Raw genomic sequence first — 57,671 nt, 5'->3', positions numbered from 1 at the left:
CAACCGATACCATCAATGTTCCGGTGACCATCACCAATACCACCAGGAACAATGGCAACTTAACGGCCAGCATCAGGGTACAAGGGCCGCTGGAGGTGATCGGGTCCGGCCAGCAAACGGCCAGTGTTGAAGCTGGCAGTGAGGCCGTGGTGAACTTCAGGGTGGCTGCGCGTTCACAAATAGCTGCAGGAAAAGTAGAAATTGAAGTGGCCGGCATGGGCGAAAAGTTCAGGGAAGAAACCGATATCACCGTCAGGCCGCCTTCTACCCTTCAAAAGATGACCGGATCAGGAGTGGTCAATGCCAACAGCACAAAGGCGATCAGTATCGGCACGGCCGACTTCATGCCCGGCAGCAGTCGCTACCAGTTGGTGGTGAGTAGGTCACCTGCGCTCGAACTGGCCAATCAATTGCAATACCTCGTGGAATATCCCTATGGCTGTACCGAGCAGACCGTTTCATCCGCCTTCCCCCAATTGTATTTTGGTGATATGGCAGACTTGCTGAAGAAAGGAACGGCCAATAAACAAAGCGCCAATGCCAATGTGATGGAAGCCATCCGGAAGATCAAGATGCGCCAGTTATACAATGGTGCCATCACCCTATGGGACCAGGCCGATACTGAGAACTGGTGGGCGACGACCTATTCAGCGCATTTCCTGCTGGAAGCCAGGAAAGCAGGCTTCGAAGTGGAGCAGGGCCTGCTGAACACCATGCTGGGCTATATCAATAACAGGCTGCGCAATAAGGAAACCATCAATTACATCTATAACCGCGACAAGCAAAAGAAGATCGCACCGAAGGAAGTAGCCTACAGCCTGTATGTACTGGCACTGGCCGGCAGGCCGAATGTGCCGGTCATGAACTATTACAAGTCAAGGCCCGATATCCTGAGCCTGGATAGCAAATACCTGCTCGCGGCCACTTATGCACTGGCAGGTGATAAAAGTCGCTTCAAGGAGTTACTGCCCGGTTCGTTCAGCGGGGAGGTAGCAGTGGCGCAGACAGGAGGCAGCTTCTATTCTGATATTCGCGATGAGGCCATTGCCCTGAATGCCCTTATTGAGATCGACCCCAATAATGCCCAGGTACCGGTAATGGCAAGGCATGTAACGGATCAGTTGAAACAGCGCAGATGGTACAGCACCCAGGAATCATCCTTTGGTTTCCTGGCCATTGGCAAACTCTCCCGCAAGGCCAATCAAGCCAACACCAGCGGGGAGATCAGGGCCAATGGCAAGACCATTGCCCGGATCAATAACAATACGGTCAAGCTTAGCGATAAGGAATTGCCAGGCACCAATGTGGACCTTGTGGTGAAAGGAAATGGCCAGTTGTACTACTGGTGGCAGTCAGAAGGCATCAGCATTTCGGGTGCTTACAAGGAAGAAGACAGCTACCTGAAGATCAGGCGGAAATTCTATAACCGTAATGGACAACCGATCCATTCCAATGTCTTCAATCAAAATGACCTGGTGATCGTGCAGTTGGTGCTGGAAAAATCCTATAGCAGCGTGGTGGAGAACGTCGTGATCACCGATCTCCTGCCCGCAGGCTTCGAGATCGAGAACCCGCGGACCAAGGAGATCCCGGGTATGGATTGGATCAAGGATGCTTCCACGCCTACGCATATAGATGTCCGTGATGACAGGATCCATTTGTTTGTGGATGCGCAGCAGAACCGCCAGGTATATTACTATGCCGTAAGGGCGGTATCACCGGGCAAGTTCAGGATGGGGCCGGCCAGTGCTGATGCCATGTACAACAGCGAGTACCATTCTTACCATGGAGCGGGCATGATTACGGTAAAGAAGCCTTAAAATGAACGTAAGACAACCAGGGTGAATATCATAAAAAAGCAGGTCAACCGGGAAACCGGAGCCTGCTTTTTCAAAACCAAACTATAGATCAACGATTGCTAAACAGAACTTGTGGAAATGAATGCCTCCTCAACAAATGGCCCTATGATCCTGGTTAATGAATCATTCTCAAGTAAAAACCCATCATGGCCATAGTTGGAGTGGATGGCCACAAAACGAGCATTATTGATATGTGCTGCAATGTATTGCTGCTCACTGAGGGGGAATAAAATATCCGTACCTATACCGATCACCAAGGTATGGGCCTGTATCGTATTTAATGCTGCAGCAACAGACAGTCTTCCCCTACCAACATTGTGGGCATCCATGCTTCTGGTTAATGTATGGTAACTGAATGCATTGAACCTTCTGGCGAGCTTCTCTCCCTGGTAAACCTGGTAAGATGAACTCTTAAAATCAGTCAGCTTTCTCCTGTCATCCTCGCGCTGATGTATATCATAAATGTGGTAATTTCTGTAAGACAAGAGTCCAAGACCCCTGGCTACTTTCATGCCTTCAATTCCAGCCCATCGCCCTCTATCCGTCCATGTTGCATCAACTTCAATACAACGTCTTTGGGATTCATTAAAGGCAATACCCCATGCTGAATGAAATGCATTTGTTGCTATAGGGACTATGTGTTCAAAAAGCCTTGGCTCTTCAATTGCCCATTCAAGTAATTGTTGACCACCCATTGAGCCACCAATACCCAGCTTTATCCTCCTTATACCTAGAGCATACCTGAGACGCTGGTATGCTTTTACCATATCCCTTGTAGTAAAGAAGGGGAAAGCATGGAAATAACTTTCACCAGTATCAGGATCCTTACTTAATGGCCCAATACTTCCGTAGCAACTTCCTGGCATATTTACACAAACAATGAAATATTTAGCGGGATCAATAAGTTTACCCTGACCCACTAAGCCGGGCCACCATTCTGCCGGGTCACTATTAGCAGTTAAGGCATGAAAGACCCATACCACATTGTCCCTGCTTTCATTTAGCCAACCATAGGTGGTATAGGCGAGGTGTAAGGAAGGAAGGACCTCACCAGACTCTAAATGAAAGGGTTCCTTTAGGTAAAATATTTCCGTCATTGTTTTTCTTTTATTGCTAATAGGATCGAATCAGGAAACCAGGTCCGTTAAAAAGACCTTCTGAAATGCCTGTTCAAAATCTGCTTTAATATCTTCAATGTGCTCTATCCCCAGACTAATCCTGATCAGGTTGGGTAAAACTCCAGAAGTTTCCCTTTCCGACTCGTTTAACTGTTCATGAGTGGTAGAAGCGGGATGAATGGCAAGGGTTTTTGCATCACCAACATTTGCCAGGTGACTTACTAACTTAAGAGAATCAATAAATCGCCTACCATTATCGATACCACCCCTGATGCCAAATTGAAGAACGCCTCCATAACCTCGTTTAAGGTAATTGTTGGCAAGGCTATGATAGTGACTGGACTTCAGTCCAGGATACCATACAAATTCCACCAATTCATGCTGTTCTAACCATTGCGCAAGGGCAAGGGCATTCTGAGATATTCTTTCAACCCGCAAGGAAAGGGTTTCCAGGCCCTGAAGGTGAAGGAAAGAATTAAACGGACTTGCGGAGGGCCCAAAATCCCTCAATCCTTCAACCCTTGCGCGAATGGCAAATGCAATATTGGGTAACCCCAAAGGATTGCCCTCTCCAAAAACATCCCAGAATTTCAGGCCATGGTAGCCTTCAGCAGGCTCTGTAAACTGGGGAAATTTCCCATTACCCCAATTATAATTTCCCCCATCCACAACAATTCCCCCAATAGAAGTTCCATGGCCACCGATCCATTTGGTAGTGGACGCAACCACTATATTCGCACCCCATTCAATAGGCCTGAATAAATACCCGGCCGCTCCAAAAGTATTATCAACCACAAGGGGCAAATCGTATTCGCGGCTCAGTGCAGCGAACTTTTTAAAATCAGGGATATTCAGCCTCGGATTACCAATCGTTTCCAGGTAAATGGCTTTTGTGTTCTTGTCAATAAGGGGAACAAAACTTTCCACATCATCCCCATTAGCAAACCTAACATCAATGCCTAAGCGCTTAAAAGCAACCTTGAATTGATTATAGGTGCCACCATAAAGAAAAGAGGTAGTAATCAGGTTATCACCCGCCTGAAGAATATTACTTAACGCCAGGAATTGGGCTGCTTGTCCGGATGATGTTGCAACTGCAGCTACACCCCCTTCTAATGCTGCCAATCTTTTTTCCAACACATCAGTAGTAGGATTCATGATCCTGGTATAAATGTTTCCAAATTGCCTTAATCCGAACAAATCGGCAGCATGACCGGTATTCTCGAATGCATAGGAACTAGTTTGGAAAATAGGTACTGCCCTTGAACGCGTGGTTGGATCAATTTCCTGTCCGGCGTGCAATTGAAGGGTTTCGAAATGATAATTACTACTCATAGAGATTTTTTTATTTCACGTTAATTAGTTTGTTAAGCTACCTCAGCATTTATTTTAGTCTACTTTTTTTATAGAGTAAAAGGGGAGGAAAATTCCTCCTCCCCATTGGGCAGGACCTCAAATCAACCAAAAGCTGCTTGCTATTTCAGGAATACCCTTTATGTGTGTGTTAAAAAGCCATCGGTCAATTCAGTAATTCGGAAATCTTCTGCTTGAGCTGCTCAAACTCTTGCATGTCGAATAATCTTGTCAGGAAACTAATATTACCATTTCTGTCAATCAGGACATTTCGGGTAACACCGGCATCCCTTGAGGCGAACTTATGGAATATCGCGGCGCCTGGATCTAACGCTAATGGATAGGTTACTTTCATTTTAGATGCAAACTGCCTCACAGTATCAATGGGCTCATCACGATCAATACCAATCAACACCAGGCCCCTGTCTTTATACACCTGCCAGACCTCCTTTTCAAGATGAGGCATTTCCTTCCTGCATACCACACACCAGCTAGCTGTAAATTGGAGCAACACAACCTTTCCCCTTAGCGATTCCAATGTCAACTTCTCCCCATTCGTCAGCTCGAGCAAAATGCCACCAGGAGCCTTTTCACCAACATTAACGATAAAGCCCCTATTCACATCAACTGTACTCTTTGACTCAACCTGATTTTCTTGCGCAAGAAGGGTGTCAATGGCCAGCAAACTAATCCCTAAACAAAGCATCAATATCTTCCCCATACATAATTGTTTTACTATTGTCCAGAAGGTTTCAAAGCGATATCATACTCCCTTTTATCTGGCATAACCCTGACCTCCTGTCGTTCATAGCCACTTAGGCTAAACACAAGCATCGTATCTATAGGCCTTATCTCAAGTGAATAGGTCCCATCAGCCTGGGTTCCTGTTATGGTACTGGTTCCTTTCACCTGAACCAAAACACCTTCAAGGGGAAAGGATTCATTAAAACTGATAACTTTTCCCTGGATAACTAATGCGTCATTCTTCATATCAACTATTGTCGGCTTACCAGCGATTAAACATGCGAACATGATCAGGATCAATTTCATTGCCTACTGCGTTTAGTTAACAATCACAGAAAATCAAGTTGGGAAAAAAGATATTCCCAACATTAACCGCTTGTTCATTGATGAACTGGATCAAGTCAACAGGTGGCTGAAGCATACCAGGAGTAATAGGATTCAAACCTCGAACCTGTAATGTTTCCATCACCGGCCAACACCCTAGCTATATACCTGGTCAATTGATGCATGAAAGATTATTAGTCTACTATTTCTATAGACTAAATTAGCATAAATATTCTTTCCTCCAAATTTTATTTTCTGATCACCTGAATTCTTCCTGTTCAGAATACCTGGTTGACCACAAATGATCAGTACTTCAACCCGTGGGTAATTTCCATCCTGATTATAATTGTGGGGCTGATCTTGAAGTAATGGAGCTACAGAACCTAAACTCCAGTCAATTAAAGAAAATGCCAATGGATTTCGGCAACCATTAAATATAGTTAAACCCAAAAGCCCGGATTATTCTACAAGCAGATATCACCAAAAATTAAGAAGCACAAGGAAATCCGAAATATTTTTATCATATCGAATTACCCTGTGCTTCATTAGTAGTTAAAATGTAACTACGGCACTTAATTATCTGAATTCTATCTCAAATTGTATAACTCACCCATTTCTCCCCGCTTTCATTGCTCCTTACCACGTTCTCGATAAAGGCCATTCCCCTGATGCCTTCATTCACGGAGGGGAATTCAACCACGCTGGCATCAACGCTGCCGCCTTCCATGCGGGCCGCAAGGGTTTGGGTGAAATTGCGGTAGAGGTTGGCGAAAGCTTCCAGGTAACCTTCGGGATGGCCACCGGGCGTGCGGGTATTTTGTTTGGCGATGGCGCTCAGGTAACCCTGGCCGGCACGACGTACTTCCATTGGCTTGTCATACCATTTTACCAGTAGGGTATTGGGCTCCTGCTGCTGCCATTCTATTCCACCCTGCTCGCCATAAATGCGGATCGACAGGTTATTTTCCTCACCGGCTGCTACCTGCGTAGCCATCAGCACTCCACTGGCCCCATTGTTGAAACGCAGCAGCACGGCCCCGTCATCATCCAGGGCACGGCCATCCACCACCACATTCAGGTCGGCGCAGAGTTCGCTTACTTGCAGGCCACTGATGTATTCAGCCAGGTTAAAAGCATGGGTGCCGATATCGCCCATCACACCGCTCTTGCCCGATTTCTTGGCATCCGTCCTCCAGGCGGCGCCGGCATTGCCTTCGCGCTCCGACAGGCGGCTCAGCCAGCCCTGCCGGTATTCAACAAATACCTTGCGGATCTTGCCCAGTTCGCCCTTTGCAATGAGGTCCTTCGCCTCTTTCACCATGGGATAACCGGTATAGGTATGCGTAAGGCAGAGGATGAGACCGGTCTCTTCCACTTTGGCCTTTAATTGCTTGGCTTCTTCCAGCGAAAGCGTGATCGGCTTCTCGATCACTACGTGGAAGCCTTTCTCCAGTGCCTTCATGGCCGGAGCGAAATGCGCGAAGTTGGGGGTAACAATGGTCACGAAATCCATCCGCTGGTCGGCCGGCAAAGCGGCTTCCTTCTCCAGCATCTCTTCGTAATTCTTGTAAATGCGGTCCTCGTTAAGGAACAGTGCCTTACCACTTTTGATGGCAATCTCTTCGTTGATGCTGAGTGCGCCACAAACCAGTTCGATCTTACCATCCATGTTGGCTGCCAGTCGGTGGATAGCGCCAATAAATGCGTCGAGGCCACCACCGATCATGCCCATACGTAGTTTTCGATTCATGTTGCTTGCTGTTTAAAATGGAGGTTAAATATACTAAAAAGCACATTGGCACTTAGCCGAATTCATTCCCTGGAAGTATAATTCACTGCTGAAAACTCCCCGTTCCAAAACCTGCCGGAGGGACAGGTAGTAATCCGCCTACACTTGGATAAAAAAATATTGCAAAAAGGCGCCCTCTATTCGGGCAATACCAAAGCCATTATCAAGCCAGGTATAATTTTTCATAATACTCCCTCGCCATCCGGGCACTATCGAATTGTGGCACTACATCGCGCATGCCCTGCTTCATCAATTGCAGCCAGGACGGGCGGTCATTATAAAACATTGGCAGTACGGTCTCTTCCAATAAGGTATAAAGACTGTGCGCATCGCGGTCATCCTGCTCATGGTCGTGCAGGCAGGTATCGCAGGGCGGGATCACAAAGCTGTTCTGGTGGTCCCTGGCAAACTCAGGGAACCAGCCATCTGGCAGGCCAATATTCACGGCACCATTCATGGCAGCCGTCATGCCACTGGTACCCGAAGCTTCATGCCGGAGTCGGGGCACATTCAACCAGCCATCGGCACCACCCTTCAGGAGCTTTGACAATTTCAGCTCGTAGCCTACCAGGATGGCGCAATTACTGAAGGACTTGCAGAGATGAACGATCCGGTCAAAACTGCCAATGGCAGCATAGTCCATCGGGTAAGGCTTCCCGGCCCAGATCACCTGGATGGGATACCGCTTGTTCCCCAACAGCTTCCTGAAACGATCCATATCCTGCATCAGGAGCTCCGCGCGTTTATACCCGGCAAATCGCTTGGCAAAGACCAGGGTGAAAACATGCTCATCATACAACTCCCCATTCTGGTCTGCCACTTCCTCAAAAAGGGCCCGCTTGCATGCGAGCTTCCTAGCAGCCAGTGCTTCATCATCATTGTCCAGCAGGGCATCATACATAGGCTTATCGGCCCAATAACCAAAATGCTGCGCATTGGTGATAGCCCTGATCCCGCAGGTTTCCTTGTCGGGCTGCCACATCTTGCACATGGTGAGCCGGTGCTGCTCCGACACCCCATTGGCTATTCCCGCCAGTCGCAAGGCAGCCAGTGTATGGTTAAGTGTATCCGTTGTAGTGCCTGTGATCTTCCTTACCGTTTCTTCCGAAAGGTCATTGAAGAATCCCATCTTGCCGAGCAGGCGCATATCCGATTGCTCATTGCCTGCCGACTCCGGGGTATGGTTGGTGAAGACCAGGTGGCGCTTAAAGGCTTCGAGGCTTCCATACTGGCTATAGAGATAGAAGGCAAGGGGGAGGGCGTGGGATTCATTGAGGTGATAGGTTTCGGGTTTCCAATCCAGTTGCTCAAAAAGCTTGGCGCCGCCCTCACCCAGGAGGATCGCTGCGGCCAGCCTCGCTTCCGGGTTGGCATCATATAGGCGGTGACAGATGGTCCTGGCCAGGTAGTCGTTCTCCGGCAGGTCTGTACTGAGAAAGAACATAGGGGCTGTCTGGAAAATTTCCGGGGCCAGGTAATAGGCCGTTACCCATACCGGGTGCCCATTGACCTTGATGGAGAAGCGGATGCCCGTTTCCTGCAGGAAGCCATATACTTTTTCCTGGAAAAGCACATCCATGGTCTGGTCTGCCTTCCGCACCTGGTCATAATACCCATATTTCCATAAGATGCCTACCCCTACCATATTCTGCTTCAGGTCATAGGCGCTACGCATATGGGAGCCGGCAAGGAATCCCAATCCACCGGAATAGATCTTGAACGACTGGTGGATGGCAAATTCCATACAGAAATAGGCGACAGGCTTTTTGAAGGAGTCATCAAATGCATAACGATGGGAGAACGGAAAGGACATAGCGATCGATTGTCGGGCAAATTACCCTATTCCAGTTCCGGCGACCATGATGATAATAGGCAGGGACCATGATTATGGTCAATACTGGCATAAGGCAATGTGATTGCAGGCTATTAATACTACTCACCAACGCCATTGCACCGAGATCCAATAACTTCTCCCCACGCCATTAATGCCCGAACCATGGGTTCGGTAATCTATATTGAAAAGATTCAGCAGGCCGGCATTCATTTGGATCGTTCGCCAGCGGTAGCCACCATAGAGGTTCAACACCTCCCAACCCGGAGTGCCTCCTTGGGGTATCCTGTTATCCTCCCTATCGCCCTTTGCCAAACGGTCCTGCTTTCCCGCAAATAACCACTCCATGGTGGCCGACCAACGGTCATCAGTATACGCAGCTAACAACCTGCCATTCACCGGGGGGATCCTACGCATGGGTTCCCCACGGGTCTCATTTTGGCCGTACTGCCAGGCCATATTCCCGCTGAATTGCCAATGGGCCCCTGCGCGATAGGATAGCGCAGCTTCCCATCCCCAGATATATCCCTCTTCCACATTCTCCTTCCTGTACACCGGGTAACCACTGATGGAATCGCCGGGCACCCTCACCCTTGTGACCAGGTTACGGAGGTCCATATGGAAAACAGAGGCAGCCCCGGAAAAACGTCCATCCAGGAACTTGTAACCCAATTCTGAATTGATGGATTGTTCTGCACGAAGGTCCCTTGCAGGTACTTCATAACGGAAATCAACAATGCCCAATGAACCCATATCATCAATATTGGGGGCGCGGTACCCATTACCCAGGGCCGCAAACAACTTATGATGATCATTGACATGGTACATCAATGCCGCATTAGCAACGAGGGCAGAAGGTTGGATCCTGACTTGCCCGAGGGAACTATCCTCCAGCCTTATGTTGAAGGCATTGTAACGAAGCCCCAGTTCAGCGCTAAAGTTTTTCCAGGCAAAGTGATGCAGGGTATAGATCGAATAGTTTCCATAGGTGGAGCCATCAGGGTACAAGGCGCGCAATGGACGAATAGTGCCATCTGCTTCATTACGGTCATAGCGCTCACTACCTATGATATCATGATAGAGTTCTATTCCGGAATTGGCCGACCAACCCCTGGCGATCTCGCTGGACAGGTCCGCTGACAGGCCAAAAGAGCTCACGGCATCCTGCTCCTTTCTCACTACTGTGCTACCCTGTTTGCTGCTTATCCTTCCTTCCCTGCTATCCTGGTAAGAGGCCGTTACGGATAGCTGCCGCATCCATTTGGTCTCACCCTTCTTATCCCAACGCAAATAGGTCAGGAGCCTTTGCTGGGGATCCATTTCGTTGTTCCGGAACCGCTCCAGCTGCACTTTGTGGTATACAGGCACATGGTTCTGCCGGAGGAACTGGTTCGCAAAGGTGAGGGTGGAACGATCCGGCAGCGCCCACTTGAGCTTGATATCAAAAGCATATTCCTCATAACCCGATGGCGATTGCTTACCCGTAGTATCCCCTCCCACCAGGTCGCCAAAATGACGATAGGTAAGGCCAATACCAACAGCCAGCTTTTCACTACTGTAAGACAGCTCTCCCCTTCCGGTTTGCTCCATCCCGGCAGACATGTATTTTCCCAGAAGGTTACCCTGCCAACGGGAACCCTTATCCGAAAACTCCGGTTCCTTGCTGAACACCTGCACTACCCCACCAATTGCATCTGATCCATACTGGACAGAGCCTGTCCCTTTGGCAACTTCAATCCTTTGGATCGAATAGGCATCTATGGTGTTCAGGTATTGGTTGGGACCATAACGGAAGGTGGAATTGTTCAGGCGTATACCATCCACCAGTATCAGCAACTGGTTACCGGTGAGGCCCCTCACGAATGGGGAACCACCGCCATGGTTGGTCTTCTGTACAAATACCCCGTTCAGGCCCTGCAGCGCTTCCGGTGTGGTACGGGGCTGGTGGGCAGCGATGGTTTTCGCCCCAATACTTTCCACCATATAGGGAATGGACAGGTTCTCCACTGATTTCCTATGAGCGGTCACCACCACTTCCTTCAATGGCTGGGCTGCAGAGTCCTTCTTCTCCTGCGCGAACGCTGTGGCAAGAGGCGCAATCATGGCTATCACTACCCCAAACGACCTGCTCATTTATCCGACCCTTTATGGTTGCGGTGTTTCTTTGATGATTTCTCCCCTTCTTCCTTTTCCCCCTCCTCTTCGTCCTTTTCACTCACCAACAGGAAGGCGCTTCTCCTTGGGGCAGGCATCACGCTCTGTTCCCCTTTCACAGCCTTCCAGATCACCTCACTGAACACGAGGTCAGGGATGGCATCTTCCTTTGAAAGATCAAAACTTTCGCTCAGGTGGGCACTGGGTGTATTGGCTACATTCTTCTCATTCAGGTCTACATTGGCAGGAAGGGAACTAAAGACCGTATTGTCCGGCGTCTTGTTAAAGCAGCGCCACATGGGTGTGGCAGCCGCATCATATTGACTCATCGGCGGCAACCCGAGGATCAGCTCGATGGTCCGCAGCATTGACGAAGTGGAATACATGGTGTGGTCGATAAAACCACGCTTCACGTAGCCACCAGCCACATAGGCAGTGGTGCGGTGGGCATCCACATGGTCGGGACCATTTTGTGCATCATCTTCCACAATGAACACAACCGACTTTTCCCAGATCGGGCTTTTGGAAAGGTATTCCACAAACATCCCCACTGCCAGGTCATTGTCTGCCACATGCGCAAATGGTGTTGGCCTGCCCAGGCGCTGGCCTTCGGTATGATCATTGATGAAGCGGAGGGAGTTGAATTGCGGAACAGCATTGGCTGCCAGCAGGGAGTCGAACTCACGCTTCCATTGGTAGAACCGGGTAGTATCCCTTACACTCTCGTCCCAACTGGTATAATAAGGACAGAAATGCCCTTCCAATACAGGAATGTTGGCCTTATAGTCATCAGCGAACTCACCATAGGTGCGATAGCTTACTCCGGCCCTTTTGCAATAGTCCCAGATAAAACCTTTGGTCGGGTTGGCAATGGACCTTGTGCCTTCCGCATCGTAAGTGCCACCCCTGCCGCCATAGCTGGTGGGCCAGTTCTTCTCGAGGTAATCCGTTGCCCCGGCGCTCAGGCTCCAGTTGTGCCCATCGGCACTAACCTCACCATCTACATAGAAGTTATCCAACAATACAAACTCACGAGCGAGCTGGTGTTGGTTAGGCGTAATGCGTTCCCCAAACAACAAAAGGCTGGTATCCCCATTGCCACCAGGCATATCGGCCAATACCTGGTCATAGGTGCGGTTCTCCTTGATGATATAGAATACATGCTTGATGGGCGAAGGATCGCCAACCTTCATGGGGATGGGATTCCCCAATTCCCCTGTAGCCACCAGTTCACCTTCTTTCGAATAGGGGGTATTGGTATAAACAGCTTTGGAATAACGGGCAAGGGTAGCCGCATCTGGCATATCGATGATGGAAAGTGTTCCTTTCATCAGGCCGCCGATGTATTGCACTTCCTGTTTTTTAGAGGGATCACCTTGCTGGTAAACTACGGCCTCTGTTTTGCGCACCGGGCTGGGGCCGTAAGGATTGGCATAGGAAGTAAAGCCTTTTCCATTGCTCACGAAGAGCTTCTTTCCCAATACCTTTATATTGGTGGGATACCAGCCGACAGGAATGAATCCCAAGGAGTGGGACCGGCCCGGATGCTCCACATCGAATACGGCCAGGCAGTTATTGTCGGCATTCGCCACATACAGGGTATGCTGGTCTTCTGATAAGGCCAGGCCATTCGTAGCAGAACCTTCCGGCGCATCGGGATAAAGGGCTGCATTCAATACTTCCGATACAGTCCATGATTTGAGGTCCACCACTGCAACACTGTTATCATTGGCATTGGCCACAAACAGCCTGTTGCCATCCTTCGTTAACAATAATTCATTAGGGTGATTGCCTATAGCAAGTCTTCTGCTGATGACCTGCTTGTTCACATCATATTCGAGCAACTGCGCACCACCCCAGAGGGAGATATAGAGAAATTTCCTGTCGGCACTCAGCACACAGGTATAGGCTTCAGCACCTAAAGGCAGAATTTTCTTTATTGACTTTCCGGCAAGGTCGATCACGTACAGGCTATTGTTATCCTTGGTAACCACATAAAGTTCATTGCGTTTAGGGTGGACCGTTAGTCCGGCCGGGGAGATCTTTTCCGGCCATTTCTTTCCTAAGGGTATGCTATCGACCAGGTTGAGCAGGTCCGGACCCACCGCATATTTCAGGATCCAGTTATCATTGCCGCCGCTGGCATAAAGGAATTTTTCATCGGGGGAGAAGGCCAGTCCGTACCAGGATTTAGGAACCACCACCGAATGCAAGACCTTTTCTGCCTTAGGGTCGATCAATTGGATACTTTGGACACTCTGGCCATTATTGGTGGCAGCCAGGTATCTCCCCGATGGGGAAAGGGCGAGGTTCAAGGGCAGGTCCCCCAGTGGCAATGACCTTCCGGCGGGGGAAAGCTGCCAGCCATTGGGTAGTTTAACCCTCCGCGCTGCCAGTTCATTGTCGATCGTTGTTTCCTGCGCAAATGCAGGAAGGGCACCCAGCAATAAACCCAGGCCGGTTGCCAGTTGAAGGAAGTAGCTCATATTGTTTGTTTGCGAAATGACGTATTCATTCTCTTCCCGGGTGACTACATTTAAGGAACCGAAATAAGATCTGTGGCCATCACCCGGCAGGATAAGGGATCTTGTGTACCATCTTAAATGGGATATAACGTTTAAAGACAACCGAAATAGTCTGACCTATCCTAAAGCGTACCAATGATCCCTATAAAATCTCCCTTGCTCCAGCCTTACCCGAATAATCCTCCAAACAATTCATTCTTCGCTCCATCAAGGTTCATACTGGTGACAGGAAGGGCAAAGCTAACTGCACCCTATGAAGTTAACATTATATCTATTTTACGGAATGGTTAACCCCCAGGTTGGTCAATCGATTGAGCAGGTTCAACAGGCCGCGGGCAATTGGAAGGATATGTGGCCGAAAGGACCTTTTCATGAATGGACCATCTATTGTCAGGCAACTACCTCACATCAATATGTGAATGGCCGGCATGTGCAATTCATTAGGTTTGTAGCACTAAAACCTTGTACATGAAAAAGACCATCCTACTTGTCTTGGGCATTGGCCTCAATGCACTGGCATGGGCGCAGCAGGCTCCCATCAAAAAAGAGAAATTCCATTTTGGCGCCCCCACCCAACAGGACACGGCAGCCGGTTACACGCAGGCAGTAAAAGTGGACAATCTCATTTATGTTTCGGGAACGGTAGCCCTGGACATTACCCCAGAAGGCATCAGCTTTGCTTACAGGAATATCGAAAAGACCCTGGCCCATTATGGGGCCACCATGCAGCATGTGGTGAAGGAGAACCTTTATACCACGGATATTGAAGCTATGGCGGCATATAATGCAGCAAGGAAGGCTTTTTATAAGGGCGATTATCCGGCAGCCACCTGGGTACAGATCTCCCGTTTGTTCATGAAGGAAGCCAAACTGGAGATCGAGGTGATTGCCTATTTGCCGAAATGAGAACGATTTTTTAATCAGCTGGGCCTCCGATGAGGGGATACAGGGTATTTGCCACGAAGACTCGAAGTCTCGAAGGAACACAAAGGCGCCTTAGTGCCACTTAGTGCCTTCGCGTCTTCGTGGCCCAATAACAGGATAAAATTTTCTGTCCCCATCAGGGTCTCCCGCAGGGGACCCTGATGAACAGCAGGATAAAATTTCATCAATTGAGGGTAGAAATCAAAGGCAGCCAGCCAGCCAAAGAAATCCGAAAAATACATAAGCAACTAAAAATCAATACTAAACAAATCATTTAACACAGAATTTATAGGAACTTAACATTCCCTGAACTTATACTTTCTTATCTTTGCCCTGAATTGCTTCCGGAACCTTTTCATACGATTGCCTGCTCCCGGCAGGTTTTTTTATACCCTGTCGGTCCATTATTCACGAAAACAAAACGTATGAAGACACAGAAATTTGAATTGATGGGATGGAAGAGGATGTATGTAGCGGGACTTAACCGCCGACCCAATCCCGTCATTGAGATCAAAATGGAAGCTGGAAAGCGTACCGCTGCAGAGGAAACAAAACTCAATGCAATCCAGCAAAAAGCATTCAGGATGAATTTCCTGGCCGGTCCACAGGGAATCCTTGATCCCCGGCTTTTCTAGGACCTGAAATGCTCCAAAGGGTATGGGTTAATACCCGTTATTTATTGGTTTACAAAAGAAAAAGCCCGTAAAGGGCTTGTTATTTTTTAGATAGGGCAGTTGCTTAATTACTCAAAGCGGTGGGCCACTGTCCAGCAAGGATGCTGTGATCATTCCCCTTTCAGGTCATCAGGGTCATCTGCCTCCTTATGCTTCTCGATCACTTCATCATGGTAAAGCTTCCGCTCCAGGGAAAACCTGTCCTTCTTGTTGGCCAGGATCACCCAGATCACCAGCATCAATGCTGCCACTGCGGTTAAGACGATTCCAAATATTGCCATAGTTCTACCACTATGTCCATCAAAAATACCGCCAGAGCCTTTGGGGCCATCCCCACTCATCCATTATACCAGCTTTGGCAGAAAATCATGGACATTTTTTCATTATCCTATTATTTTAATAGACTTTTTCTATTTTAGCATTTCACCCTTATTCTTTGTTTCCAACCAAACTACTTATGGGCAAACCCAGCTTCAAACAAGCTTTAGCCTTCTGGACCAAATTGGGATTCATCAGTTTCGGCGGACCAGCCGGGCAGATCGCCATCATGCATGAATACCTGGTGACCAAAAAGAAATGGATCAGCGAAAGCCGGTTCATGCATGCCCTGAATTATTGCATGTTGCTCCCCGGTCCGGAGGCCCAGCAATTGGCTACTTATATCGGCTGGCTGCTGCATGGCACAAGGGGTGGATTGGCAGCGGGACTGCTCTTTATCCTTCCATCCCTATTTATCTTATTGGCCCTTAGTATTGCCTATGTAAGCTTCGGCCAACTCCCCTGGGTCTATGCCTTGTTCAATGGCCTGAAACCGGCAGTAATGGCTATCATCCTGCAAGCCCTGATCAAGATCGGGAAGAAATCATTGCTTAGCCCATTTCACCTGGGCATAGCTATACTTGCTTTCATAGGTATCTTCTTCTTCAACATTCCCTTCCCCCTGATCATCCTGGCCACCATAGCATTGGCCTTTGCCGGAAGAAAACTATTTCCCCAATGGCTGGGCATCAGTCAGCAGGCTTCTAAAAAACAGCAGCAAGACGAATCGGCATTCTATATCAACAACCAAACAGAGGTTCCGAATATAGGCTTCAACCCGGCCCGCTTCTGGAAACAGGTTGCAACAGGTATCTTATTATGGTTACTTCCTTTCTACCTGCTTTACCTGCTGGCAGATGATTTTGCGTTCTGGGAAAGGCTCAGTTTTTTCTTTACACAAGCGGCGCTGGTGACCTTCGGTGGCGCTTATGCCGTATTGCCTTATGTAGCTCAGGTTACGGTGGAGAAATTCCAGTGGTTATCCAGGCTGCAAATGATCGATGGACTGGCCCTGGGGGAAACCACGCCAGGTCCACTGATCATGGTGCTGGCCTTTGTAGGGTTCATGGCAGGATATAACTACTATGATCATGCGCTTTTACCCGGGACACTTGGATTGCTGGTCACCACTTATTATACCTTCCTTCCCTGCTTCCTCTTCATCTTCATCGGTGCACCTATCATTGAACGGACAAAAGGAAATAACCATATCAGGGAATTGCTGGCCTTTGTGACAGCAGCCGTGGTCGGTGTGATCCTTAACCTCACCATCTACCTGGGAAAGGCAGTGATCTTCCCGGATGGCATCACGTGGAATGGGTTGGACTGGATGGCACTGGGATGGATCATCCTTTCCTTCATTGCATTGCAGCAATTCAAAGTGAACATGATCCTTTGGATCTTCGTAAGTGCTGTCCTGGGTTGGCTGAGATGGGCACTGGGCATGGCCTGAAGTAAAGTAAGGGTAACCGGTAACGATGGCCTGTTCCGGCCTGCCAATCCCTGTTTGGATCCTTACAACTTTGATACCAAGGGCATGAACAATCAATTACCATTCAGGATCCTTGACTCCAGTTCATTGAGGTGATGATTGTATGCCACATAAGCAACCAGCAGCACTACAAGGGCGAAGACCAGTACCGAAATGGCCAACACTTTTTTCTTGTCCATTGCATTATGATCTAACTTGGAACGCAGCATAATCGGGAATTGTGGTTCGGGTCGCAAATACAAGTACAAGGTACCTCATTCCATCCCTTATGACCAAACCGAGGCCGGGGGTGTTTTTCCCGGTGCTACCAATTTTTATTCCCCCTTTCCAGCCATTCCTGCCGTAATCCGGGATCACCCTTGATTACCGCTAATAAGGCAGCACAAGCCTGTCATCAAAGCCTTTCGGGTAATGGAATAGCCTTTCACTAATTTTGCCCCATAGTATTTGGGTCCAAAATCAATTAAGCGTTTATGAAATGTATAGCCATTTATTGCGGCGCCAATAACGGCAATGATCCTATTTACCTGGAGCAAGCTAGCCTACTGGGAAAGATGCTCGCAGCAAGAGGCACCAGGATCGTCTATGGCGGTGCAAAAGTTGGACTAATGGGAGCTATTGCCAGTGCGGCTTTAGAGGAAGGCGGCGAAGTAATAGGTATCCTGCCCGATTTCCTGCAGCAGAAGGAATTGGCCCACCAGGGATTGACAGAACTGATCATGGTGAAGACCATGCATGAACGGAAGTCATTGATGAATGATTACTGCGACGGCGTGATAGCCCTTCCCGGTGGGTTTGGAACCATGGATGAACTGATGGAAATGCTCACCTGGGGACAGCTCGGCCTTCACCATAAACCCATAGGCTTATTGAATATTGATGGTTTCTACGAGCCCCTTATGGCCTTCGCGGACAAGATGGTAGAAAAAGGGTTTCTCAAACCGGAGAACCGCAATATGCTTCTGGTTAGTGACAATATCGAACACTTGCTTGTCCTTATGCAGGAATATACTGCACCCAGGGTTACCAAGTGGATCAGTAAAGAAAAAATCTGACTGCCCAACATTACGTCATGAAAATAGGACTGGTACAGATCAGCTCGCTTAAAGGGGATATAGCAGCCAATATCCTGAAGCATTGCAATTATATTGAACAGGCAGCAAAGGAAGGCGTGGGTATGATCGTTTTTCCTGAACTCTCCCTTACCAATTACGAACCCAGCCTGGCGGCCCAACTGGCAACCTACCCAGGTGACAAACGTTTAGCTGTCTTCCAGCAACTCAGTGACCAACACCAAATCATTATTGCCGTTGGTATACCCATTCGCTCAGCAGAAGGCACCAGGATCGGCCTGGTGATCTTCCAGCCAGGCAAGGAAAGGGAATGCTATACCAAACAATACCTGCACATGGATGAATTCCCTTATTTCGTTGCAGGTGAAAAGATGCACTACCTTGAATTAAAAGGGGAAAAGATCGCTTTGGCCATCTGCTATGAACTCAGCGTCATTGATCATATTACAAGGGCCCATAAGGACGGAGCAACCCTTTATGTTGCCAGTGTCGCAAAGACAAAAGACGGATTGGAACATTCTGCCATCCAGTTGCCGGTGCATGCAAGCAAGTTCAACATACCCATCCTTATGGCCAATTCGGTAGGACCGGCTGATCATTTCATTGGAGCAGGAGGATCGGCCGCATGGAACAGGAAGGGAGAACTATACCAATCCCTTGGTGAAGAAGAAGGCCTGTTGATCATCAACACAACAGAACTATAAGTTATATCACAACAACTGATCTGTATTTCGATAAAACCGGGCTACAACTGCGGGACGGATCACCCTGTACATACAATAAATGTACTGCGCAATTTCTTGTAATTGGATTTCAATAAATTATAAAATCGTACAATTACTGTCTCTTCGCATAGTAATCAACGTTAGTACTAAATATTTACCCTTACCAAGGTGTAAAGAATATTGACCATTTATAAAATTCTCCCAGAATTAATATTCAATTCTGGTGAAAAGAAAGAAATTTGTCCCAACACCTTATCCTTATGATCAGCTATTGGATCCACCAATAGCATTTGGTTAACGCATTCACCCTGATCGCCCGCATGGAACAAGAATTTGCTGTCAAGCGAACCAGTCGCTTATTGATCCTTACCCTGCTATGCCATGGATTGGTAACCCTATCCCTGTTGGCACTTAGCTGCACAGTACATTTTGGTTTCCGTAATTTAACTGACATAGACTATTTCCATGCCTTCAGGCAAATTCATTCCTACACCATTGCTTTTCCCTTTTGTGCGCTACTGCTGGGTCCAATGATCCTGTTACCAACAGTTTGTTTTGACCAATACACCCTGGGCAACCAGTTCAGGGTACCCCTTCTGTTGGCAGCAACAATCGTCTATTATACCGGCATCTTTGCCTTTACCGTGTTCCGCATCTTCCCTTTGCAGCTGGGATTAGGTTTCAATGCCAACAATATTGCATTAACGAACCAGTACCTTTCCAGCCGTCACCAAATACAGGAAAGCTGGAACACCTGGCAGCATATCCGCGCAGCTTCAGCCCTGATCAGCCTGGTACTCACTGCCCTCGCCACCTTTAAAAAACCCATCCAACAGACACCCAGCTGGCAAAGCCTCGACAAGTTCCTTTCCTGAATAAGTATAAACAGTCCATTCGCTTCACAGCAAAAAATATTTTTGCAACCATTCGGTTTCGCTTATATTTGCTACCGAATGGTTGCATTTATCAATATAGTCTATGAGAAGAGATGTATTCCAGGCAATAGCTGACCCCACCCGCAGGGCGATCATCACCCTGATTGCCGTCCAGGCCATGACACCCAATGCCATCGCAGAGCATTTCGACAGCAGCAGGCAGGCCATATCCAAACACCTCCGCATACTGGCTGAATGCGAACTGGTGACCCCCAGCCAATCCGGCCGTGAGATCTACTACCAACTCAATGCCAACAAAATGAAAGAGATCGACAAATGGTTGGCCCAATTCAGGAAACTTTGGGAGAACAGGTTCTCCGAACTCGATAAAGTCTTATCCACACTCAAAAAGCAAAAAAAATGAACAGCCATTTGCAGTTCGACTTTACTGTTAACAAGTCGGACAACACCATCAATGTAAAGCGGGAATTCGCAGCTGAATTAGCCCTGGTATGGGCGGCCTGGACCCAGCCCGAATTACTCGACCTCTGGTGGGCGCCCAAACCCTACCATACCAGGACCAAATCAATGGATTTCCGTCCCGGCGGGCGATGGCACTACTCCATGATAGGCCCCAACAAGGAAGTACATTGGTGCATGGCCGAATATCATTCCGTTGAACCAGGACGGGGCTTTACCGGACTCGATGCCTTTTGTGATGAAGCCGGCAATATCAATGCTGCATTTCCCAGGTCCTTATGGACCATCCAATTCATCGACCAGGGTGATTCCACACTAGTAGAGATCAAGATCAAATACCAGCAGCTGGCTGACCTCGAAAAGATCATTGAAATGGGCTTCAGGGAAGGATTCACAGCTGCCCTCCAAAATCTCGACCAGTACATTGCTGCCCAGTTCAAACTGCGCCAGCAGATGCGCACCGATACCAGGGCCCGTGTATGTACCTACCTTAACTTTCCTGGAAATACTGAAGAAGCGTTCAGGTTCTACCAGTCAGTATTCCGCAAGGAATTTGTCGCGCCCGGTATCCAGCGCTTTGGCCAGTTACCGACCGAACCCGGCCAGCCTCCTATAGCCGAAACAGTCAGGGATATGGTCCTGCATGTGGAGTTGCCCATTACCGCCAATCATATCCTGATGGGCACAGATGCGCCGAAGGAAATGGGTTTCACGGTAACGGCAGGCAACAACATGCATATCTCCATCGAACCGGAAACCAGGGAAGAAGCCAAACGACTATTCAACGAGCTATCAGCTGGAGGCAACATCTCCATGCCTTTACAGGACATGTTCTGGGGCGCCTATTTCGGCAGCTTTACAGACAGGTATGGCATCAACTGGATGGTGAATTGCCTGGCCAAATAATTGAATAAAAAAAGAATGGTTCCAATAAAGGGTACCCTCCCATTAACCGGAACCATTCTTGCTATGAAAGCCCAATACTTTCTAAAGTTTTAATATCCTTCGGGTACCTATCAATGTCATTTTACGTGGGTCATATATCCGAAGGAAATAATTACCTGCTGCAAGGCCTGACAAGTCAACACTTGAACCATTCACTACGCCATTTTTCTGCATTACTTCTACCCCAAATACATTGTAAACCTTTATAGCAGTGGTATACAATCCGGGAAGCTTAAACTGAATGATCAAATTCTTTTGGACAGGGTTGGGATAAACAGATAACTGGTCATTATTATCTTCAATATCATCAACCCCGGTCCCGATAAATGAATAGGGCAGTGAAAAGGCGCTGGAACAGCCATTGCTGGTAACCTTAACTGTATAGCTGCCTGCAGCTACAGGCTTATAAACCTGTTCGGTTGCCCCCGCAATGATCACATTATCCTTATACCATTGGTTACCGGTAGGTGCTGAGCTAACCAGGTTATTGTCCATATCCTTCGTAATGGAGGGCTGCAATGGAACCGGGGTTACAATAACCCTTACCGGCCTTGGGGAGGCATAATTGATGCCATTAATAACAGCCTTCACGGAATAGCTTCCTGTTGTATTTACCTTCAATACAGCAGCATTGGCACCAGGTATGGCTACACCGTCCTTGTACCATTGGTTAGCCTGTGTTGCGGAAGAAATCAAATCTATCGAGCTATTACCACATATGATTGTATCAAGGTTTGGTGTTATGGCAAGCTCATTCATCCTGTTACGGACAATTTCGAGATAATTGCCATTAAAGTTTGTCAGCACCATATCCAACTTGCCATCCGAATCAAGATCACCCAGCTCAACGGAATAGCTCTTGTTGGTAAACTGGTTTTGCTTCGGCGGATCGAAAGAAAAGCTGCCAATCTCACTTTTATTCCTGTAGATAACAGGCCCGGTCACATCACGTAAAACAAGAACCAGGTCCAGTTTCCCGTCTCCATCAATATCTGCCATCCTTCCCCATCGGCTATCCCCTGGTGCGGGTACCTCAACTGGAACAAAACTTACAACAGATCCGGCACTCGTGTTCCTTAAGAGGGTAAGGGACATCTTTCCACTTGAAGAATTGGCCAGGAAAATATCTTTCTTTCCATCACCGTCAATATCCCCAACAGAGATGGTTTGGATATAGTTTTCGTAATACCCATCGTATAACCTCACCGGTCCAGAAAATGCCATCACCCCATTTGCAGAAATATTCTTATAAAAATCCAGGCTAAAAATGGATACCGATATCAGGTCTACTTTCCCATCATTATCCAGGTCGAACGGAATACCTTCCGGCAGTGGAGAATACACCCTTTCCAAACCAACATGGCCGGGTCCCGCACTAACATTCTTTAAATAATAGGCACCAGACTGCGCACCTACCCAAACATCTAACCTGCCATCTCCATCCACATCCAACACTTCTACTGCCCAGGTATTCACCAATGCCGTTTTCTCGTACAAGAAGGTAAAGGAAATTGTATCCCCTTTCCCGTCATTTCTGTACACAGAGACCTTGCCTACTTGATTGGCGAAATAGTTGGCCGTCACGAGGTCATCCCAACCATCCCCGTCCATGTCAGCGATCCTTATACTTAGCAAGGCACTTCCACCGCCACCGTCGGCATCAATCGGCATCTGCCTGGGCTCACTGAAAACAAGACTATCTGGTGAAGAATAATTCTGGCGGATAATGATATTCTCTACAACGAATGCGCCGATAATATCCAGCTTGCCATCCTTGTTCAGGTCATGCAATTGAACCAGTTGCGGGTCAACCTCATTGCCATCCAATATCAGTGACCTGCCAAAAAGCGTGCTATCAAATACTGTTTTGTCAGGATGCACAATAGAATAATTGACATTGGACCGGAATTGTAGCCCCGTAGCAAGGTTCTCCACTTCAATTGGCCCTAAAGCCACACCTGGCGGCACTTTGGCCTGGATAAGCGATGGTGTGGCCGATTGAATCTCAGCCTTCACCCCACCAAGCAGGATCCGGTTTTGGATGGGGTCAGCATTAAAGTTTTGGCCGCTAATACTTATGGTTGACCCTAAAATTCCCTTCTGTGGGCTAACAGCCGTCACCCTGGGTGAGGCAGGTAGGGAGAAGGTAAACCCATCTTTCTCAACTTTGCGAACCGTGCTCAGACTAATCTTTCCTGAATTGCCACCTGCTACAACTGCCCTGATCTCTGTTGGGGAAACCACTTCAAATGACAATGCCGGCTGACCGCCAAATTCAACACCACTAACGGCATTGAAATAGTTACCTATGATCCTTACCGTATCCTTTCTCCCTGCAGCAACAGGACTAAAGCCACTGATCACTGGCCGGGCAACCACAAAACCGGCCTTCTGTCCCGTACCATAGGCATTGACGATACTAATGATTCCTGAACTACCCAAACCAACCTTGGCTTTGATAACGGTGGGGGAAACGACTTCAAAAGCCAGCGCAGCGGTTCCGCCAAAGCGAACATCCAGGACATTAATGAAGTTCAATCCTGTTATGGTGACCACCACTCCTGAATCACCCACTTCGGGAGTAAAGGATTGAATTACCGGTGGCGCCGCAAAGGTGAAGCCGGCTAGTTTACCGGAACCATATGGATTGGTCACTTGTACCAACCCACCGGCACCATCAGCCGTTATCGCCTCAATGGTAAAGTTGTCAATCACATTGAAGGATGCAGCCGGCACCCCGCCAAAACTTACCGCAGTAGCCCCGGTAAAGTTGTTCCCCTTGATCACCACTTTGGTGCCTTTGCTCGCTATGGCAGGATCAAAGGATTGTATGCTGGGGAGTAACGCCTGGTTCTTATAAACTGATATACTTTCTGAAGTAAAATTAGTGGTCACGACATCGGGGAAGCCATCATCATTCAAATCCCCTATTGCTACCCCATAGGGTGAATTGCCATAAAAATCCGCATAATTGCTGAAGACCGGATTTCCGGGTGCCGTTCCATTCTGAAACACCCTAACCGTATTATACGATGTCAATACCACATCTATTTTACCATCACCATTAATATCGCCAAAACCCGGATGTTTAGGGGTAGTAAGGTCGTAATAGATGGTTGCGGTAGCGGTGAAGGAAAGGGTGCCGGGGGTACTGGAATTCAGGTAAACCTTTGTGGAAGCCCGGTCATTATACATAGCACATGCGAGATCCGGCTTGCCATCATTATTGAAATCACCATATGCCAGTCCTAACGGTTGGTCCCCTCCGTAAAAACGAATCTTATCACCGAAATTAATAGAACTACCTGTCGACTTATTTCTGAAAATCGCTATGGTATTGGAAAGTTGGCAGGTTACGGCAATATCAGGTTTTCCATCACCATCTATATCACCCGTTACCAGGCTGGCTGGTCCGAGGTCAATATCGGTTGACAGGTCGGTTAACCGGGTAAATGAAATGTTGCTGCCAATACTTGTGTTCTGGTATAAGGAAATAGCGTTAGATAAAAAGTTAGCTACCACCAAATCCATCCTTCCATCCCCATCAAAATCAATGGTGGCCAGATCAAATGGGCTATTACCGGTAGGCCATTCCTTCCTGGCGGCAAAGCTTATTGCCCCCACGGTGCTGGTATTCCTGAATACCGCGAGCTTCCCTTCTGCAATGCTGGTTGAGGCGAGGTCCTGCTTCCCATCACCATCAAAATCCCCTGCAGTAATCGCGTAGGCCATCACCCCATTAGGCAAATCAATTTTGGGCTCAAAATTTAATTCCCCCGCTGTTGATCTGTTTCTCAGTACTGAAAGGGAAGCCAGCTCACCCGTAATGCTGTAATTGTTTGCCGTTGCCAGGTCAGGAAGACCATCACCATCCAGGTCCATCATGACCACATCATTGGGCTTAAGTCCGGTTGGCAGGTCAAGAGGCGCGGCCAAGGTATTATTAGCAATATTACCTGCATTGGAAAATGTAACCAGGAAAGGCAAAACGGAAGATGCTGACTTATTACCAACGGTCACCAAAATCGGTTGGTAATTGGCACCCATCGGCACTTTCACTCCTAAGGAAGTAGCATTGGCTGATTCAACAACTGCTTTTACCGCACCAAAATAGACGATATTGTTAGATGGATTGGGATCAAATCCGGAACCGTTGATTTGAACTGAAGTCCCGACAGGTCCGCTAACCGGCAAGAAGGATTGGATACGAGGTTGGGCAATTGAAGTTGATAGCGCAAACACCATCATAATGGAAAACCAAATGCTGATCTTCATTTAAGGGTTGTATTTAATATTCGGAAAGAGTGCAGGTAATTGCACACATTGGTACCTATTGTAATTTAAGCTTATCTGTCAAGGAATAGAATATTAGTTAAGACTTGATTAGCCCTCAAATCAAACCTGCAGGAAAGAACTGTGGTTTATGGGTAGTTATTGACTTTCCCGTTTCCAGACTGCAAATAATACTTTCCGAACCCGATTGACTATCTTCAAGATATGCCTGATTGGTACCTAGTATACCAACCACCACCAAATGTAGTCCATGAATTGTTTGCTTTTCAAAAAGATGCTTGTTTCTAGAAGGCAGTTGACTTTGCTGGTTTGCATCCATCCTATTGAAACCAAACAAAAGAAATATAAACACTCACCTGCTTAATACTTAATCATGCAAACTCCCACTATAGCCAGCCAAATAGCCAAACATTTCCGCGAAGTACATACCGGTGGAAACTGGACCTGGGTGAACCTGAAGGAACAATTGGCAGATATCAGTTGGGAAGAAGCCGTACATAAAAGGGAAGGTTACAATACCATACTGGCATTGACCTACCATATCCATTATTACGAGAATGCGATCCTGAATGTATTGAAGGGGAACCCCATCAATTCCCATCACCAATACAGCTTTGATCACCCTTCCATCAACAACCAGCAGGAATGGGAGGCATTTGTAAGCAAAGTATTTGAAGCCGCAGAGATCTTTGCACAACTGGTGGAGCAATTGCCGGAACCCACACTTTGGGAAACTTTCGCAGACCCCAAATACGGAAACTATTACCGCAACCTGCATGGTGTGATCGAGCACACCCATTACCATCTTGGGCAGATCGTGGTACTCAAGAAAATGATCAGGGAATCCTGAACCTTATTTTCTGGAAAGTATACCCTAAAACCTTTTCAATTTATCACCACTTCATTACATTTGGCATTAACCCATGGCCACTGTGGCATGGCATAACCTGATCCTACCCCGGGAAATGTCAACTGTTTCATCCGGACCTTCTGTTCAACATACAACCCCAAGCCCTTTCGCCATGCAGAAAAACAGAATCGCTTATATCGACCAGATCAAGGTCTTCCTGACCTGCCTTGTTGTTGCCCACCATGCCGCCCAAGCCTATGGTCCGACCGGAGGGGTATGGGTGGTGGATGATCCCCATAAGGCATCCTGGCTGCGTCACTTCTTTTTCGTCAACGCCGCCTACATGATGGGACTCTATTTTTTCATTTCCGGGTATTTCATGGTCTTCAGCATCCAAAGGAAAACCAATGCAGCATTTGCCAAGGATCGCCTGAAGCGACTGGGTATCCCATTGGCTTTCTTCACCCTGCTGGTCTTCCTGCCCTTCAATTATTTTGGCGCGGGAGGGAAAGGTAATATCCTCCAGTTCCTGGCCACCACCTACCTGGAGCGCCCTCCCATTGCTACCGGGCATCTTTGGTTCGTAGCTTCCTTACTGGCCTATAGTTTTCTTTACCTGATCTTCTTCCATCAACGCTTTACACAAGTAAGTAAACAAACCCAGCCCATCAGCAACACCTATATCTTCCTTTATGTTGCCGCGCTTACCCTGGTCAGTGCATGGGTACGCCAATACTACCCCATCGATACCTGGAAAACCTGGATCATCCCTCTCGAGCCCGCCCACCTTCCCCAATACCTTAGCCTCTTTATTGCAGGCACTCTATTCAATCATGCCAACTGGCTGAACCGCATCACCGGCAGCCAGGGCATCCTCTTCTTTGCCATCGCAGTGATCACTTATGCCGCACAGGCATTCGCTCCTGCCAGCATTAAGGAATTCTGGATCACCGAATCGTTGGTGGAATCCTTGCTTTGTGTGGGCATCAGCATCGGCCTGCTGAGCTTCTTCAGGCGCTGGGGCAATAACATGAATGGCTTCATTGCATCATTGTCAGAAAATGCATACGGCATTTACCTGGTGCACCTGTTTATTGTGATCATATTCCAGCAGTTGCTGCTTGGGTGGCAGGCTAATCCTACCATCAAATTCATCGTGGTGACCTTCCTGGGAATATTGACCTCCCTTGGTGTAAGTATCCTAATCAGGAAGAACAAAACCGTCAGGAGTATTGTGTGACTAGATGGGCTGTATTCCCTACTTCATCCAGGCAGCGCCACGGTAAGACCTGCCGATAGGCAACCATTGGCCACCAACGAGGGCCTGGGTCTTTGAATAACCGGTGACCTTATCAAGGGCAACAATGAAGGAACGATGGATCCGGCAAAATCTAGAGGATGGCAACAGCGATTCTATCTCAGCTGTACTGATCTTGGATTGATACACCCCATTTGTTGTAACAACCTTTACATATTCCCGCTGGCTTTCAATGTACAGGATGTTATCCAGGTCAATCAACAACTTCTTTCGGTCAACCGTCAGGACCAACACATTTCCATCTTCCTTTTCAGGAAGTGCAGCAGGCTTGGCAGCATCGAAACGGGAATAAGCCTTTCTAACGGCAATGGCAAACCGCTCAAATGAAAATGGCTTCAGGAGATAATCGGTAATATTCAACTCGAATCCTTCCACGGCATATTGTGGATAGGCAGTGGTAACAATGACCGTAGGCTGGACCGGAATGGTCCGCAGGAAATCGAAACCCTTCAATCCGGGCAAATGTATATCCAGGAAGACCAGGTCTACCATTTCCTGTTGTAAATGACCGGCAGCTGATCTGGCATCCCTATACTGACCCTTCAGGTCAAGGTAAGGTACCTGGCTGATATACTCGGCTAGTAAAGCTGCAGCCAGCGGCTCGTCCTCAAGTATGATGCAGGTCATCTTTCGCATAGGTCAACAGGTTAAGTTCCATGTAAGCCCGGTATTGATCCCCTTCCGGCTGGCACTGTAAGGTGTATTCCCCGAACAGCAATTCCAACTGTCGCCTGAGGTTTGCCAGCCCTATGCCTTCACCGGTAGAAAGGGATCCCTTTTCCTTACCCATGGAATTTACGACAGTTAATTGCAACAGGTCATTATGAACCCGGAGCTTTATGTCCACAAAGGCACTGTCTACTGTTTCAGCTGCGCCATGCTTGAATGCATTTTCTACCAGGGGTATCATCAGCAATGGCGGAACCAATTGGCCAGGCTGATCCACCTGGAAGGAAAAATTCACCCTGAAGGAATCATTGTAACGCAACTCCTCCAATTCAATATACTCCCTGATGATCTTTATTTCCTGTTCTACCGGCACTAATCGCGCCCTCGTTTCATACAGCATATACCGCAACAGGTCAGCCAGACGAAGGATGCTTTCAGGTGCCTTATCGGACTTCACCCTGGATAAGGCATAGATATTATTCAGGGTATTGAAGAGGAAATGGGGATTGGTCTGCGATCTCAGGTAATTCAATTCCGACCTGGTCTTCTCCAGTTGCAATTCCTGGTTCCTGTACCTTAATTGGGAGGTATTGACCAATAACCTGATCACCGCAAAAAAGGCGATCCCGTAGAGTTGGAACATGATCGTCCTTACCATGTACTCGCTATTACCAAATGCCACATCAAGCTTTGGGAAAATTCCCAGTAAGCTACCTAACAGATTCCAGTACCAATAACCCAGGACCATGCATAAAGCCATCACGATCACAGTCACCAGTACAGATAAAAACCGATGCCTCCTTTTCCTTACCATTGGAGCCAGGAGATGGAATAAAAGGATATTGGTTAGCGATATGAATACCATCTGCCATAAAAGCGGGGGAATATTCTTTTGATAGGCATCAACATTCCCACCCGAAGAGACCACGCTAGCCATGATCCACAACAGGGTATAAGAAGCTGCTATTATGCCTGTCAGCCCAATATTGTTCCTGCCCCATCCTTTCATATTGTCCATTTACCGCCGGTAAATTAACGCAATTGTACAGGCTGGTCAACAGTTCTTCAATTGGCATTATCATTCTGTCAATCAATGACCGGATCTGGTCTACCAATAGCAAACAACACTGGGCATACCTCTCCTTAAAGACCTTTTTAGAAGGCCATCTGCAAGTAAACTTTGTATGGTCAACCCATTTTTCCAGCAACCAACCCACCAAAAACATTTATTATGCCTATTGTCCTGATGCTGTCGCTTGTACTTTCCTGTACACTCTTTTCATCTGTTGGCTTCGCCCAAAAGAATGACACCCTTTTGGTCGATCCTTCGGTCCTGAAAACCCAATACCTCAAACCCGGCACCAGTCGCTACCTCGTCTATTTTAAAATGAAACCAGATGCGCCAAGGTCCTACCTCCAGATCTGGAATCGCACCATCAGCAGGTCCACCTATAACGGGAATGAGGTTTTCACGATCAACCAGGTATGGGAGGACAAGGACAGCATCGTCCATACTGCCCTATCCCATAGTGATGCCCGTACCTTCCAAACGCTCTACCACCAAAGCTGGTGGGCCAAACGCGGGGAAGCTGTCTATGACTTCGATAAGCAAACAGCATCTGTCAACACCTACTCCCTCAGTGATGCGGATACTGCCCTCCAGATGAAAACGCTATGGCAGTCATTCAAAAGCGCATGGGGACAATACTCCCTGAACTGGCATGCTGACCTGGAAGTATTCTCCCTGCTGCCCTACCGCGAAGGGGTTACCTTCCTGATCCCCTTCTATGAAAGCGGATATGACCAACCCAGGCCCATCCCTTATACGGTTACCGGGAAAGCAGACCTTACCGGTTACAATAACCAGAAGATTGCCTGCTGGTTGCTTACCCATGAAACCAAGGGGAATAAGGAAGTGTTTTGGGTCAGCCAGCAAACCCAGGAAGTATTGAAACTGGAACAGGTCCTGAATGGCACCCGTTACCGTTACAAGATCAAGCTAGGGTTCAGCGAATAGGCTGGCACAACGAATTCAGCAAGAATCGGGTTTTCCTGCCGGGTCATACAAGGCAATTTTGCCTAAAATGATTCAACATGAAAACCTTTATTCTTTTACATGGCTCCTGGCATAGCGCCTGGAACTGGCACAAGGTCCTTCCCATCCTGCAATCACGTGGTCACCGCGCCATTGCTATTGACCTGCCGGGAATGGGAAGGGATAAGACCCCGATACAGGAAGTGAGATTCCAGGATACTGTTGAAAAACTTTGCCAGCTGATCGACAGCATCGAAGGAAAAGTTATCCTGGTGGGCCATAGCAAGAACGGCATCATGATCTCCCAGGCAGCGGAATACAGACCGGAAAAGATCGAAAAGCTCATCTACCTCGCAGCCTACCTGGTCCCCAATGGCAAGACCCAGGCGGAATACTCCCTGCAGGATACGGAAGGGGTATTGAAGCCTTATGTGACCAGGTATCCCGAGACCGGCTCCCATACCTTGCAGCCAGAGATCTACAAAGAAGGCTTATACCACGATTGTGATGAGGACATCGTTGAACTAGCCAAACTACTGCTCAGTCATGAGCCGGTAGAATCCGGTATTACCCCTTTGCAATTGAGTGAAGAACGATTTGGTACTGTTCCGCGCTACTATATTGAATGCACGGAAGACAGGGCAGTAACCCCATTTATCCAGCGGAAGATGTACACTGAACTACCCTGTAAAAAAGTATATCAAATGCCTACCAGTCATTCGCCCTTTTTTAGCAGGCCGAAGGAACTATGCGATATCCTGATAGAAATTGCAATGAAATAATTGCCTTTTAAATTGCTCAGCCGAATGAAGGGTCGTGCCTTCTAATTTCACCTTTGTACACCAAAGTCCTTGATCCGGCTTTGGTGTTTTCTTTTGCGGAAGTATGGGAAAATACATCCCAAAAAGACTGAAATGCTAGCCTTGTTATTTTCCTGAAGCAGTTCCTCCTTCTGTAAAAGTTAAAGGAAGGGAGAAAACTTCTTTCTGTATACCAGAACCTTGATTTGGTCGATCCTGCGACCAAATTGGGATTATTAAATGTAAATTACCTTATGAAAAGGATTGGCCTCCATATTGCTTTCTGGCTGGTATACCTTCTTCAGGACCTGGTCCTTATCATCACCTGGATCGGCCCATTCCTCAAAGGATTTACGGGTTCACAATTAACTATAGCAGCATCGGCTGACGCCTTCACCATGCTGCTGCCCAAGATGCTATTGAGTTATTATCTCATGTATAGGGCCATCCCCCTTTTAATCCGGGAAGGCAATAACCAGTTCAAAGCCATTGGTGAAATAATACTGGTAACAGTAATGTCCATACTCTTGTACAGGGGCATGGTAAAATATTTTGTCAATCCAGTAATTTTCAAATCATCACTTAAGGATGTCCCTTTCTTTGATCCTAGGAATGTATTGATGGCATTTATGGACCTGGGTTGTGTAGCAGGACTAGCAGCTTTTATAAAATTCTCCAGGATGCAACTGGCATTCAAGGAAAGGGAAAAGATATTGACCAGGCAGCAGCTTGAAACAGAATTAAAATTCCTGAGGAACCAGACCAATCCACATTTCCTGTTCAACACCCTCAACAATATCTATGGATTAGCCCGGAAAAAATCAGACCTGGCACCTGAAGCCATATTGAAACTGTCCAAACTCCTAAGGTTTATGCTCTATGAATCCGGCAATAACCAGATCAGGATCGAAGACGAGATCAGGATGCTGGAAACCTATATTGACCTGGAGGAGCTTAGGTATTCCGAACTTCTAACCATCCGTTTTCGGAAAGAACTGGACAACACCAATGAAATGATCTCCCCATTGATCCTTTTACCCTTTGTTGAAAATGCGTTTAAGCATGGCGTCAGCCAAAACCGGTTCAACGCATTTATCAACATCAATCTTCACCTCCATAATGGCAAGCTCTTATTTGAGGTCATTAACTCAAAAGAGCAGACCAGGTCAGCTGCACTGGTGGAAAATATTGGCCTTAGCAATGTTAAAAGACAGTTGGAGCTATTGTACAAAGACTACCAGCTAGAGGTTACGGATAACACGGATAGCTTTTCAATAACCCTTCAATTAAACCTACACAGCCATGCGAAATATTAATTGTATCATTATTGAAGACGAACCTATTGCAGCTGAGGTCCTGGAGGATTATATCAAACAGGTGCCGTTCCTGCAACTAAAGCAAAGCTTCAGGGATCCTGTTTCGGCAATTGATTACCTGTTCCATGAAAACACGGACATGATCTTCCTGGATATCAACTTGCCTCAAATGAATGGCATGGACTTCCTGCGCACCCTGAATAATCCACCGAAGATCATTGTCACCACTGCTTACCAGGAATACGCATTAAAAGGATATGAGCTCGATGTCCTTGATTATTTATTGAAACCTATTGAATTCAGCAGGTTCATGATAGCGGTCAATAAGCTGAAACAGGAAATTTCGAAGGGGACTAATTATTCAAGAGAGCAAGTATACGCAGACAAACCCCACCTTTTCTTCAATATGAATAAGAAACTGGTAAAGGTTTACCTGGAAGACATCCTGTCCATTGAAAGCCTGAAGGAATATATCAGGATCACCACCACTGGAAGGACAATCCTCACCAAAATGCAGATCAGCGAAATAGAACAGGTATTGCCAGCTTCCCTGTTTATCAGGATACACAGGTCTTTTATCGTCTCCCGGAAAAAGATAGATGCCTTCACCGCAACTGATGTTGAGATCAAAGGGAAGTTGATACCCATTGGGAGAATATACAAGGAACAGGTTTTTCAAAGCCTCACAGCCATAGGCCGATCCTTGCCAGAACAATCATAGACGGGACTGGCTTCTACAGATCATACATCCATTTATTCAAAGGCTGTTATGCCTAAGCTGTTCAATCAATATGGAATACCCATTACCATAGGAGTGCCCATAAAGCTCCTCGTTCCATCAGGTCTACTGGTGGGCACACTGGACCTTATAGGCGCCATCATACATAGAGCGTTGGTGACCCATAAAAACCCTGTTTCATCCATTCTTACCTATATCGCCAGCGGTCTATTTGGAAGTGAGGCACGGACGGGAGGATCTACTATGATCGCAGCAGGAATCATCATCCATTATTCTATTGCAATGACCTTTACCATCTTTTTTTTCTGGATACTCAGCAACACCCCTTTCCGTTTCAACAATTGGGTACTCAACGGGATTGGTATCGGGGGGATGATCTGGCTGGTCATGAATTACATGGTACTTCCGCTCAGTAATATTCCCAAATTACCTGATCCGGACATTAAAAGCATCATGGTAAGCAATTTCATCCTGATCACTTCGATTGGATGCCCCATTGCCTACATTTATAGCAGGTGGGAAAGCAAACACCCAACTGCCTGACATAAGACAAATTGCACAACCTACTATAAGATCAACTCCAGCTGACCATTTAAATCAATTAACATGCATTCCATTTTTCAAAAAGATGACCGGGAAGCGATCATCCATCGAATACAATCCCTGAATAAGTATTCAAAACCAAAGTGGGGAGTGATGTCTGTTGGACAAATGTTACGGCATTGCTCGCTTTGTGAAGATTATTATTATGGACTGGTCCCTGTAAAAAGATCCCTGTTGGGAAGACTGATAGGTAGAATGGTACTAAATAAGATAATAAAGGATGACCAGGCACAACTTGGGAGGAACGCCCCGACCTCCGCAACATTTATCATCAGGGAAACCGTAGACGATATTGAATCGGAAAAAAACAGGTGGATAAATTGTATTCTCCGCTACGCTGATTATCCATTTTCATCGTTCAGGCACTGGTTCTTTGGGCCAATGAGCAAGGAAGAACTAGGAATATTTGTGTACAAGCATTGTGATCATCACCTAAGGCAGTTTGGACGATAATAAAACACTCGAGGACTAGTCAGTTGCTTCCTGGATAATTTCCCACAAGCCAGGCCATCCGGTGCTGTTGGAATGGTGCTTTCCTGGTCAGCAAAACCTTCTATTGGGCATACCGGATCAATTTTTGATCGCTTGATTTTTAATGCCAATTGTTTGATTCTCGTAATCATCATACTACGCGAAGCATTTAACTTTATGGCATAAAAAGTTCCATATGGGAGCATATATCTTGAAGATCAATGGAGTGTTAAAATCGGTTGATGTTGATCCTGCCACCCCTATCCTTTGGGTCCTGCGGGAGCACCTTAACCTGCAGGGCACCAAATACGGCTGCGGGGTGGCTATGTGCGGCGCCTGCACGATCCACCTGGATGGAAATCCGGTAAGGGCCTGCCAGCTTCCCGTTTCGGCTATTGGCAACCGGGACATTACTACCATCGAGGGACTATCGGAGCAGGGTGACCATCCTGTCCAAAAAGCCTGGCTGGAACATGATGTAGCCCAATGCGGTTATTGCCAGGCGGGACAGATCATGGCAGCAGCTGCCTTGTTGCGCAAGAACCCCAACCCTGACGATGCAGCCATTGACGCAGCCATGAATGGAAATATCTGTCGCTGCGGCACCTACCTGCGCATCAGGGAAGCCATTAAAGCAGCGGCAAAGGCCACTGTAAAGGGTTAAGCGTATCATTCCTACACCTCAAATCTTTTCCAAATGGGACAACAACAACCTCATCATAGCAGGCGCTCCTTCCTCAAGTCTTCCTTACTATCCAGTGGCGGACTCATGATCAGTTTCAGCTGGCTGGCTGAATTCAGCATGGCTGAGCGCATCAGTGCCACAGACATTCCCTCCCAATGGAGTCAACTGAATGGCTATATCAAGATTCGCCCTGACAACAAGATCATTATCCTGGCACCCAACCCGGAGTTTGGACAGAACGTAAAGACCTCACTCCCCATGATGATCGCAGAGGAATTGGATGCAGACTGGAATTCCGTGATCGTAGAGCAGGCTCCGTTTGACACCTCGATCTATACCCGTCAGATGGCAGGGGGCAGCCAATCGGTGCGCGCTGCCTGGAAGCCTTTGAGAACGGCAGGCGCTGCTGCGCGGCAAATGCTAAGGGAAGCTGCCGCCCAGACCTGGAATGTACCGATAGGAGAGGTTACCACCAGGTCAGGGGTATTGTACCATGAACCTTCAGGCAAGTCAGCCACTTATGGCGAATTTGCTTCCCGTGCGGCCGGAATCGCACTACCCAAGGATATACCATTAAAGGAGACCAATAAGTTTACCGTCATCCGTCAGTCGAAGAAGAATGTGGACGGCCAAAGCATCGTTACCGGCAAACCCATGTTCGGATTGGATTTTGTGAAAGAGGGAATGCTGATCGCCATGATCGAGCATCCGCCAGCCTTCGGCATGAAACTCAAATCCTTTGATGCCACGGAAACCCTGAAGATGCCGGGCATCAGGGATGTATTCACCATCAAGGTATTCGAAGAGGGATTTGAAAGGGAGATCTTTGACACGCGCACCTTCAATGAACAATTGGTAGTGGTAGGCAACACCACCTGGGAAGTGATGAATGCCCGTAAAAAACTAAAAGTGCAATGGGAACCTATCAGTGAATCCAAAGAAACCGTCAGCATATTTGGCAACAAGCGGGAAGAAACCATTCCGGCCGGTTTGGAAAGTACGGCCCAACACTATAAACTGATGCAGGAATGGTCCGCCAAGCCTGCCAAACAACTCCGGAAAGACGGGGACCCGGAAGCAGCTTTCCGCAATGCCGCACAGGTCATTGAAAGGACCTATACCGGTCCATTCCTCGCACATAACTCCATGGAGCCCATCAACTGCTTTGCAGAGGTAACGGATGACCAGGCATTGATCGTAGCACCATTGCAGGCACCAGAGTTTGCGGAAAAGACCCTGGCGAGAAGGCTTAACCTACCGGTGGAAAAGATCGAGATCCAGATGACAAGGATGGGTGGCGGATTTGGTCGCAGGGCATATGGACATTATATCATAGAAGCAGCCCTTATCTCCAGGAAGGCAAAAGCACCCATCAAGCTGGTGTATAGCAGGGAGGACGACATGACCTACGGCATCTATCGCCCCATGTATACGGCCACTTACCGGGCAGCATTGGATGCCAACAAGAACCTCATCGCTTTTCATGTTAAAGGCGGCGGCATCCCGGAACATCCGATCGCAGCGAATCGTTTCCCGGCAGGTGCAGTGGATAACTACCTGGCGGAGGGTTGGGAGATCCCCTCAAATATCACCATCGGTGCATTCAGGGCTCCCCGCTCTAATTTCAACGCAGCGGCAGAACAATCCTTCCTGGATGAACTGGCCGAGGTCATGGGCAAGGACCCTATTGACTTCCGCCTTGAATTACTCGCCAGGGCGAAGACTAACCCTGTAGGGAAAAACAACGATTATGATGCCGACAGGTATGCAGGCGTACTGAAACTGGTTAGGGAAAAATCAGGTTGGGGACAGGCCCAGAATAAAAAATACAGCCGTGGTGTAGCAGCCTATTTCTGCCACAATTCCTATGCTGCCCATGTGGTGGACATTGTTACCAGGGATGGACAACCTTATGTAGAACGGGTGTTCAGTGCCGTTGATTGCGGTATCGTCGTTAACCCTGATGCAGCGGCCAATATGGTACAGGGCGCAGTGGTTGACGGCATTGGCAATGCGTTCTATGGGGCACTTACCCATAAGGACGGAGCGGCCGAGCAGAATAATTTCAACCGCTATCGGATGATCCGGAACCGCGAGGCCCCTAAAATGATCGATGTACATTTTGTACAGAACGACATTGAACCAACCGGACTTGGTGAACCCCCCTTCCCGCCGGTATTTGGTGCGGTAGCGAGTGCTTTGTACAAACACACGGGCAAGAGGGTGTATAACCAGCCTTATTTAAATGAACTCAATAAGAAGAAGGCGTTTTAAGTGACGCTTCAAAAGAGCCCATACAAATAGGGTTATAAAGAACAGATGCCCGACCATCACCAGGTCGGGCATTGTTTTCATTCAAAAAAATCCTTCAGCAGATCAGTTAAAGACATGGTGGCGATCCGGTATTCCACTTGCTCCTGTAAAGCCATACCCTCTTCCTGCAATTCCCGGGTAAATTGCTCCTCTTCACCATAAACCGGTATATCGATCAGGTTCTGCCCGAAAGCCTTGGAGATATAGTTCCTGAACTCCGAAAAGTCCAGTTCACAGGCCTTAATGATCAGGTTGGCTAATAAAGTGTCATTAAAATCCCCTGTTTCGGTTGCCAGGTAGAACTGCTTATTGATGGACTCATGGAAGGCCTTTACCACTGTCTCTTTTTGAGTGGAATCCAAAACCGCGATCAACCATAATGCCATAACGAATTGAACAGGGATCCAATGGTCGTCGTAATCGAAAAGCATTTCATGAACAAGCCTGGCTGGCTCCTGATGCGACAGTTTATACGTCACAACAAAGAGATGGCTAAGCAAAAAATCCCCTGTCCAATATTTGATGGTATCCTCATCATATTTCAGGAACCGCAGCCAATTGGTCCAGCCTTCCTGGTCGCCTATTTCGGCAAGCAATACAAAACCTACCAGGATCAGGTCCCAATCCCGGTTGGTACCGGCGGCAAAAAAGGAAGTTTCATCCAGGGCATCCACCACGATCCTGTTCAAGTCAGCCCCCAATGTAGTCTTTGGCAATTTCGCCAATGCAGCCAGGGCGGGGGCATCATCAGCAGAAAGCTCTCTATAAAGGATCGAAAGCTCAGGATGGTGCAAGTCTGGCAAGGGCGGATAACCAATGATCACCCTTTCAATACTCAGTAGGCAATGATCCAGGACCGGCGAAGGATCATCTTCGTCGTAATAGGAATCCATTATCCGAAGCACATTCTCTGCCAGGTAACCCAGGTCCATTTTATGAAGCAGGGGCATCAGGCGGTGAGCCCGCCGGATCGCCTTATCTGTTTCTTCATTCAGCAAATGCCACTCTATTCCCAATACTTCATAATCGAAATACTCCGTGATCAGCACCTTCTTCCTTTCAGGGAACTGCTGTTCATAAGGCAGGGATAAATCCATGAATGCCTCCATGGCATCATAATCCTCCTCCCGCAGAAGGATCCGAAGGTGAACCAATCTGGTTTCTACAGAAAGGGGAAAATCCTTGAGGGCTTTGCCATTCAACTCCTTTCCTTCCTTGCCCTTATTCCTTTGGCTGTATACATATGACAGGAGGTTCACCGGCTGCGGGTAGGACGGGAATTTCTTTACCAGTTCCTTCAATTGATGGGTGATGGGAACCCCCATTGAGATGCTTTGCCAAAGTTCATCCATCTGGTCCTTTAACTCCGGTACCGGGATATATGGATCATCCGTATCCAGGATATCTTCCTTAAGCGATATAGGTTTCGCAGTAGTTTTATCGTTCTCCATATGGCAAATCTACCCCAGAATAGCACGCGCAAAAAGGGAAAAAGAAGAAGAAAGGCTTTCTTCCCCTGTATAGATGCATTAAAACTTATTGAACCCCTTCATCTGGGTAAACAACAGGTCCTTCTTCCTCCTGCTGACTTCTACTTCCTCATTATTGGACATGACCAGTGTACCTCCGTCACCACGGATGTATTCTTTAATATGCATGAGGTTAACCAGGAATGATTTGTGCACCCTGACAAAACCCGCGTCCGTTAGCAGGGCTTCATAATCCTGTATTGGCCGCGCTGAACAGATCATGGGAAGGCCGGCAAAATGAATATTGGTATAACTTCCCGATGCCTCACAATAGATAATATCATGGATCTCTACCACCTGGAAACCTTTAAGTGAGGGAATACATAATTTCTGCAGCCTGTTGCCGGGAGGTATGGTGATATGCTGGATGAGATCAGCTACATTTTTCTGTACACTGCTCTTTTCAATTCTTCTTGCCGCGCGCCTTACTGCATGCACCAGCAGGTCTTCATCAATTGGCTTCACCAGGTAATCAACAGCACTGTAATGGAATGCCTTCAACGTGTGCTGACTATGGGCAGTGACGAAGATGATCTCGAAATCGAACTGGTCCAGTTCTTCCAGGAGTTCAAAGCTATTTTTACCTGGCAATGATATATCCAAAAATACCAGCTGCGGGTCCAGCAATTCTATCTTCTCCCTGGCATCCGTGGCATTATCGCATTCCGCTATCACCCTTACCTCAGGGCAATACTCTTCCAGCAATTGTTTAAGGGTGAACAATCCGCTGGGCTCATCATCAACAAGAATGGCTTTGATCATATAACAGGTTTAACCGGATAATTCCAATACTGCAACAGTGCCGGACCCTTGCTGTACTGAAAGCTCTGATTTATCAGCTATCCTTAAGGAACAATTCATCCGATACTTTTCATTGAGCACCCTCAATCTTTCCCTGATATTGGCAATGCCGACCGAAGAATGCAAGGACTGCCGGTTTTCCTTTTCCTGCAGCGACTTTGCAATGCCCACCCCATTATCTTCCACTTCACAAACAATGGCCCCCTTTCTCTTGAAGAACCGCACCATCAACCGGCGGTCATTTGATTTGCTTCGAAGTCCATGCCATATGGCATTCTCTACCAATGGCTGCACCAGCATGGGTGCAATGGAAGTATGGTCAGGATCAAGATCACTGGCCAGCTCTATCTTGTATTGAAAATCATCAAACCGCAGCTTCTCCAGCTGCAGGTACTGCTCGAGGTGGTCAACACATTCCCGGATAGTGATAAATGGTTGGCGGGATTGCTCCAGGCTGATCCTGACCAGGTTGGCGAATTTGCTCAGGTAGCGGCTGGCATTGCGCTTGTCATCCTTCCAGATCATTTCCTTGATACTGTTCAGGGCATTGAAAATAAAGTGGGGGTTCATCTGGGTATGCAATCCCTTGATCTCAATTTCTGCCATTTGATGTTTCAATATGGCATCCTGGCGAACCTTGGCGATCCTTCGCTGGTAGAGCAGCGTAACTAGTGCCATAAAGACAAGGCAGGCAACACCCCTGAATAAATTGGTCTCCCAAAATGCCGGCTGGATCACCACCCTCATGGACTTGACCTTTTCACTCCATTTGCCATCACTATTGGCCGCCCTTACTTCAAGGGTATAATCCCCAGGTGGTAAAGAAGTAAAAATGGCCTCCGGGTTCCTGGAAGGAACAGACCAGGTATCATTCAACCCCCTCAGCCTGTAACTAAACCGCGTATTACTTTCATTGGAATAGTTGGTTGCGGCAAACTGGAACCGGAGGAAATTTTGCCGATAGGTCAATTCAAGCTCAGGAATATAATTGGGATGTTTTTTCGTTTGAGCATTGCTGTTATTGATAGAGATAGCCGTAATAACAGGTGTTGGACTAAAATCTGTAGCCATTATGGAAGCCGGGTCAAATGCCGTGATCCCGTCCATCCCGCCGAAATACAACCTGCCATTCTTATCTGCAAGGGTAGAGCCGGGATTGAACTCTACATAACCCAACCCGTTACCTGTATTGTACTCGCCTATCACTTTAAAATGCCGGTCGAGTTTATATAGGCCATAATTGGTACTCACCCAAAAATTCCCCTGCCTGTCTTTCTGTACCGAATGGCAAACATTTGACCGTTCCTTTGGCCTGATTAATACCTGGCGGATTACCCGATCGTTCTTATCATCATAAACGACCAATCCATTATTGGTAGCCAGTACAAGATAACCACTGTATCGAATAAAATGTTTCACCCCCTTTGCAAGGACATTAACCTTACTGATGGCTTCTATCCCTTGTGACAGGTAATGATATCTTGCAAGTCCTACACTTTCATTACACAACCAAACTATTCCATCTTCTTCTTCCAACATATAGGTGGCTCTCTTAAAGCCTGCCAATCCTTCCCGAATCGTCTTACTGCTGATTGACCTTGTTCGATTTTCCCATTCCAGTGACTGCAGGGAGAAAACCTGTAACCCATCATCAGTACCCAACAACAGGCTATCACTATGGCGCAATTTCAAGATGCCATACATCTTATTCAGGCGATGATATTTATTCTTCTCAGGAAAGTATGTGATCTTATTTGTCCTTCGGTCCAGCTGCATCAATCCTCCGCAGGTTGCCGCCCAGATGAGGCCAGGCTCATCTTCTGTAATGCTGTAAATAACATTATTGGCTTTTTGAACTACAGCAGATGCCGGGTAGGAAGTAAAATAATTATCCCTGTCGTCCCATTTGAAGAGCCCCTTACCCTGTGTACCCACTAACTTGACACCATCCCTGCACTGGTACATACAATACACTCCATTATCCGTGAGCGATGCGTTCCTGGAACTCGCCCCATTAATGGTGAGGAACTGGTATCGAAGGGGATTATACTTGATGATGCCGCCACTTGCCCCGATCCATACAATACCCTGCTTATCCGTAAAAACACATGCACCAAAATTTGATATGGGCGACCTTGGGTCATATTGATCCTGGAATGCCTGTTGTACTCTTCCTGTAGGGGCATGATACCGGATGATACCACTTCCCCTCGTCATGATCCAGAGTTCCCCTTGCTTCCCGGTAGCAAAAGATTCAATCCCGCCAAATACCAGGTCAGATGGACGAACAATTTCCCGGCCGTCATGGTCCCATTCAACAAGGTAACAACCACTTGAAATAGCGCCAACCCATAGTTTATTGTCATAAGAAGCAATGGCGCGTATCTGTGGGAATGGATAATCCTTAAAGCGCTGTTCTATCCTGAACGAATCCTTCCCCGGTATCAATTCATACACTCCCTGTTGCGTGGCAACCATTACCCTTCCGTTATGGATGGTCAGGTCAGTTATCTGGTTAGAGGGAGCATTATCCACAAAATACCTGCGGATCTCGGCCCTGTCAGTATTCAGGTAGACCAGGCCATGGCTGTTGGTCAGCACCCACCACTCATGGGGAGCAAAGGAAAGTATCTTGAATACATTGGCGCTATCCAGCAATGCGGCAAAGGGAAAGAAATCCGAGAACCTGGCCAGGCTATCACCGGATGGCCTGTACAGACAGAGACCACGTGTAGTCCCGATCCATAGAAGGTCATTGGCATGGTCAAAATTCAAAGCGAGAATGGCATTGGAAGGCAATTTCCGGCCCGCTTCATTTTGTTGCAGGTAAACTTTGAAACTGTGTCCGTCATACCTGTTCAATCCATCCAGCGTAGCGAACCACATGAAACCATCACGGTCTTGAGTAACCGAAATACAATTGTGCTGGGACAGGCCGTTCCGGGAATTGTAATTCTCGAAAAGGAGCGGTTGGGCAAATGACCTAACAAACCCAAAAGCCAGCAAGAGCGCGGCTATGATAAGAGGCCTGTACAACATGACAAGAGCAGATAAGGTTGCACTTAAAGTTAACATAATTCCAAGGAATCTTCCCTACCCGTTCATAAGACCAAAGGCGCCGTTCCTAAGATGGCTTCCATGCGGGCTACAAGGCCAACTAATTTTATTCCCCTAAAACCTTATTTATGAAACGTATTCACTTCTGGACAATATTGGCCATCAGTTTCATCGCCTTTCAATGCGAGCGCTCCATCGAAACAGAACCAATGACTGCCCAACTTCAGAAGGGCCACCTGGAGCAGACAAAAACCTTCTCCTCCACCGTGGCAAGCAGCTGGATGAATTTAGAGGTAGAACTCATGAAAGCTGCTCCAACCGCGGTGGGAAATGCAGCCTTCAGCCGTCATTTTGCCTATGCAGGGGTAGCCTTATACGAATCGGTTGTGCCCGGCATGCCGGCCTATCGATCCTTACAAGGACAATTGAATGGGCTGGAAAACCTGCCCACTACAAAACCAGGTTTCGCCTACCATTGGGGAGCCAGTGCCAATGCATCATTGGCGGCGATCATGCGGAGGTTCTTTGCATACCTCCCCTCTGATAAGCTCGCATTGATTGGCGCCCTTGAAGACCAATGGTCAGAAGAATTTGCCAAGGAAACAGAAGCAGCAACCATCGAACGCTCAGAAAAATTTGGTAAGGAAGTAGCAGAAAAAATTATTAGCTGGTCTGAGAAGGATGGCTATGACCAGGTGAATACTCCCATCATTGCACCTGAAGACAGGGTTGGTCCGGGCTATTGGACACCGCCCGCTACCCCATCTGTACAAAGCTTACCCAACTGGGGTGGCATAAGAAGGATGGTTAGCAGCAGTGGTGAAGGAGCCGAACTGTTGCCACCGCCATATTATAGTACTATGCCTGGTTCAGACTTTTACAATATGGTGAAGGAAGTTTATGACCTTTCCCCAGCAATCGGTTCCCCTGAAAGGGCAATGGCTTTCTATTGGAGGGATGTGCCGGGAACAACTACCCCAGGTCATTATATCAGCATCCTGAAACAAGTGGTGGAACAGGATAAAGTAGACCTCGGCCGCGCCGCCCTGGCCTTTGCCATGGCCGGTATCATGGTATTTGATGCCAGCATCAGCACCTGGCAATCCAAATATGACTATTGGCTGCTGAGACCTATCACTTATATACAGCAGGTGCTGGGATACACCACCTGGACCCCGACACTGGGCACACCGCCGCACCCTGAATACCCATCAGCGCATTCTTCCCTGTCAGCAGCGAATGCAGAAGCACTCACAGTAGTTTTCGGGGACAATCATCCCTTTACTGACCACACTTTCGACTATCTCTACAATTCAGCTGTAGACCCGCTTCTTTTCAAATCCCGGACCTATCCCAATTTCAGGGCCATTGCTAAAGAAGCAGGATTATCAAGGCTCTATGCCGGTATCCATTACCGCAATTCAATTGAGCAGGGATTGAAACAGGGAAAGGTGGTTGCAGAAAACATTCTCCGGACCATCAAATTCAAAAAATAAGTTTACCCCCTTGACCTATGGCCGTCCTGATCCCTTTGGCGATGGGCGGCCATTTTGTTTTTGGTTCATTCAATACAACGGCTCTTTATTTAAAACAGCTTTATTACCCGGGAATTTTTCATAAAAATTGCCAATTCCAGAAATCTTAAATCAGTTCAATGTCCAGGGAATAACGATTACCCAATTTTGCACCATCAAAAAATACTGGACATGGAACTTATCACCTACAAGACCAACATCAGGAATGAAGCAGCGGTTTGCAAAGTAGCCCCTATACTGAACAGTATGATTGGTCCGGGCAACTGGGAAATGGACCTAAAAGAGGAATCTGCTTATTTGACTATTTTCTCACCCGGTCAAATCAACAGGTCAATAGTAAGCGAAGCGATAAGGATCGCAGGCATCAGGGCCATCAGGGTTGAAAATATCCTAGCCATGAATTAATCGGAATTGGGTAGGCACTACTTCCAATCAAACTTATGGCAACCATGGATACTCCTGCCCAATCATAGGGAGACCTGTTCCTACCCTATAGACCCTCCTCCTATTACCAGCCCGATCCCTGCAGGCACCGCGGAAAGCCGGGTCGGGGAAGGACTGTCACATTACCATGTGTCCAAGTAAACAGGTAAATGCATAATGGCAATACAACCGGCCCAAACAATATTTTTTTTACCTTGTTACCGGATCATAGTAGTACCAATCCGCTCAAATGGGCAAACACAAAGAGATTGCCATATTAATGGCCGACCTGACAGGCTATACTGCAATGACTGAAGTTCATGGAGCAGAATCTGCCATGCAAATTGTCGGCAAATACCTGGAATTAGCCCAGCTATCCATGGCCGGCACCAGTCGCTTATTGGAACGCGTAGGCGACCAGCTGGTAATCATTGCGGAAAACCCTGATGATCTTGCCAATACTGCCCTCAACCTGGTCGATAAATGCACCAGGGAACCTGAATTCCTAATGATCCATGCCGGGCTCCATTTTGGGGAGGTGCTGGAAAACAATGGAAGTTTTTTCGGCTCTGCCATGAATATTACCGCAAGGATCGCTGCCCATGCCGGGAGGGGGAAGATACTCTGCTCAAAAGACTTCATAAACAATATCGCTAGTCCCGGGAACTATTGTTTCGAATCACCCAGGGAGATCACCCTGAAGAACATCATGCAACCCATCATGGTGGCGGAATTGGTCAGTCCAAACCCAGCACTGTCGGAATGGATGCACATCGACCCCGTATGCCACATGCAGGTTCAATCCAACACTCCCCACCGGTATGCGCTCGATCAGAAAATTTTCCATTTCTGCTCCGATCAGTGCAGGGAAATATTTATCCGCAACAGCTACTAAGCAACAGGCCAAGGCTCCTTTGCACAAGTAAGGTTTAGGTTTTACAATTCTTAATATAGTTCAATTATTAGCCTGTTCAGGTAAGATAATTTTGTAATGCACGAAATAAAAACCTTATTCAAATCTTACCAAAATCATTGATCAGTGAACAAGGCAACAACAAACAATCAAAGCAGGTATATTCGCCAGTACCACTATTTTTCGGGGATCATCCTCGCCCTATTTATTGGCCAGCATCTTTTTAACCATCTCCTGGTCTGGATATCAGAAGACACCCATATAGCCTTTATGGATGCGGCAAGGAAAGTATACCGCCAACCTGTTGTGGAATTCATCCTCTTAGCTGTTGTACTCACCCAGGCCATCTCAGGGATCATTATGGCCGTTAACAAAAGGAAATTCATGGCCACAGGATTTGATCGTATGCATGTGTACTCTGGCCTCTACCTTGCCTATTTCATGATCGTGCATGTAGCGGCTGTATTATTCGGAAGACTTACCTTGCACCTGGACACCAACCTGTACTTTGGCGCTGGTGTAATGGCAAGCTACCCTGCCATGCTGGTCTATATACCCTATTACGGCCTGGCCATCCTTTCTTTCTTTATACATATTGCCTGCATCCATCGGTTGAAAATGGCTGCATACACAACGGAATCCAACGCAAAAAGGCAGGCCGACATGATTATAGTAGCAGGTATGGTAATGACCCTGCTGATCATTGTAAAAATGGCCCTGATCCAAATGCCTGAAGGTTTTCATAAATAGCATTACCCAAGACCCTATCGATACCCAACAAATCCCTGCCCTTCATTACCAGACTGCATAGATCATCATCAATTCCTTTACCATTGAGGCAAATTCTGTAAATTTAAAAAGGGTTATGGAGAATATTTTTGATCAGATCATCCAACACATTTCCATTCATGTTCCGCTAACGGAATCGGAGCAGCAGGTCATTATTGGTTATCTTACCACCAGGCGCATCAAGAAAAGGCAATTCCTGGTTTCCGAAGGGGAACATTGCCGCACAGAACATTTCATTGCAAAAGGATGCCTTCGTTCCTACTATGTCGATGAGAAAGGAAAAGAATACCTTTTGCGGTTTGCAACCGAGAACTATTGGATCACCGATCTCAACAGCTTTACCAATAATGTCCCATCCACCCAATTCATTGAAGCCCTGGAGGACAGCGAAGTGATCTGTATTACCCGGCAGGCGCTTGATTGCTTATTGATCGATCTCCCCAAACTCCATAAATACTTCATGCTGATCTACCGGAATGCCATCATCAATAATTACGACAGGATCCAGCAAAACTTTTCCTTACCTGCCCTGGAGCGTTACAGGAATTTCCAGAAAAAGTATCCCCAACTGGAGCAACGGGTACCCAGGTATATGATCGCTTCTTATTTGGGCATAACACCAGAATTCCTCAGCAAACTGAGTGCGCAAAAATGATCCCCTTTCTTGCTTCTTCCTTAAACTTGTTCAAGCCAAAATCTTAACCTGTTCCATTTTCCACGACATTCTTCCATTGCAATTTTACATCGTCAAACAAATTGATTGCAATCTGAGATTTGAAGACGATTTAAAACAATAAAACAAAATGTGATGGAACAGAAATCAATTTTCCAGAAAGTAGCGGACCCCGTTACGCCTGAGAACAGTATACTCTTATTGATCGACCACCAATCCGGCTTGATGGGTGGTGTTGGAACAACCGATCCCCATTTGCTGCGCGACAACCTGGTTGGCGCAGTAAAAGCCGCGAAGATATTAGGTGTACCAGTGATCCTTACAGAAGTCACGCCCAACCTCTGGGGACCTTTCATTCCAGATGTGACCAGTATTGATCCGGATATCAAAGTGATCAGCAGGACCATTATCAATGCCTGGGATGACCCACAGGTAAGGACTGCCATCGAACAGACCGGACGCAAGAAAGTGCTGATCGGTGCCATTACCACCAATGTCTGCCTGGCTTTCCCCGCCGTTTCATTAACTGCAGCCGGCTATGAAGTGCATGCCCTGATGGACCTTTCCGGCACTTACAACGAACTGTTGGAAAAGTCTGCCCTGGAATACCTGAAACAGGGAGGCGTGGTGATCAGCTCCGCCTATACAGCGTTTTGCCAGATGATCTATGATAATGCAAGGCCTGTTGCGAATGAAGTATATGCAGCCCTTGACGGATCACCCTGGCGCTATACTTTCCAAGCCCTACTCAGTAAAAAATAGGATTTGCCATATACCAGGATCCGGAGGAGCAGTGGATCCATAAAAGCCGGGATAACCTCCCGGCTTTTCCATTTAAGCCCTGGCTCTACCGGGAATAATATTTTGCCTGTGGAATGGCGATTACCTGAATCACTTCATGCCAAGACCTGCCCGATGCTGTAATAGATCAAAAGGAGACTTATGCGTAATGCTATAGTGCCTTCAATTTTTCTTCCACCATTTCAGGCGACAACTGCTCGTGGACCAAGGCAGGGGAAGTGACCGCGATGGCACCACATACCGCGCCATATTGAAGGCATTTTTGTAAAGGATAATCCTGAAGGTAGGCAAAGAGGAATCCCGAAAAGAAGCTATCGCCTGCGCCGTTGCTGTCCACTATGTCCACATTAGGCAAAGCGGGTTGTTCCAGCCATTCCCCCTTTCTGGTGAGCAGGCTGGCACCTTGCTTGCCATGGGTACAAATGACCAGTTCCTTTCCCCTTTCGATCAACTGCTGCATGGTGGCTTTATAATCAGGCAGGTTATCGGAGCTCAGGTGGATGTATTGCGCCGCATCAATAAAATCCTGGTGGTAGGCATTGCTGCCATCATAATCATGGAGGTCGGTCCAAACAGGCTTATCCATTCCTTTTAGCAATGGGATAAGGTGCCGGCAATAAGCAATGATATTTAGAACGATCACGCTTGACCGCTCCAGCAATTGCCTTACAGCTGGTTCATTGAAAGCAATCCTTTCAGATGATTGGGTAATGAACATGGAGATCCTTCCGCCATGCTGGTCCATGATATTGATATGCCTTTCGGTTCCAGCAGGATCCAGATCAACAATCGTTTGTACGCCTTGTGCGGCCAGGTAATCCCGGATCTTTTCTCCCCATGCATCATCGCCAACAACCGAATAGAGCGTATTCTGCATCCCGAGCCTGGTCAGGGCCAGGGCCTTACCACTACCCGTTGATCCGGTGCCTTCATTGAAGCGGGCCTGGTGGATAGTATGAGGTTCTGGCCTGGGCAAATCAGGCAGGTAAACGATATGATCAAAGGTTGTTCCGCCAAGGATGGCGATATGATGTGCGTGCATAGCTATTTTTTCCGGGAGGTTTAATTCCAGGCGCAAAGATTAGCTATGCACGCTTGAATAACAATTCTTCCGGGTAAATTAACTAAACCCCAACACTGATCACTAAGGTTCCCGTGGTTAGATTCATGCCTGCACGGGATACCATTCCAGATCGGCGCCTAATTCATAGAAGCGATTGGTCAGGGGATCCTTCACCAGGAGCTTCACCCATTCATTTCCAAACAAGGTTTGCAAAATGGGATGTTTGGCTATGATCGCTCCCACTTGCTGCGTTGGCGCAACCACAACCGTGGTCAGGCGCAATGGTTGGTGATAGGCTTCCGCATCATTCTTGTAAACTGATTGCAAAGGCAATCCATGCATCAGGTCGCTGGCATTGCCCTGCATCACCCCGATCTTTCCCACTACGTTCATGGTCACTTTACTGCCGCTGCCGAAGGCCACATTATCCAAGGTAGAGAAGAGGTACTGCGCATTGATCCAGTGTCCAACTACCATCGGTGCAGTCAGGATGCCCGAAAGTATTGCCCCATCAGGATCCTGCTGCCAGTCGTAAGAATGCAGGAAGCAACGGCCATCGAGGTCTGCCTGCAGGGAGAGCGACCTTGGTGCCACAATAAAGGCCGCGTTGCGCGATAATCCCCATTCCGGCCGCACCTCTGCCCAGTCATTGGCCCTTGCTGTTACATGGCTTACGGCCAAATCCCTGTCAGTCTCCTTGCCGAGTTTAACCGATCTCCACAGGCTATTGACCTGCCTTGCTTTTTGCAGGTCGGCTTGCAACTGAACCAGCTTTTGCCGTAACCCTGCAGGAATGCCTGCCGCGAACAATTGCAATTCGTCCGTAGTGGTATTGTGCTGTCCGGCAAGAAAATGAGTGGTAGCAGGGATATCGATACCTTTTTCACGAAGTCCATCCCTGATGGCTTGCTGGTTCAGGATGGCCGCCAGGATCCGTGCGTTGGGCGCACCCTCATGACCCCCGCAGGCGCCACAATCCAGTGCGCTGGCAAAAGCATTGTTACGGGTGGTACTTCCATGCCCACACCATACCACCAATGGTGCGAAATCTTTTGTCAGCCCGATGGCCCTCAATGCATTCTCTCCATACACCAGTTGCTGGTCAAATGGGATGGATGCGATATTGGGAACAGGATGATGGTCAGCCTTGACAGATGGTTTCGATTGAATGTTCCTCGCGGCAAAAAAATTACGCCAGGCCATACTAGCACCCATGAACCAACCAAGGGTCTCCACCAGGGCAAAAGGTGTGGCGAAATTATGTTTGAGTGATTGGTACAGGCTCCTCCAGCGTTGCTTGCGTTGGTAGTTTACCCGCGCCTGCATCAAGGGTCCTGCGGGTCTTTCCAGGACGGTATGTGAAGGTTTCAGTAGTACCGGGCAGGACGCATGCAGGCTTCCGGAGAGGCCATTCCGGATGGCAATGGGAATGCCGAAGAAGCCTGCCATACCAAAAGTTTCATATTGCCCCTGTTGTTCTATCGCCCTGCGGAAAGGCTCGGAGCGGACATCAATACAAAAAACAAGTTGAGCATCCGGGATTTGCTTTCGGGCTTCGCCATTTTGTTGCAAGGCCGAACACAATCCCAGGCGAAAATCCTTTTCAGCACCTTCCAGCTGTTGGAGGTAACCATCTACTGTTGCATTGGCCAGGGCCTGCTCATGCCATTGCAGCAATTGCTTTGCATCGGGCCATAGCAGGCAGGTGAGCAGCAGGCGGACAGCAAGGTATTCAGTTGTTAATCCCTCGGGTTGCTGGGTAAACCCATCATTGCCTGCCCAGTTGGAGCGGTACTGGATATAGGCCGACCATCCCGGCAGGGTGCTCAGCAGCAGGGTAAGAAAGGATTTCTCCTTACCTGCCTCGACTCCTAATTCATCAAGACAATATTGGATCAGGGCAAGGGGCTCCTGCGGCAGGTCCTTCCACCAGTCCTTCTTTCCCCTTTTCGGTTGTAGTAAACTGTTATCATGGGGCAATAGCTGGATCATGGAGGGCAGCAATCCTTGCTTTTGCAGGGGCAGCCGCAAGGTAGATTGGCCTTCATCAAAATAAACCTGCAACCACTTGATGGTTTGCCTGTTCACCTCCATCATGGGCTCGGGCAGACCATCCTGCTGGAAATAAGCTTGCCCCAGTTTGAGCGCCTCTTCAAAAGGCAGGTCAACCAGCCCACCCAATGGATTGACCGCAACCAAATGTTTCAGGGGCCAGAAAGGTGCAATGGAAGCCCATGATTCCTTTACCTGGAAGGAGAGGCTTTCAAGGCTACTGATCGAAGGTTTATCCAGCGTGGTGATCATATGCTAATTTTCGGTTATACTGTTACGTGAGTAATGATGATTTATTTATAACTATACTGGTTGCGATGGGCCGTAACCGTTTGGGGGTGGGGCTGGCTCGCATTCAGCTGTTGAACATAGAGCTTGAGAATAAAAGCGGGAAGGGCTTTCCTGTTTAGGAGCCTCTGGCCATACAACAAGGCCATCCAGCAACTGAGGAAGATAATGATGGCGACTAGATGGAGGGGCTGGAGGGGCTGAGCCTGCATCATACCCAGGGGTTCCAGGGCCCATTCCACTGCGAGCACACTCAACCCGTAAAGGGCGCCGAGGGCCGCTGTTATCAGGGCAACCAGTAAGATTTTCCCAATGGTAGGGTTCATTAACAAGGGCATGGAAAGCTGGGTTCCCGCCATAAATGCCACGGCCACCAGCACCAGGGTGGAATCACTGAAAGATAAATGGCCATAGCCTACCATTGCAAAACACCAGGCACCCAGGGCTCCACTTAAAAGGGCCGGAAGGAGCAGTTTTAACGGTGGCGGATAACCGAGGTTAAGTCGTTTTTCCTTAGCCGCATCACCGGAAGCCAGGAAGAGGTAGGCTTTGAAGAGCCCATGCCAGCAAAGGTGGGCTACCGCGGCGGGGAACAAACCCAGGCCGCACTGCAGGAACATAAAGCCCATTTGTCCCATGGTGGAAGCAGCCAGCATCCGCTTGATATCCGACTGCATCAGTTTCCAAAGGGTTCCGAGGATGGCGGTCAGCAGGCCCAGCATAAAAATGATCATCAACCAGGATGGTTGCTGGAGGAATAAGGGTGCGAACCGGGCCAGCAGGAAACCACCTCCATTTACGAGGCCGGCATGCATGATGGCGGAAACCGGGGTGGGTGAGTTGAGGGAGCTGAGCAACCAGCGGTGGAAGGGCCAGATGGCCGACTGACTCATGGCTGCCATCAGGACAAAGGCAAGGCCAATGGAAGCAGCAGGTTGACCCTGCTCATTTTCCACGATGCCATGGAGGGTATACTCGCCGGTGAGGTTATAAAAGACCAGGAAAGCGATGGCCAGGAAGGCCGTTCCAATGCCCAGGCTCCTGAGGGCCAGGTTACCGGATGCCCTGGCTGCCGGCCAGCCTGGGTTATGGATCATGAGCCGGGACAATAAGAAATTGGCCAGTGCCCAGGCTGAAAGGAAAAGGAGGAAGTGATCCGCCATGACCAGCACAAAGAGGGCCAAAACCATCATTATCAACTTGAAAAAGAAGGTTTTACGATGGGAATCCCCCTGGAGGTACCGCCAGGAGAAGGCCGCAATATTGATGGCCACAAAACCGACCAGGCCCCACATCACCAGGGTCAGGCGGTCCACTGCTATCCACTCATTTGCTACCAGCCAGTCCAAAACATTCATAAGTTTTTCTATATTTTAACAGCAAAACTATTAGTATTACTAATATTAGTAAAACGATAAATTCTTATGTTTACTATTAGAAATACTAATTATGAGCTTTGATGTATTGACGTTGGAGTGTTTCCTGGCGGTTGCGGAGACAGGTGGATTTACCCGGGCCGCCGAAAAAGTGGGTCGCACCCAATCGGCCATCAGCCAGCAGATCGCTAAACTGGAGGGGCAGTTGGGCAAGACCCTGTTCATCAGGGGAAAGCAGTTTACGCTGACCCCGGAGGGAGAGATCCTCCTGGGCTATGCCCGGCAGATCGTGAAACTGCAGCATGAAGCCTTCGACCGGTTCCGCGAACCGGACCTCGAAGGCGAGGTGCGATTTGGCTTGCCGGAAGACTTTGCCAGTGTGTTCCTGTCGGAAGTGCTGACGGAGTTCTCGCGCCTGCATCCGCGCATCCTGCTCAATATAGAATGTGACCTTACCCTCAACCTGTTTGAGCGTTTCAAGAAAAAAGAGTTTGACCTGGTATTGGTGAAGATGAGCCGGCCGGAGGATTTCCCTAATGGTATGGATGTATGGTCGGAAGCCCTGGAATGGATAGGTGATGCCGCGTATTTTGAAAAGGAAGCAGACCAGGCGATCCCCCTGGTATTGTCGCCCCAGCCCTGTGTGTACCGTTCGCGTGCCATACAGTCTTTGGAACAGGCAAGGCGCAAATGGCGGATCGTCTTTTCCAGTCACAGTTTTGCCGGAACCATTGCCGCTGTGCAGGCAGGCATGGGCGTTACTGTGCTCCCCAGGAATATGGTTCCCGATAACCTGCCGATCATCCGCCATAAGAAAGGTATACCCAAACTGGATGACACCCATATCTCCCTGCTGAAACACGACGACCAGAACCCGGCTGTTAATTCATTTGAAAATTTCGTGGTAGAACGGTTGAGGCATTGATCACGTTATTGATGTGACTTTATACCCAATAACTAATCACCATCAGGGTCCCCTGCGGGAGACCCTGCTGAGGTGAAAGAATCATCGGAATTCTGGCCACAAAGACTCGAAGCCACGAAGGAACACAAAGACGACTTTCTTTTCACCCCAAATTGGTACGCTTCAAGAGTCCACGATGAATTTTCACCCTACTATTCATCAGGGTCCCCTGCGGGAGACCCTGCTGAGGTGAAAGAATCATCGGAATTCTGGCCACAAAGACTCGAAGCCACGAAGGAACACAAAGACGACTTTCTTTTCACCCCATATTGGTACGCTTCAAGAGTCCACGATGAATTTTCACCCTACTATTCATCAGGGTCCCCTGCGGGAGAACCTGCTGAGGTGAAAAAGGATGAAAAACTGAAGGTCCCGATGAAGATGATGAGGACTAATGAATTGCGTGAGATGATCAATGCTTTCGCTTCTCACCAAGGAGAAGGAAATACCTTACCTCAAGGCCCGTGAGTAAACGAAAACGGGATTCCATTTCTTTCAGGTCCCTGAACTGTAAGCGACTGGCAATCTCTTCGGGAGGGAAACAACCATACACCAGCCATTCCTTGGCAAGGTTTATCCTGTATTCCATATCCACCTGCTCAAGGGTCTTCAATTCCTCAACGATCAGCAAATGACTGATCATTTCATAGGACAAACCCAATCGCCCTTCTAAAAAACGCTTCAGTCCTCCTGCAGGTTGCCCATGACTGTTGTACCATTCTTCCAGCATTGAGGTAACGCGAAATAAGATGCCCGTTTCTTCAAGGCCATTTGGACCAACGGCTAGGGCTGCTGCTTTAGGATCTATAGTTGTAAGCATGAATACTGTTTTTACATTAGACTATTATGCGCCAACTGCCATTGACTCCCCGCTGTAATGGAGCATGTCAATAGGCAGACGTTCCAGGTTTCCTGTCTGCTTGAACTGGGATGGTGTCATGCCAGTCACTTTCCTGAACTGCGCAGACAAATGATGGATACTGCTGAAGCCGGTTCTATAAGAGATCTCACTAATGGTCAACTCATCGTAGGCGAGCAGTTCCTTTACCTTTTCAATGCGTTGCAGGATAAAGTAACGCTCCACAGACACCCCTTCTATGGAAGAGAACAGGTCGCTCACATAACTGAATTCATAATGGACCCTTGAGGCTACAAACGCAGACAACTTGTATTGCTGGTTGTCAATACCCAGCTCGAGGTATTCCGCCAATGCCTGTTTCACTTGCTCAACAATAGCCCTGGTCCGTCCTTCAATGATCTCCAACCCGACTTCCTGCAAGGCAGTTTGCAAGCGATGATGAGCTTCCCCGGGAATGCGGTCACGCAAGAGGATCTTTCCCAGCGATACATTAGCATAGTTGATACCTAATGTCCCGAGGATATCTTTTACGGTTATTACACAACGGTTACAGACCATATTCCTTACCAGGATCGTTTGAACAGCTTCCATTAGATTAGTTTGAAGGTTTTATAAAAGTCAACGCATGACAATAATTGGGCATCAGGACCAGCACCTGGTTATCACAGCATTTTCATAACGATATGCATAACTACAGCCAGCTTAACCAGCATAAGCAGCATCAGTATCCCCAGGAGCCTGAACTCAAAGGACACCAACTTCCAGCTGCCGTTGCTGCTAAAAAGCTTTTTACTAACTACTGTGTTTCTTGACCAATTCATGGTGGTGATCATTAATTGTTTCATGGAAAAAGGTTTTGATTGTTCAGGTACAAAGTAACCAAAGGGCCTGGCCAAAGGATTGAATATTCCGGCTACGGACTTGTATAAACCTGCTATTCTTGCCTGGAACAATAACGATCGTTCGTTCCGTTACTCCAGCGAATTAGTCACTTATGTCCTGCCACATAATAATAGTAATAGTGGTAGCTATAATCCCCGAATGATATAAAAACACCCCTCCATCGTATACAGGTGAGGGCCTGCACTGGTGCTAGCTTTGCATCATCAATTCAAAACAAAAACAAATCAAAATGGAAACAACAATCAAACAATGCCATTGCGCAAACAACAACTGTTCTTGTACCATCTGCCAGTGTGGCGATGCTTGTCCTGGTGCTGCCTGTACTTGTGGCTGCTCCTGCTGCGCATAATGTAAAAGGGAGAGGAAAGCCTCTCCCTTCCATTACCAAAATCCTTTCAAATCTTAAAAACACTTCCTTATGTCACTGTATACATTTTCCACCACTTCCAACCTTACCCTGCTGGATACACCAGGTGAGGTATACCTGGAAACCTGCCAGGATATAAAGATCCTCAGCAGCATCAGTGGATTGAGCCAGGAGAATATCCAACTGCGGATGGATACAGGGCATAAGGCATTCCTTGCCTATTATCAATACCAACCTGCTGCATTTGGCTGGATGGCAACCACCCAGGCGACTATCGGGGAACTCAACCATTCTTTCCGCTTGCCGCAAAGGGAGCGGTACCTCTGGAATTTCCGGACACTGGCCCCTTTCAGGGGAAAGGGCATCTATCCGGCCTTGCTGCAATATATCCTTTGGAGTGAGGCCCCGAAGGCCCATCGCTTCTGGATAGCCCATGCCCCGGAAAACAACGCTTCCCTCAGGGGAATTACCAAAGCAGGATTCCAGTTTGCCGGAACGCTTTACCGTAACAAAATGGGCAGGGTGGTCATTCGGGAAAATGAGGCCAACCTGCATCTCTTACCCTCGCTTTACCAGATGGGCATCTACCGATCCGCAGCGGATGCCGCTTCCTGCTGGCAATGCAGTAGCCCTTACGTGAAAAACAGAACGGGAGAATGCTGCTGTACAGAAAAGGGCCAGTCGTGTAATGGCGCTACTATCCTGCAGCCCGTAGTATAATCCACCACCTTTTTGATTCCCTGTATTGCGATGGCATCCATCGCGTGGAACCCCTTTGTCCTGAACAACCAATAACAGATTTCCACTAACCGCTAAAAATTATCTATAATGAAAAAAATAACGCTCCTCCTTTCATCTGCCTTAGCACTATCGGCTCTCGCCCAGGCCCAACAGATCAATGGCATCGTTACTGATGCCCAGGGCAAACCTGCCGAGAACGCTTCTGTTTCCTTACACCGCGCTAAAGACAGCAGTGTGCTCAAGATCGAACTCACAAAGTCTGGTGCCTTTAGTTTTACACCATCAGGCCCCGACAGTTTGTTCCTCTCCATCAGCTATGTGGGGCATGAGCCTGCTTATTCAAGGCCTTTCCGCTATGAAGGCAATACCATTTCCCTGCCGGGTTTCCGCCTGGATCCTGCACAAAAACAGATGGAAGGCGTAACCGTCACCGCAAAAAAGCAAATGGTAGAAGTAAGGCCAAACAAAACCATCCTCAATATCGAACAAAGTGCGACTGCCATCGGAAGCGATGCCCTGGAACTGTTCCGCAAATCACCGGGCATCACTGTTGACAAGGATGACCAGATCAGCCTTTATGGCAAGAATGGTGTACAGGTGATGATCGACAACAAGCCGACACCACTCAGCGCGCAACAACTCAGTGCCTACCTGAAGAGCATCCCGGCTGCACAAATTGAAGCCATCGAGATCATCCAAAACCCGCCATCCAGCCTGGAAGCTGCCGGTACCGGAGGCGTGATCAATATCCGGATGAAAAAGAACAAGAAAGCAGGATTCTCAGGAAGCGTATTCACCGGCTTGAGCGCCAGCAAGCATGGCAGGACGGAAAGCGGACTCTCCCTGTATTATAAAAAGGATCGCGTTAACCTCTACGGAAACTACAGTAACGCCAATGGCTATACGGAAAGCGACTTCCGTATCACGCGACTGCTGAAGGACAGTTTGTATGACCAACAAACTAAGGTGCTGGCCAAAAAGAACACCCACGCCTTCAACACCGGGCTGGACTATAACTTCAATAGCCGCCACAGCATCGGGTTCATGATGAACGGGAACTTCTCCGGACCCCGAAGTGAAACCTACAGCCTTACCCCCATATCGCACTGGCCATCCGGCAACACGGCTACCTTGCTGGCAGCAGGTAATTTCAATCGCCAGCGCAACACAACCATTAATTCCAACCTGAGCTATGCATTCCGGGATAGTGCCGGCAGGAGCCTGACCTTACAGGCGGATCAT

Annotated in this window: 50 protein-coding genes (2 of these 50 running past the window's edge); 28 read left to right on the top strand and 22 right to left on the bottom strand. The window is 47.9% G+C overall.

The window, feature by feature from the left end; genetic code table 11:
* Window positions 1–1,820 carry the final stretch of an alpha-2-macroglobulin family protein gene (locus KJS94_RS14845; RefSeq protein ID WP_214448269.1) on the top strand. The gene continues 3,571 nt to the left of window position 1, outside the view, so only the last 1,820 of its 5,391 coding nucleotides appear in the window; its start codon lies beyond the left edge, outside the window; the stop codon is at window positions 1,818–1,820.
* Between the two features lie 98 nt (window positions 1,821–1,918).
* Here the strand turns inward: KJS94_RS14845 and KJS94_RS14840 are convergent, their stop codons facing one another.
* From KJS94_RS14840 to KJS94_RS14805, 8 genes are all read right to left on the bottom strand, one after another.
* Complete coding sequence (locus tag KJS94_RS14840; protein ID WP_214448268.1) at window positions 1,919–2,956, bottom strand: homoserine O-acetyltransferase family protein; 1,038 nt, start codon at window positions 2,954–2,956, stop codon at window positions 1,919–1,921.
* Window positions 2,957–2,986: 30 nt separating this feature from the next.
* Window positions 2,987–4,312 (bottom strand): O-acetylhomoserine aminocarboxypropyltransferase/cysteine synthase family protein, encoded by a 1,326-nt coding sequence (locus tag KJS94_RS14835; RefSeq protein ID WP_214448267.1) that lies wholly within the window; start codon window positions 4,310–4,312, stop codon window positions 2,987–2,989.
* 184 nt (window positions 4,313–4,496) lie between these two features.
* Window positions 4,497–5,051, bottom strand: a complete 555-nt coding sequence (locus tag KJS94_RS14830) for a TlpA family protein disulfide reductase (RefSeq protein WP_214448266.1) — start codon at window positions 5,049–5,051, stop codon at window positions 4,497–4,499.
* A 14-nt stretch (window positions 5,052–5,065) separates the two neighbouring features.
* The gene (locus KJS94_RS14825) at window positions 5,066–5,380 is read right to left on the bottom strand and encodes a carboxypeptidase-like regulatory domain-containing protein (RefSeq protein WP_214448265.1); all 315 of its coding nucleotides are present in this window, start codon (window positions 5,378–5,380) and stop codon (window positions 5,066–5,068) included.
* Between the two features lie 610 nt (window positions 5,381–5,990).
* Window positions 5,991–7,148 (bottom strand): Gfo/Idh/MocA family protein, encoded by a 1,158-nt coding sequence (locus KJS94_RS14820; RefSeq protein WP_214448264.1) that lies wholly within the window; start codon window positions 7,146–7,148, stop codon window positions 5,991–5,993.
* Window positions 7,149–7,350: 202 nt separating this feature from the next.
* On the bottom strand, window positions 7,351–9,000 hold the full coding sequence (gene glgP / locus KJS94_RS14815) for an alpha-glucan family phosphorylase (protein ID WP_214448263.1): 1,650 nt from the start codon (window positions 8,998–9,000) through the stop codon (window positions 7,351–7,353).
* A 123-nt stretch (window positions 9,001–9,123) separates the two neighbouring features.
* The gene (locus KJS94_RS14810) at window positions 9,124–11,151 is read right to left on the bottom strand and encodes a TonB-dependent receptor plug domain-containing protein (protein ID WP_214448262.1); all 2,028 of its coding nucleotides are present in this window, start codon (window positions 11,149–11,151) and stop codon (window positions 9,124–9,126) included.
* Window positions 11,148–13,658 carry a bifunctional YncE family protein/alkaline phosphatase family protein gene (locus tag KJS94_RS14805; RefSeq protein WP_214448261.1) on the bottom strand — a complete coding sequence of 837 codons (2,511 nt, stop codon included), beginning with the start codon at window positions 13,656–13,658 and terminating at the stop codon, window positions 11,148–11,150. The genes KJS94_RS14810 and KJS94_RS14805 overlap by 4 nt, the downstream gene beginning before the upstream one ends.
* Window positions 13,659–14,165: 507 nt before the next feature.
* Here KJS94_RS14805 and KJS94_RS14800 point away from each other — a divergent pair.
* Window positions 14,166–14,603, top strand: a complete 438-nt coding sequence (locus tag KJS94_RS14800) for a RidA family protein (protein ID WP_214448260.1) — start codon at window positions 14,166–14,168, stop codon at window positions 14,601–14,603.
* Window positions 14,604–15,046: 443 nt separating this feature from the next.
* The gene (locus tag KJS94_RS14795) at window positions 15,047–15,256 is read left to right on the top strand and encodes a hypothetical protein (RefSeq protein WP_214448259.1); all 210 of its coding nucleotides are present in this window, start codon (window positions 15,047–15,049) and stop codon (window positions 15,254–15,256) included.
* Window positions 15,257–15,405: 149 nt separating this feature from the next.
* On the opposite strand, the gene KJS94_RS14790 is transcribed toward KJS94_RS14795, so the two are convergent.
* Window positions 15,406–15,576, bottom strand: coding sequence for a hypothetical protein (locus KJS94_RS14790; protein WP_214448258.1), 171 nt, complete (start codon window positions 15,574–15,576; stop codon window positions 15,406–15,408).
* 176 nt (window positions 15,577–15,752) lie between these two features.
* Between KJS94_RS14790 and chrA the strand changes: the two genes are divergently transcribed.
* Window positions 15,753–17,066 (top strand): chromate efflux transporter, encoded by a 1,314-nt coding sequence (gene chrA, locus KJS94_RS14785; protein ID WP_214448257.1) that lies wholly within the window; start codon window positions 15,753–15,755, stop codon window positions 17,064–17,066.
* A 92-nt stretch (window positions 17,067–17,158) separates the two neighbouring features.
* On the opposite strand, the gene KJS94_RS14780 is transcribed toward chrA, so the two are convergent.
* Entirely contained in the window at window positions 17,159–17,314 is a 156-nt protein-coding gene (locus KJS94_RS14780) for a hypothetical protein (protein WP_214448256.1), read from the bottom strand.
* Window positions 17,315–17,578: 264 nt separating this feature from the next.
* On the opposite strand from KJS94_RS14780, the gene KJS94_RS14775 reads away from it, so the two are divergent.
* The 5 genes from KJS94_RS14775 to KJS94_RS14755 all read left to right on the top strand — a co-directional run bounded on the left by KJS94_RS14775 (window position 17,579) and on the right by KJS94_RS14755 (window position 21,164).
* Complete coding sequence (locus KJS94_RS14775; RefSeq protein ID WP_214448255.1) at window positions 17,579–18,160, top strand: LOG family protein; 582 nt, start codon at window positions 17,579–17,581, stop codon at window positions 18,158–18,160.
* A gap of 17 nt (window positions 18,161–18,177) precedes the next feature.
* Window positions 18,178–18,882, top strand: a complete 705-nt coding sequence (locus KJS94_RS14770) for a carbon-nitrogen hydrolase family protein (RefSeq protein WP_214448254.1) — start codon at window positions 18,178–18,180, stop codon at window positions 18,880–18,882.
* A gap of 341 nt (window positions 18,883–19,223) precedes the next feature.
* Window positions 19,224–19,778 carry an anthrone oxygenase family protein gene (locus KJS94_RS14765; RefSeq protein ID WP_214448253.1) on the top strand — a complete coding sequence of 185 codons (555 nt, stop codon included), beginning with the start codon at window positions 19,224–19,226 and terminating at the stop codon, window positions 19,776–19,778.
* 103 nt (window positions 19,779–19,881) lie between these two features.
* Window positions 19,882–20,202, top strand: coding sequence for an ArsR/SmtB family transcription factor (locus tag KJS94_RS14760; protein ID WP_214448252.1), 321 nt, complete (start codon window positions 19,882–19,884; stop codon window positions 20,200–20,202).
* Entirely contained in the window at window positions 20,199–21,164 is a 966-nt protein-coding gene (locus KJS94_RS14755) for an SRPBCC domain-containing protein (protein WP_214448251.1), read from the top strand. The genes KJS94_RS14760 and KJS94_RS14755 overlap by 4 nt, the downstream gene beginning before the upstream one ends.
* Before the next feature lie 81 nt (window positions 21,165–21,245).
* On the opposite strand, the gene KJS94_RS14750 is transcribed toward KJS94_RS14755, so the two are convergent.
* The gene (locus KJS94_RS14750; RefSeq protein WP_214448250.1) at window positions 21,246–25,478 is read right to left on the bottom strand and encodes an FG-GAP-like repeat-containing protein; all 4,233 of its coding nucleotides are present in this window, start codon (window positions 25,476–25,478) and stop codon (window positions 21,246–21,248) included.
* A 391-nt stretch (window positions 25,479–25,869) separates the two neighbouring features.
* Here KJS94_RS14750 and KJS94_RS14745 point away from each other — a divergent pair, with 391 nt between their 5' ends.
* Complete coding sequence (locus tag KJS94_RS14745; protein ID WP_214448249.1) at window positions 25,870–26,346, top strand: DinB family protein; 477 nt, start codon at window positions 25,870–25,872, stop codon at window positions 26,344–26,346.
* Between the two features lie 172 nt (window positions 26,347–26,518).
* Complete coding sequence (locus KJS94_RS14740; protein WP_214448248.1) at window positions 26,519–27,586, top strand: acyltransferase; 1,068 nt, start codon at window positions 26,519–26,521, stop codon at window positions 27,584–27,586.
* Window positions 27,587–27,604: 18 nt separating this feature from the next.
* Here the strand turns inward: KJS94_RS14740 and KJS94_RS14735 are convergent, their stop codons facing one another.
* Window positions 27,605–28,300 carry a LytR/AlgR family response regulator transcription factor gene (locus tag KJS94_RS14735; protein ID WP_214448247.1) on the bottom strand — a complete coding sequence of 232 codons (696 nt, stop codon included), beginning with the start codon at window positions 28,298–28,300 and terminating at the stop codon, window positions 27,605–27,607.
* The gene (locus tag KJS94_RS14730) at window positions 28,272–29,342 is read right to left on the bottom strand and encodes a sensor histidine kinase (RefSeq protein ID WP_214448246.1); all 1,071 of its coding nucleotides are present in this window, start codon (window positions 29,340–29,342) and stop codon (window positions 28,272–28,274) included. Before KJS94_RS14730 ends, KJS94_RS14735 begins: the two co-directional genes overlap by 29 nt.
* A gap of 222 nt (window positions 29,343–29,564) precedes the next feature.
* On the opposite strand from KJS94_RS14730, the gene KJS94_RS14725 reads away from it, so the two are divergent.
* The 8 genes from KJS94_RS14725 (at window position 29,565) to KJS94_RS14690 (ending at window position 37,256) form a co-directional block, all read left to right on the top strand.
* The gene (locus KJS94_RS14725) at window positions 29,565–30,350 is read left to right on the top strand and encodes a DUF3108 domain-containing protein (protein WP_214448245.1); all 786 of its coding nucleotides are present in this window, start codon (window positions 29,565–29,567) and stop codon (window positions 30,348–30,350) included.
* 77 nt (window positions 30,351–30,427) lie between these two features.
* Entirely contained in the window at window positions 30,428–31,150 is a 723-nt protein-coding gene (locus KJS94_RS14720; protein ID WP_214448244.1) for an alpha/beta fold hydrolase, read from the top strand.
* Window positions 31,151–31,422: 272 nt separating this feature from the next.
* Window positions 31,423–32,484 carry a sensor histidine kinase gene (locus KJS94_RS14715; protein WP_214448243.1) on the top strand — a complete coding sequence of 354 codons (1,062 nt, stop codon included), beginning with the start codon at window positions 31,423–31,425 and terminating at the stop codon, window positions 32,482–32,484.
* Window positions 32,471–33,205 carry a LytR/AlgR family response regulator transcription factor gene (locus KJS94_RS14710; protein ID WP_214448242.1) on the top strand — a complete coding sequence of 245 codons (735 nt, stop codon included), beginning with the start codon at window positions 32,471–32,473 and terminating at the stop codon, window positions 33,203–33,205. Before KJS94_RS14715 ends, KJS94_RS14710 begins: the two co-directional genes overlap by 14 nt.
* 48 nt (window positions 33,206–33,253) lie before the next feature.
* On the top strand, window positions 33,254–33,766 hold the full coding sequence (locus tag KJS94_RS14705; RefSeq protein WP_214448241.1) for a hypothetical protein: 513 nt from the start codon (window positions 33,254–33,256) through the stop codon (window positions 33,764–33,766).
* Between the two features lie 63 nt (window positions 33,767–33,829).
* Entirely contained in the window at window positions 33,830–34,279 is a 450-nt protein-coding gene (locus KJS94_RS14700; protein ID WP_214448240.1) for a DUF1569 domain-containing protein, read from the top strand.
* Between the two features lie 214 nt (window positions 34,280–34,493).
* A complete protein-coding gene (locus tag KJS94_RS14695; RefSeq protein ID WP_214448239.1) occupies window positions 34,494–34,961 on the top strand; it encodes a (2Fe-2S)-binding protein in 468 nt (155 codons plus the stop codon).
* 33 nt (window positions 34,962–34,994) lie between these two features.
* A complete protein-coding gene (locus KJS94_RS14690; protein WP_214448238.1) occupies window positions 34,995–37,256 on the top strand; it encodes a xanthine dehydrogenase family protein molybdopterin-binding subunit in 2,262 nt (753 codons plus the stop codon).
* Window positions 37,257–37,333: 77 nt separating this feature from the next.
* Here the strand turns inward: KJS94_RS14690 and KJS94_RS14685 are convergent, their stop codons facing one another.
* The 3 genes from KJS94_RS14685 to KJS94_RS14675 form a co-directional block, all read right to left on the bottom strand.
* Window positions 37,334–38,746: a tetratricopeptide repeat protein gene (locus KJS94_RS14685; protein WP_214448237.1), complete on the bottom strand. Its 1,413-nt coding sequence runs from the start codon at window positions 38,744–38,746 to the stop codon at window positions 37,334–37,336.
* A gap of 78 nt (window positions 38,747–38,824) precedes the next feature.
* Complete coding sequence (locus tag KJS94_RS14680; protein ID WP_214448236.1) at window positions 38,825–39,586, bottom strand: LytR/AlgR family response regulator transcription factor; 762 nt, start codon at window positions 39,584–39,586, stop codon at window positions 38,825–38,827.
* Window positions 39,587–39,595: 9 nt separating this feature from the next.
* A complete protein-coding gene (locus KJS94_RS14675; RefSeq protein ID WP_214448235.1) occupies window positions 39,596–42,664 on the bottom strand; it encodes a ligand-binding sensor domain-containing protein in 3,069 nt (1,022 codons plus the stop codon).
* A 146-nt stretch (window positions 42,665–42,810) separates the two neighbouring features.
* Here KJS94_RS14675 and KJS94_RS14670 point away from each other — a divergent pair, with 146 nt between their 5' ends.
* From KJS94_RS14670 to KJS94_RS14645, 6 genes are all read left to right on the top strand, one after another.
* On the top strand, window positions 42,811–44,178 hold the full coding sequence (locus KJS94_RS14670; RefSeq protein ID WP_214448234.1) for a vanadium-dependent haloperoxidase: 1,368 nt from the start codon (window positions 42,811–42,813) through the stop codon (window positions 44,176–44,178).
* A 210-nt stretch (window positions 44,179–44,388) separates the two neighbouring features.
* Window positions 44,389–44,622, top strand: a complete 234-nt coding sequence (locus KJS94_RS14665) for a hypothetical protein (protein ID WP_214448233.1) — start codon at window positions 44,389–44,391, stop codon at window positions 44,620–44,622.
* Window positions 44,623–44,890: 268 nt separating this feature from the next.
* Window positions 44,891–45,535, top strand: a complete 645-nt coding sequence (locus KJS94_RS14660) for a YHS domain-containing protein (RefSeq protein WP_214448232.1) — start codon at window positions 44,891–44,893, stop codon at window positions 45,533–45,535.
* Window positions 45,536–45,679: 144 nt separating this feature from the next.
* Window positions 45,680–46,303: a succinate dehydrogenase/fumarate reductase transmembrane subunit gene (locus tag KJS94_RS14655; protein ID WP_214448231.1), complete on the top strand. Its 624-nt coding sequence runs from the start codon at window positions 45,680–45,682 to the stop codon at window positions 46,301–46,303.
* A 115-nt stretch (window positions 46,304–46,418) separates the two neighbouring features.
* Window positions 46,419–46,997, top strand: coding sequence for a Crp/Fnr family transcriptional regulator (locus KJS94_RS14650; protein ID WP_214448230.1), 579 nt, complete (start codon window positions 46,419–46,421; stop codon window positions 46,995–46,997).
* Window positions 46,998–47,150: 153 nt separating this feature from the next.
* Window positions 47,151–47,777 (top strand): isochorismatase family protein, encoded by a 627-nt coding sequence (locus KJS94_RS14645; RefSeq protein WP_214448229.1) that lies wholly within the window; start codon window positions 47,151–47,153, stop codon window positions 47,775–47,777.
* A 190-nt stretch (window positions 47,778–47,967) separates the two neighbouring features.
* On the opposite strand, the gene KJS94_RS14640 is transcribed toward KJS94_RS14645, so the two are convergent.
* The 3 genes from KJS94_RS14640 to KJS94_RS14630 all read right to left on the bottom strand — a co-directional run bounded on the left by KJS94_RS14640 (window position 47,968) and on the right by KJS94_RS14630 (window position 52,577).
* Window positions 47,968–48,858 carry a carbohydrate kinase family protein gene (locus tag KJS94_RS14640; RefSeq protein ID WP_214448228.1) on the bottom strand — a complete coding sequence of 297 codons (891 nt, stop codon included), beginning with the start codon at window positions 48,856–48,858 and terminating at the stop codon, window positions 47,968–47,970.
* A 123-nt stretch (window positions 48,859–48,981) separates the two neighbouring features.
* Complete coding sequence (locus KJS94_RS14635; protein WP_214448227.1) at window positions 48,982–51,183, bottom strand: DUF2309 domain-containing protein; 2,202 nt, start codon at window positions 51,181–51,183, stop codon at window positions 48,982–48,984.
* Between the two features lie 41 nt (window positions 51,184–51,224).
* Window positions 51,225–52,577 (bottom strand): proton-conducting transporter transmembrane domain-containing protein, encoded by a 1,353-nt coding sequence (locus tag KJS94_RS14630; RefSeq protein ID WP_214448226.1) that lies wholly within the window; start codon window positions 52,575–52,577, stop codon window positions 51,225–51,227.
* 91 nt (window positions 52,578–52,668) lie between these two features.
* Here KJS94_RS14630 and KJS94_RS14625 point away from each other — a divergent pair, with 91 nt between their 5' ends.
* Window positions 52,669–53,520 (top strand): LysR substrate-binding domain-containing protein, encoded by an 852-nt coding sequence (locus KJS94_RS14625; RefSeq protein ID WP_214448225.1) that lies wholly within the window; start codon window positions 52,669–52,671, stop codon window positions 53,518–53,520.
* A gap of 451 nt (window positions 53,521–53,971) precedes the next feature.
* Here KJS94_RS14625 and KJS94_RS14620 read toward each other — a convergent pair whose 3' ends face one another.
* The 3 genes from KJS94_RS14620 to KJS94_RS14610 all read right to left on the bottom strand — a co-directional run bounded on the left by KJS94_RS14620 (window position 53,972) and on the right by KJS94_RS14610 (window position 55,263).
* The gene (locus tag KJS94_RS14620; protein ID WP_214448224.1) at window positions 53,972–54,379 is read right to left on the bottom strand and encodes a hypothetical protein; all 408 of its coding nucleotides are present in this window, start codon (window positions 54,377–54,379) and stop codon (window positions 53,972–53,974) included.
* Window positions 54,380–54,403: 24 nt separating this feature from the next.
* A complete protein-coding gene (locus tag KJS94_RS14615) occupies window positions 54,404–55,009 on the bottom strand; it encodes a helix-turn-helix domain-containing protein (RefSeq protein WP_214448223.1) in 606 nt (201 codons plus the stop codon).
* Between the two features lie 71 nt (window positions 55,010–55,080).
* Window positions 55,081–55,263, bottom strand: coding sequence for a hypothetical protein (locus KJS94_RS14610; protein WP_214448222.1), 183 nt, complete (start codon window positions 55,261–55,263; stop codon window positions 55,081–55,083).
* Between the two features lie 476 nt (window positions 55,264–55,739).
* On the opposite strand from KJS94_RS14610, the gene KJS94_RS14605 reads away from it, so the two are divergent.
* Window positions 55,740–56,408 carry a GNAT family N-acetyltransferase gene (locus KJS94_RS14605; RefSeq protein WP_214448221.1) on the top strand — a complete coding sequence of 223 codons (669 nt, stop codon included), beginning with the start codon at window positions 55,740–55,742 and terminating at the stop codon, window positions 56,406–56,408.
* A gap of 108 nt (window positions 56,409–56,516) precedes the next feature.
* Window positions 56,517–57,671 carry the 5' portion of an outer membrane beta-barrel family protein gene (locus tag KJS94_RS14600; RefSeq protein ID WP_214448220.1) on the top strand. Its footprint extends 1,290 nt past the window's final position, so the window shows 1,155 of its 2,445 coding nt (coding positions 1–1,155); the start codon lies at window positions 56,517–56,519; its stop codon lies off the right edge, out of view.

The organism is Flavihumibacter rivuli (assembly GCF_018595685.2).
Taxonomy (GTDB): domain Bacteria; phylum Bacteroidota; class Bacteroidia; order Chitinophagales; family Chitinophagaceae; genus Flavihumibacter; species Flavihumibacter rivuli.
Note: the sequence above shows the minus strand (reverse complement) of the source record. Positions and strands in the feature narration are given on the sequence as shown.

What these genes read in the sequence shown, in the direction of transcription:
- KJS94_RS14840 (WP_214448268.1), bottom strand. Translation starts at nt 2,956, where the DNA reads ATGACGGAAATATTTTACCTAAAGGAACCCTTTCATTTAGAGTCTGGT.
- KJS94_RS14835 (WP_214448267.1), bottom strand. Translation starts at nt 4,312, where the DNA reads ATGAGTAGTAATTATCATTTCGAAACCCTTCAATTGCACGCCGGACAG.
- KJS94_RS14830 (WP_214448266.1), bottom strand. Translation starts at nt 5,051, where the DNA reads ATGGGGAAGATATTGATGCTTTGTTTAGGGATTAGTTTGCTGGCCATT.
- KJS94_RS14825 (WP_214448265.1), bottom strand. Translation starts at nt 5,380, where the DNA reads ATGAAATTGATCCTGATCATGTTCGCATGTTTAATCGCTGGTAAGCCG.
- KJS94_RS14820 (WP_214448264.1), bottom strand. Translation starts at nt 7,148, where the DNA reads ATGAATCGAAAACTACGTATGGGCATGATCGGTGGTGGCCTCGACGCA.
- glgP (WP_214448263.1), bottom strand. Translation starts at nt 9,000, where the DNA reads ATGTCCTTTCCGTTCTCCCATCGTTATGCATTTGATGACTCCTTCAAA.
- KJS94_RS14810 (WP_214448262.1), bottom strand. Translation starts at nt 11,151, where the DNA reads ATGAGCAGGTCGTTTGGGGTAGTGATAGCCATGATTGCGCCTCTTGCC.
- KJS94_RS14805 (WP_214448261.1), bottom strand. Translation starts at nt 13,658, where the DNA reads ATGAGCTACTTCCTTCAACTGGCAACCGGCCTGGGTTTATTGCTGGGT.
- KJS94_RS14800 (WP_214448260.1), top strand. Translation starts at nt 14,166, where the DNA reads ATGAAAAAGACCATCCTACTTGTCTTGGGCATTGGCCTCAATGCACTG.
- KJS94_RS14795 (WP_214448259.1), top strand. Translation starts at nt 15,047, where the DNA reads ATGAAGACACAGAAATTTGAATTGATGGGATGGAAGAGGATGTATGTA.
- KJS94_RS14790 (WP_214448258.1), bottom strand. Translation starts at nt 15,576, where the DNA reads ATGGCAATATTTGGAATCGTCTTAACCGCAGTGGCAGCATTGATGCTG.
- chrA (WP_214448257.1), top strand. Translation starts at nt 15,753, where the DNA reads ATGGGCAAACCCAGCTTCAAACAAGCTTTAGCCTTCTGGACCAAATTG.
- KJS94_RS14780 (WP_214448256.1), bottom strand. Translation starts at nt 17,314, where the DNA reads ATGCTGCGTTCCAAGTTAGATCATAATGCAATGGACAAGAAAAAAGTG.
- KJS94_RS14775 (WP_214448255.1), top strand. Translation starts at nt 17,579, where the DNA reads ATGAAATGTATAGCCATTTATTGCGGCGCCAATAACGGCAATGATCCT.
- KJS94_RS14770 (WP_214448254.1), top strand. Translation starts at nt 18,178, where the DNA reads ATGAAAATAGGACTGGTACAGATCAGCTCGCTTAAAGGGGATATAGCA.
- KJS94_RS14765 (WP_214448253.1), top strand. Translation starts at nt 19,224, where the DNA reads ATGGAACAAGAATTTGCTGTCAAGCGAACCAGTCGCTTATTGATCCTT.
- KJS94_RS14760 (WP_214448252.1), top strand. Translation starts at nt 19,882, where the DNA reads ATGAGAAGAGATGTATTCCAGGCAATAGCTGACCCCACCCGCAGGGCG.
- KJS94_RS14755 (WP_214448251.1), top strand. Translation starts at nt 20,199, where the DNA reads ATGAACAGCCATTTGCAGTTCGACTTTACTGTTAACAAGTCGGACAAC.
- KJS94_RS14750 (WP_214448250.1), bottom strand. Translation starts at nt 25,478, where the DNA reads ATGAAGATCAGCATTTGGTTTTCCATTATGATGGTGTTTGCGCTATCA.
- KJS94_RS14745 (WP_214448249.1), top strand. Translation starts at nt 25,870, where the DNA reads ATGCAAACTCCCACTATAGCCAGCCAAATAGCCAAACATTTCCGCGAA.
- KJS94_RS14740 (WP_214448248.1), top strand. Translation starts at nt 26,519, where the DNA reads ATGCAGAAAAACAGAATCGCTTATATCGACCAGATCAAGGTCTTCCTG.
- KJS94_RS14735 (WP_214448247.1), bottom strand. Translation starts at nt 28,300, where the DNA reads ATGCGAAAGATGACCTGCATCATACTTGAGGACGAGCCGCTGGCTGCA.
- KJS94_RS14730 (WP_214448246.1), bottom strand. Translation starts at nt 29,342, where the DNA reads ATGAAAGGATGGGGCAGGAACAATATTGGGCTGACAGGCATAATAGCA.
- KJS94_RS14725 (WP_214448245.1), top strand. Translation starts at nt 29,565, where the DNA reads ATGCCTATTGTCCTGATGCTGTCGCTTGTACTTTCCTGTACACTCTTT.
- KJS94_RS14720 (WP_214448244.1), top strand. Translation starts at nt 30,428, where the DNA reads ATGAAAACCTTTATTCTTTTACATGGCTCCTGGCATAGCGCCTGGAAC.
- KJS94_RS14715 (WP_214448243.1), top strand. Translation starts at nt 31,423, where the DNA reads ATGAAAAGGATTGGCCTCCATATTGCTTTCTGGCTGGTATACCTTCTT.
- KJS94_RS14710 (WP_214448242.1), top strand. Translation starts at nt 32,471, where the DNA reads ATGCGAAATATTAATTGTATCATTATTGAAGACGAACCTATTGCAGCT.
- KJS94_RS14705 (WP_214448241.1), top strand. Translation starts at nt 33,254, where the DNA reads ATGCCTAAGCTGTTCAATCAATATGGAATACCCATTACCATAGGAGTG.
- KJS94_RS14700 (WP_214448240.1), top strand. Translation starts at nt 33,830, where the DNA reads ATGCATTCCATTTTTCAAAAAGATGACCGGGAAGCGATCATCCATCGA.
- KJS94_RS14695 (WP_214448239.1), top strand. Translation starts at nt 34,494, where the DNA reads ATGGGAGCATATATCTTGAAGATCAATGGAGTGTTAAAATCGGTTGAT.
- KJS94_RS14690 (WP_214448238.1), top strand. Translation starts at nt 34,995, where the DNA reads ATGGGACAACAACAACCTCATCATAGCAGGCGCTCCTTCCTCAAGTCT.
- KJS94_RS14685 (WP_214448237.1), bottom strand. Translation starts at nt 38,746, where the DNA reads ATGGAGAACGATAAAACTACTGCGAAACCTATATCGCTTAAGGAAGAT.
- KJS94_RS14680 (WP_214448236.1), bottom strand. Translation starts at nt 39,586, where the DNA reads ATGATCAAAGCCATTCTTGTTGATGATGAGCCCAGCGGATTGTTCACC.
- KJS94_RS14675 (WP_214448235.1), bottom strand. Translation starts at nt 42,664, where the DNA reads ATGTTGTACAGGCCTCTTATCATAGCCGCGCTCTTGCTGGCTTTTGGG.
- KJS94_RS14670 (WP_214448234.1), top strand. Translation starts at nt 42,811, where the DNA reads ATGAAACGTATTCACTTCTGGACAATATTGGCCATCAGTTTCATCGCC.
- KJS94_RS14665 (WP_214448233.1), top strand. Translation starts at nt 44,389, where the DNA reads ATGGAACTTATCACCTACAAGACCAACATCAGGAATGAAGCAGCGGTT.
- KJS94_RS14660 (WP_214448232.1), top strand. Translation starts at nt 44,891, where the DNA reads ATGGGCAAACACAAAGAGATTGCCATATTAATGGCCGACCTGACAGGC.
- KJS94_RS14650 (WP_214448230.1), top strand. Translation starts at nt 46,419, where the DNA reads ATGGAGAATATTTTTGATCAGATCATCCAACACATTTCCATTCATGTT.
- KJS94_RS14645 (WP_214448229.1), top strand. Translation starts at nt 47,151, where the DNA reads ATGGAACAGAAATCAATTTTCCAGAAAGTAGCGGACCCCGTTACGCCT.
- KJS94_RS14640 (WP_214448228.1), bottom strand. Translation starts at nt 48,858, where the DNA reads ATGCACGCACATCATATCGCCATCCTTGGCGGAACAACCTTTGATCAT.
- KJS94_RS14635 (WP_214448227.1), bottom strand. Translation starts at nt 51,183, where the DNA reads ATGATCACCACGCTGGATAAACCTTCGATCAGTAGCCTTGAAAGCCTC.
- KJS94_RS14630 (WP_214448226.1), bottom strand. Translation starts at nt 52,577, where the DNA reads ATGAATGTTTTGGACTGGCTGGTAGCAAATGAGTGGATAGCAGTGGAC.
- KJS94_RS14625 (WP_214448225.1), top strand. Translation starts at nt 52,669, where the DNA reads ATGAGCTTTGATGTATTGACGTTGGAGTGTTTCCTGGCGGTTGCGGAG.
- KJS94_RS14620 (WP_214448224.1), bottom strand. Translation starts at nt 54,379, where the DNA reads ATGCTTACAACTATAGATCCTAAAGCAGCAGCCCTAGCCGTTGGTCCA.
- KJS94_RS14615 (WP_214448223.1), bottom strand. Translation starts at nt 55,009, where the DNA reads ATGGAAGCTGTTCAAACGATCCTGGTAAGGAATATGGTCTGTAACCGT.
- KJS94_RS14610 (WP_214448222.1), bottom strand. Translation starts at nt 55,263, where the DNA reads ATGAAACAATTAATGATCACCACCATGAATTGGTCAAGAAACACAGTA.
- KJS94_RS14605 (WP_214448221.1), top strand. Translation starts at nt 55,740, where the DNA reads ATGTCACTGTATACATTTTCCACCACTTCCAACCTTACCCTGCTGGAT.